The following is a 57,234-nucleotide window of genomic DNA, read 5'->3' on the forward strand; positions in this document are numbered from 1 at the left end:
AGGCGCTTGAGAGAACTCGGGTGAAGGAACTAGGCAAAATGGTGCCGTAACTTCGGGAGAAGGCACGCTGGCGCGTAGGTGAAGGGACTTGCTCCCGGAGCCGAGGCCAGTCGAAGATACCAGCTGGCTGCAACTGTTTATTAAAAACACAGCACTGTGCAAACACGAAAGTGGACGTATACGGTGTGACGCCTGCCCGGTGCCGGAAGGTTAATTGATGGGGTTATCCGCAAGGAGAAGCTCTTGATCGAAGCCCCGGTAAACGGCGGCCGTAACTATAACGGTCCTAAGGTAGCGAAATTCCTTGTCGGGTAAGTTCCGACCTGCACGAATGGCGTAATGATGGCCAGGCTGTCTCCACCCGAGACTCAGTGAAATTGAAATCGCTGTGAAGATGCAGTGTACCCGCGGCAAGACGGAAAGACCCCGTGAACCTTTACTATAGCTTGACACTGAACATTGAGCCTTGATGTGTAGGATAGGTGGGAGGCTTTGAAGCGCGGACGCCAGTCTGCGTGGAGCCAACCTTGAAATACCACCCTTTAATGTTTGATGTTCTAACGTAGGCCCGTAATCCGGGCTGCGGACAGTGTCTGGTGGGTAGTTTGACTGGGGCGGTCTCCTCCCAAAGCGTAACGGAGGAGCACGAAGGTTGGCTAATCCTGGTCGGACATCAGGAGGTTAGTGCAATGGCATAAGCCAGCTTGACTGCGAGAGTGACGGCTCGAGCAGGTGCGAAAGCAGGTCATAGTGATCCGGTGGTTCTGAATGGAAGGGCCATCGCTCAACGGATAAAAGGTACTCCGGGGATAACAGGCTGATACCGCCCAAGAGTTCATATCGACGGCGGTGTTTGGCACCTCGATGTCGGCTCATCACATCCTGGGGCTGAAGTAGGTCCCAAGGGTACGGCTGTTCGCCGTTTAAAGTGGTACGCGAGCTGGGTTTAGAACGTCGTGAGACAGTTCGGTCCCTATCTGCCGTGGGCGCTGGAGAATTGAGGGGGTTGCTCCTAGTACGAGAGGACCGGAGTGAACGCACCGCTGGTGTTCGGGTTGTCATGCCAATGGCACTGCCCGGTAGCTAAGTGCGGAAGAGATAAGTGCTGAAAGCATCTAAGCACGAAACTTGCCCCGAGATGAGTTCTCCCTGACCCCTTGAGGGTCCTGAAGGGACGTTGAAGACGACGACGTTGATAGGCCGGGTGTGTAAGCGCAGCGATGCGTTGAGCTAACCGGTACTAATGACCCGTGAGGCTTAACCTTGCAACGCCAGAGGCGTTTTGGTCTGAGAGACCGAAAGAATTTTCAGCTTTGTTCACCGGATTACGTCCAGTGGATTTTGTGCTGTGACAAGGCGGCACGCGAGACGACGGGAAGGAGCATACACGAGTATGTGACTGAGCGGCGCGAGCGGGGCAACGCAGTCAGAGCGCGAAAGACGCGGACGAAAACAGAATTTGCCTGGCGGCAACAGCGCGGTGGTCCCACCTGACCCCATGCCGAACTCAGAAGTGAAACGCCGTAGCGCCGATGGTAGTGTGGGGCCTCCCCATGCGAGAGTAGGGAACTGCCAGGCATCAATTTAAGACCCATAATCGGGTCGTGACCTTCCCGGTGACGCGGAAAGGGCGAAACACCTGAAATCAGCGACGGTCTGATATCAGTACAGAATCGGTGGAGCGGTAGTTCAGTTGGTTAGAATACCTGCCTGTCACGCAGGGGGTCGCGGGTTCGAGCCCCGTCCGTTCCGCCACCCTAATTAGGGGCGTAGTTCAATTGGTAGAGCACCGGTCTCCAAAACCGGGTGTTGGGGGTTCGAGTCCCTCCGCCCCTGCCAGAAAATAATCCTTTGCTTCGGCAAAGGATTTTTTTTGTCTGAAATTCGGCACAGGCAAGAGCCTGAGTTTCATTTCTTCCACTCAAACTCCCTCAATTATTGCTTCAGTGAGTCAGGACCGGATATTTAAGCAGCTGCCGAATGTGTGCCTGTTGATCGCTATTCTGCAGCCATACCGCATATAACGGTCGCACTGCGACAGGTGTGTCTGGAATAACCATCAAATCGCTGTAAATGCCGTGCCAGAAATCAGGTAAAAAAGCGCAGGCTCCCGTGGTATGCAGCAATTCGCGGGTCACATGTGCTGAAGTGGTAGTTAATACCGGTACGTCATCACTGGAAAGATAACTTTCATGCTGATGGAAATCCGCGCCCCACTCGAGTTTGATGTAATCATATTTTTCACGCTTTTCAGTTTTGCGTGCGCGAAAGAGCGCGAGAGAAATATGACCGATCTGCTGGCTGGTGAGTTCATCCATTTTTGGCGCTTCAGTGGTGATCAGCAAATCGAGCTGACGCTCATGTAACTGCTTGACCAGCAAATGGCGCTGAGCAATACGTGCTTCCAGATGCAGGCTCTCCCGGTTCTCGTATAGCGTCTGCAGCCAGGGCGTAAGATACGCTTCCCAGAGCGATGCACTGGCACCGATTGATAGCTCATGGTGCTGCTGGGTATGCGAAACCTCCTTCTTTGCCATCAGCCAGGTACTCATCAGGCTCTCAGCGTAGGGCAATAAGCGCTCGCCTGCTGAAGTCAGCCGGATATTATTGCGGTGACGGGTAAAAAGATTAACGCCCAGCTGATTTTCCAGCTGACGGATGCGAAAACTAACGGCAGATTGCGTGAGGTAAAGCGCTTCAGCAGCACGCCCGAAATGACGCGTTCTGCTCACTTCGAGGAAAGTTTTCAGTAATTCCGTATCCACAGCATTCTCCCAAAAAATGTTTGTCGTACTGATTTAAATGTTTTGTTTTACACTCTGTCAAGCCTATCTAATACTCCGCGCCATAAATAGCACGGCCATATGAGAATCAGGAGCGTGTAAGATGGCGGACAGCTTCGCAACAACTAATCGTTTCTTTGATAACAAACATTACCCTCGTGGTTTTTCGCGTCATGGTGACTTCACCATTAAAGAAGCTCAGCTTCTGGAACGCCACGGATACGCTTTCAACGAACTGGATCTCGCTAAGCGCGATCCGGAGACCGAAGAAGAGCGTCTGTTTATTGAAGTCTGCCGTGGTCTGCGTGAGCCGCAGACTGAGGCTGAACGTGTCTGGTCAAAATACACTGCACGTATAAAGCGTCCGAAACGTTTTCATACCTTGTCCGGCGGTAAACCGCAGATGGACACGGTGGAAGACTTCAGCGATAGCGACGATTAACATGACGGGGCTGATTTCAGCCCCGTTGTCATTCCAGGCTTTTATGCAGGTAAATCAGTAAACGATCGATACTGCGATATCCCACCGCCTCCTGCAGATGCTGACGCGTAACCTGCCGTTCACCCGCTAAATCTGCGATGGTTCTCGCCACCTTTAAGATACGCTGCCACGCACGCACCGATAATCCCAGTGCATTCAGGATCTCCTCCAGCCATTCCGCGTCCTGCTGCTGTAACACACAATCACGGGCGATCTCCGGATTCGACAGCTGCGCATTCACCTTGCCCGCGCGTGCCATCTGTATCGCCCGGGCGGCCATTACGCGGGCGCGCACCTGCGCGCTGGTTTCGCTGTGCTGCTGCTTCTGGCTGAGCGAGCCGCCCGGTAGCAGCGGAATCTCCAGCGACAGGTCGAAGCGATCCAGAAACGGGCCAGACAGCCGGCTGAGATAGCGCAGCACCTGCTGCGGCGTGCAGCGATTATGATTCCCCTGATAATGGCCCGTCGGGCTGGGATTCATTGCACCAATCAGCTGAAAGCGCGCAGGGAAAGTGACTTTGGCGCGGGAACGGGAAATGGCGATTTCACCGGACTCAATCGGCTCGCGTAACGCATCCAGCGCTTTGCGCTCAAACTCGGGCAGTTCATCAAGAAACAGCACCCCATTGTGCGCCAGCGAAATTTCGCCCGGCCGCGGCAGGGATCCTCCGCCGACCAGCGCATACAGCGATGCGCTGTGATGAGGCGCTCTGAACGGCCGTCTACGCCACTGATGATGTAGCGTACCGCTGCTGACCAGGCTGGCAATTGCGGCGCACTCCAGCGCTTCCTGGTCATCCAGCGGCGGCATAATGCCGGGCAGTCGGGTTGCCAGCATGGTCTTACCGGTGCCGGGCGGGCCCAGCAGCAACAGGTTATGGCCACCGGCGGCGGTAATTTCCAGCGCGCGCCGTCCCTGCTGCTGGCCAATAATATCGCTCAGGTCCTGCTGCTCGTGCGGCACCGTTTCAGGCTGGTAATGGGCGACCGTCAGCGCCGTCTGGTTATGCAGGAAAGCGCAGATCTCCACCAGATGCTTGCCCACCAGCGTTTCACCCTGTTGTATCAGGCCGACATCCTGTTGATTCTGCTCCGCTAAGACCATCTGACGTCCGGCCTGCAGCGCCGCCATGGCAGCAGGAATCGCGGCCTGAACGCCACACAGCGCGCCGTTTAGCGCCAGCTCACCCAGGAACTCATAATGGGCCAGCTTATCGCCTGGCAGCTGCTCTGAGGCCGCGAGAATGGCGATAGCGATCGGCAGGTCGTAGCGCCCACCCTCTTTAGGTAAATCAGCTGGCGCGAGATTAATGGTGACGCGCTTCGCCGGAAAGGTGAAACCGCTATTGATAATGGCGCTGCGCACGCGTTCGCGGGCTTCTTTGACGGTGGTTTCCGGCAGACCAACCAGCGTCAATGCTGGCAGACCGTTGCTGATATGCACTTCAATCGTCACCAGTGGAGCCTGCACTCCGAGCGCCGCGCGTGTTAATACTTTCGATAAAGACATAACCGCTCCTTGTTGCCTTTATCCTTACTGAAAAAAAAACACACGGCGACCGCTGAAACTATCATCCTGAAGCGGTATTCAGGAAAATCGCTGCGCTTTTCATCCTGTTCATTAATTTTCGCAGCCAGATCGCAAAAGCAAAATAACGGTTGCGTCGCGGGCGTAATGAATAATTATCACAAATGCGAATAACCTTTTACTTACAAAGCGATAACGCACGTCAGCTGCGCGCGTCATAAAATTTTCCGATGAAAATTATTGTAAATCCCCTGCTAACTATGGTAACTCTGTAGGTATTACTTCGAACTAACGAAAAAACAGACGACACATGAAAGCCCTTCTACAAGTGATTAGCCTAGTCGTGATTAGCGTGGTGGTGATTATTAACCCACCGTGCGGGGCTACGCTTGGAGAAAGAAAGGCTTAAAAATCAAGCCTGGAATTCGAAAAACCCCCGCACCGTAAGGTCCGGGGGTTTTTTTTCGACCAGACGAAATATCAGCGAATCAGCGAGGAACAGATTATGAGCAGTAGCATAAAATTCTGTTGTTCCAGCAGGAATACAGGAGAATAACCATGACAGGTGCACAGTGGGTAGTTCAGGCTTTACGCGCGCAGGGTGTCGACACAGTGTTTGGTTATCCTGGCGGAGCAATCATGCCAGTGTACGATGCGCTCTACGATGGCGGCGTGGAACATCTACTGTGTCGTCATGAACAAGGTGCGGTGATGGCAGCGATCGGTTATGCGCGTGCGACCGGCAAAACCGGGGTTTGCATTGCGACTTCCGGACCGGGCGCCACCAACCTGATCACCGGACTGGCCGATGCGATGATGGATTCCGTTCCGGTTGTCGCCATCACCGGGCAGGTCTCTTCAGCATTTATCGGTACCGACGCCTTTCAGGAGATCGACGTTCTTGGCCTGTCATTAGCCTGCACTAAACACAGCTTCCTCGTTGAATCGCTGGATGATTTACCCACGGTGATGGCGGAAGCTTTCGCCATCGCGCAGTCCGGCCGTCCGGGACCAGTGCTGGTCGACATTCCCAAAGATATTCAGATTGCCAGCGGTGACCTGACGCCGCACCTGCTGCCGGTTGAAGAAGCACTGAGCCACTCACCGCAGCACATTGCCGAAGCGCGCGCGCTGATGGCGCAGGCGCAAAAACCGATGCTGTATATCGGCGGCGGTGTCGGCATGGCGCAGGCCGTCCCGGCGCTGCGGGCTATGGCGCAGGAGACCGGCATCCCGATGGTTTCTACCCTGAAAGGACTGGGCAGCGCCGAAGCCAGCAGCGATCTCTATCTCGGTATGCTCGGCATGCATGGCACCAAAGCGGCCAACCTGGCGGTGCAATCCTGTGATTTGCTGATTGCCGTCGGCGCACGCTTCGACGACCGCGTCACCGGTAAGCTGGATACCTTCGCGCCGCACGCCAGCGTCATTCATATCGATATCGATCCGGCGGAATTGAACAAACTGCGTCGCGCTCACGTTTCACTGCAGGGCGACCTCAACCAAGTGTTGCCGGCGCTGAGCATGCCGCTGCAGATCGACGGCTGGCGTACTGAAGTTAAAGCGATGAACGCGGAGTTCGCGTGGCGTTACGACCATCCTGGCGAGGCGATCTACGCGCCGCTGCTGCTGAAGCAGTTGTCAGATCGTAAACCTGACAGCGCGGTGGTAACCACCGACGTTGGCCAGCACCAGATGTGGGCGGCGCAGCACATGCGCTTCAGCGCGCCGGAAAACTTCATCACCTCCAGCGGCCTGGGCACCATGGGCTTTGGGCTGCCGGCTGCGGTAGGCGCGCAGGTTGCCCGTCCGGATGACACCGTTATCTGCGTGTCCGGTGACGGCTCAATCATGATGAATATTCAGGAGCTGGGCACCATCAAGCGTAAGCAGCTGCCGGTAAAAATCCTGCTGCTGGATAACCAGCGTCTTGGCATGGTTCGCCAGTGGCAGCAGCTGTTCTTTGATGGCCGCTATAGCGAAACCATCCTCACCGATAACCCCGATTTCCTCACGCTGGCCAGCGCCTTTGATATTCCGGGCCAGCGCATTAGCCGTAAAGATCAGGTCGACGCCGCGATTGATGCTCTGCTGAACAGTGAAGGTCCTTACTTCCTGCATGTTGCGATTGATGAGCATGAAAACGTCTGGCCACTGGTACCGCCGGGTGCCAGCAACGCAAACATGATGGAGAAAACCGTATGAACCAGCATCAATTGTCTATCGAAGCCCGCTTTCGCCCTGAAATATTGGAGCGCATTTTGCGCGTCGTGCGTCACCGTGGCTTCCAGGTCTGCGCGATGAATATGGCGTCCGCCGTCAATGCGGAGAACATTAATATCGAAATGACCGTTGCCAGCCAGCGCTCTGTCGATTTACTGTCTTCGCAGTTAAGCAAACTTATGGATGTCGCCTGTGTCGAGATCCAGCAACAGACAACACAACAAATCCGCGCCTAGTCGCCAAAGGAAATAACAATGAGTACGAAGAAAGCAGACTTTATCTGGTTCAATGGAGAGATGGTTAAGTGGGAAGACGCCAAGGTTAGCGTTATGTCTCACGCACTGCATTACGGCACCTCTGTGTTCGAAGGCGTTCGCTGCTACGACTCACACAAAGGTCCGGTGGTGTTCCGTCACCGTGAACACATGCAGCGTCTGCACGACTCCGCCAAAATTTACCGTTTCCCGATCAAAGCCAGCGTGGATGAGTTGATGGAAGCGTGCCGCGAAGTTATCCGCGTCAATAAACTGAAGAGTGCCTACATTCGTCCGCTGGCCTTTGTCGGCGACGTGGGCCTCGGCGTTAACCCGCCAGACGGCTTCACCACCGATGTGATCATCGCTGCGTTCCCGTGGGGGGCTTACCTGGGCGCCGAAGCGCTGGAGCAGGGCATTAACGCCATGGTTTCTTCCTGGAATCGCGTGGCGCCAAATACCCTGCCAACCGCGGCGAAAGCAGGCGGTAACTATCTCTCTTCCCTGCTGGTTGGCAGCGAAGCGCGCCGCCACGGCTATCAGGAAGGTATCGCGCTGGATACCCAGGGTTATATCTCCGAAGGGGCTGGCGAAAACCTGTTTGAAGTGAAAGACGGCATCCTGTTCACCCCGCCGTTCACCTCTTCAGCGCTGCCGGGCATCACCCGCGACGCAATCATCAAGCTGGCGAAGGATCTCGGTATCGAAGTGCGCGAGCAGGTGCTGTCACGCGAATCGCTGTACCTGGCGGATGAAGTGTTCATGTCCGGTACTGCCGCAGAAATCACGCCGGTACGCAGCGTGGACGGCATCCAGGTGGGTGAGGGCAAACGTGGTCCGGTGACCACCAAAATCCAGCAGGCGTTCTTTGGCCTGTTCACCGGCGAAACCGAAGACAAGTACGGCTGGCTGGATCAGGTGAATCCATAACAAGACAGTAACGCGGGTGCAGCAGCGCCCGCGTCATTTTTCAGACTGGAGTAAATAGAGCATGCCTAAGTACCGTTCCGCCACCACCACCCATGGTCGTAACATGGCGGGTGCCCGTGCCCTGTGGCGCGCCACCGGAATGACCGACGACGATTTCGGTAAGCCGATTATCGCCGTGGTTAACTCCTTCACCCAATTCGTACCGGGCCACGTGCACCTGCGCGATCTTGGCAAACTGGTCGCTGAGCAAATCGAAGCCGCGGGTGGTGTAGCCAAAGAGTTCAACACCATCGCGGTGGATGACGGTATCGCCATGGGTCATGGCGGCATGCTGTATTCACTGCCTTCACGCGAGCTGATTGCCGACTCCGTGGAATATATGGTGAACGCCCACTGCGCCGACGCCATGGTGTGTATCTCCAACTGCGACAAAATCACCCCCGGCATGCTGATGGCTTCGCTGCGCCTCAACATTCCGGTGATCTTTGTCTCCGGCGGTCCGATGGAAGCCGGTAAAACCAAGCTGTCAGACAAAATCATTAAGCTGGATCTGGTGGACGCGATGATTCAGGGTGCGAACCCGAACGTCAGCGATGCCGACAGCGAACAGATTGAGCGTTCCGCCTGCCCGACCTGCGGCTCGTGCTCCGGCATGTTCACCGCCAACTCCATGAACTGTCTGACCGAAGCGCTGGGCCTGTCGCAGCCAGGCAACGGCTCGCTGCTGGCAACTCACGCCGATCGTAAAGACCTGTTCATCAACGCCGGCAAGCGCATCGTTAACCTGACCAAACAGTACTACGAGCAGGATGATGCGCGCGTGCTGCCGCGTAACATCGCCAGCAAAGCTGCGTTCGAAAACGCCATGACGCTGGATATCGCCATGGGCGGTTCCACCAATACCGTGCTGCACCTGCTGGCCGCCGCGCAGGAAGGCGAGATCGATTTCAACATTTCCGACATCGATCGCCTGTCACGTAAAGTGCCGCACCTGTGCAAAGTGGCGCCGAGTACACAGAAATATCATATGGAAGATGTGCACCGCGCGGGCGGGGTAATCGGTATTCTTGGCGAGCTGGATCGTGCTGGCCTGCTGCACACCGACGTACGCAACGTGCTGGGCCTCAACCTGCGCGAAACGCTCGATCAGTACGACATCATGCTGACCAAAGACGAAGCGGTGAAGAAGATGTTCCGCGCCGGCCCGGCGGGCATCCGTACTACCCAGGCGTTTTCACAGGATTGCCGCTGGGATACGCTGGATGACGATCGTCAGGAAGGCTGTATCCGCACGCGCGAACACGCATTCTCTCAGGATGGCGGTCTGGCAGTGCTGTACGGCAACATGGCGGAAGATGGCTGCATCGTGAAAACCGCCGGCGTCGACAAAGAGATCCTCACCTTTAAAGGTCCGGCAAAAGTGTATGAAAGCCAGGACGATGCGGTGGAAGCGATTCTCGGCGGCAAAGTGGTCGCCGGTGACGTGGTGGTCATCCGCTACGAAGGGCCGAAAGGCGGTCCGGGCATGCAGGAAATGCTCTATCCGACCACTTATCTGAAATCGATGGGCCTTGGCAAAAGCTGTGCGCTGATCACTGACGGACGCTTCTCGGGCGGCACCTCGGGCCTCTCCATTGGCCACGCATCGCCGGAAGCGGCGAACGGCGGCACCATCGCGCTGGTTAAAGATGGCGACATCATTGAAATCGATATCCCGAATCGCGGCATTAAGCTGGCGGTACCGGATAACGAACTGCATGCCCGCCGTGAAGAAGAGGAAGCGCGTGGCGAAGCGGCTTATACGCCGCACGGTCGCGTGCGTCAGGTCTCCTTCGCACTGCGTGCTTATGCATCGCTCGCCACCAGCGCTGACAAGGGCGCGGTGCGCGATAAGTCTAAGCTGGGAGGCTAATCTCTGATGGCTGAGTCTCAACCGCTTTCCGCGTCGCCCAATGGCGCGGAGTATCTGCGCGCGGTGCTGCGTGCGCCTGTGTACGAAATTGCCCAGGTAACGCCGCTGCAAAAAATGGAAAAAATTTCGTCGCGTCTTGGCAACACCATTCTGGTGAAGCGCGAAGATCGCCAGCCGGTGCACAGCTTCAAGCTGCGCGGTGCCTACGCCATGATCGCCGGGCTGACGGAAGAGCAGAAAGCGCGCGGCGTGGTTACTGCTTCGGCGGGTAACCACGCGCAGGGCGTGGCGCTCTCGGCCAGCACGCTCGGCATCAGGTCACTGATTGTGATGCCAGTGGCGACGGCGGACATCAAGGTTGATGCAGTGCGCGCGTTTGGCGGTGAGGCTTACCTGTTTGGCGCCAATTTTGACGAGGCAAAAGCCAAAGCGATTGAGCTGGCGGAGCAGCAGGGTTACACCTTCGTGCCGCCGTTTGATCATCCGGCGGTGATTGCCGGTCAGGGCACGCTGGCGATGGAGCTGTTGCAGCAGGATGCGCATCTCGATCGCGTGTTTGTGCCGGTAGGCGGCGGCGGCTTAGCGGCGGGTGTGGCGGTACTGATTAAACAGCTGATGCCGCAAATCAAGGTTATCGCGGTCGAGTCGCAGGACTCTGCCTGCCTGAAGGCGGCGCTTGATGCCGGCGAGCCGGTGGATTTGCCGCGCGTCGGGCTGTTTGCCGAAGGCGTGGCGGTCAAGCGTATCGGCAGCGAGACCTTCCGCCTGTGCAAGGAATACCTCGACGACATCATCACCGTGGACAGCGATGCCATCTGCGCAGCGATGAAGGATCTGTTCGAGGATGTGCGAGCGGTGGCGGAGCCTTCCGGCGCGCTGGCGCTGGCGGGCATGAAGAAGTACATCCAGCAGCACGACATCAAAGGCGAGCGGCTGGCGCACGTGCTGTCGGGCGCCAACGTCAACTTCCACGGTCTGCGCTACGTCTCCGAGCGCTGTGAACTGGGTGAACAGCGTGAAGCACTGCTGGCGGTCACCATCCCTGAGCAGCAGGGCAGCTTCCTGCGTTTCTGCCAGACGCTGGGCGGCCGCGCGGTAACCGAGTTCAACTACCGTTATGCCGATGCCGACAACGCCTGCATCTTTGTTGGCGTGCGTTTAACGCGCGGCCTTGAGGAGCGCAGCGAAATCATCAGCCAGCTGGCTGAAGGCGGCTATCAGGTGGTGGATTTGTCAGACGATGAGATGGCGAAGCTGCACGTGCGCTACATGGTGGGCGGACGCCCGTCAAAACCGCTGCGCGAACGGCTGTTCAGCTTCGAATTCCCGGAAGCGCCGGGCGCGCTGCTGAAGTTTCTGCAGACGCTGGGCGCGCACTGGAATATTTCACTGTTCCACTATCGCAGCCACGGCACCGATTTTGGTCGCGTGCTGGCGGCGTTCGAGATCAACGACAAAGAGCCGGATTTCGACACCCACCTCAACGCGCTCGGCTATGAGTGGCACGACGAGGCCAGCAATCCGGCGTTTCGCTTCTTCCTCGCCGGCTAAACTACAGCAGGTGCCAGAAAGCATTGATCAGCGGCTCCCCGAGCCGCTTTTTTTGTACGCATACGCCGAGCTCCAGCGGCGCCACCGACTCGACATTCTCCAGCGTCAGCACGCGATTGCGCACCGGTTCCGGACTGTTTTCCAGCACCACATCCGGCAGCAGCGCGATGCCGCAGCCGAGCGCCACCATCGACACAATCGCCTCATGGCCAGACACCGTGGCGTAAATCTGCGGGTTGGCAATGCGGTGGCGGCGAAACCATAAATCAATACCGCGCCGCGCCGGCCCCTGATCCGGCAGGATAAAGGGAATCTGCGACCAGTCCGGCTGTTCCTGCGTCGCCTGGCTGCGCACCGGGCAGGGCAGCGCCGGGGCGATCAGCACCAGTGGGATCAAACCCAGTGGTGTAAAATCGATACTGGCGGGCAGCGACTCCGGCCGGCCGGCGATGGCCAGATCCGCTTCGCCGGACTGCACCATTTCAATGGCATCGGCGGCATCGCCGGTGGTGAGTTTGATCTCCACCTGCGGATGCTCCGCGCGAAAGCGGTCGAGAATCGGCGGCAGATGGCTGTAGGCGGCGGTTACCGAGCAGAACAGGCGCAGCTCGCCGCTCAGCGACGGACCGTTGAGGTCCATGACATGGCGCAACTGCTGATACTGCAGCAGGGTCTGCTGGGCGAACTGACGCAGCCGCTCGCCGGCTTCGGTCAGCGTCACGGTGCGGTTGTCGCGCAGGAACAGCGCGTGTCCGACATCCTCTTCCAGCCGCTGGATCTGGCGTGACAATGTCGACGGGCTGACGTGCATGGCGCGCGCGGTGCGGCCAAAGTGGCAGCTTTCCGCCAGGTGAAGAAACAGTTTCAGGTCTCGTAAATCCATGCGCGTTTTGCCCTCAGCGTGATGTTGCAAATTCTGCAATGTGACGTTGTTAATATATCAATTTAAGCAACAGATTTCCTGTCATATGATGGGGTCATTCGCGGCGCTAAATCCGGCGCCGTTACTGAACAAAAGCAAACACAACATCTGAGCGGAGTACCCATGGCTAACTACTTCAACACATTGAATCTGCGCAATCAGTTAGCGCAGTTAGGCAAATGTCGCTTCATGTCGCGCGATGAATTCGCGGATGGCGCTAGCTTCCTGAAAGGTAAGAAAGTGGTCATCGTCGGCTGCGGCGCGCAGGGCCTGAACCAGGGTCTGAACATGCGTGACTCTGGCCTCGATGTGTCTTACGCACTGCGCGCTGAAGCCATCGCTGAGAAGCGTGCGTCGTTCCGTAAAGCCACCGAAAACGGTTTTAAAGTGGGTACTTACGAAGAGCTGATCCCGCAGGCGGATCTGGTGGTTAACCTGACGCCGGACAAGCAGCACTCTGCCGTTGTGCAGGCCGTTCAGCCGCTGATGAAAGACGGTGCCGCGCTGGGGTACTCTCACGGTTTCAACATCGTCGAAGTGGGCGAGACCATCCGTAAAGACATCACCGTGGTGATGGTGGCACCGAAGTGCCCGGGTACCGAAGTGCGTGAAGAGTACAAACGTGGCTTCGGCGTTCCAACGCTGATCGCTGTTCACCCGGAAAACGATCCAAAAGGAGAAGGCATGGCGATTGCCAAAGCCTGGGCTGCAGCCACCGGCGGCGACCGTGCAGGCGTGCTGGAATCGTCTTTCGTGGCAGAAGTCAAATCAGACCTGATGGGCGAGCAGACCATTCTGTGCGGTATGCTGCAGGCCGGTTCACTGCTGTGCTTCGACAAGCTGGTGGCCGAAGGTCACGACGCGGCGTATACCGAGAAACTGATTCAGTTCGGCTGGGAAACCATCACCGAATCGCTGAAGTTTGGCGGCATCACGCTGATGATGGATCGTCTGTCTAATCCGGCAAAAATCCGCGCTTACGCACTGTCTGAGCAGCTGAAAACCATCATGGCACCGCTGTTCCAGAAGCACATGGATGACATCATCTCGGGTGAATTCTCTTCCGGTATGATGGCTGACTGGGCGAACGACGACAAAAACCTGCTGACCTGGCGTGAAGAGACCGGTAAAACCGCGTTCGAAAATGCTCCTCAGTTCGAAGGCAAGATCGACGAGCAGGAGTACTACGACAAAGGCGTGGTCATGGTCGCGATGGTGAAAGCGGGCGTTGAGCTGGCATTTGAAACCATGGTTGACGCGGGCATCATCGAAGAGTCAGCTTACTATGAATCCCTGCACGAGCTGCCGCTGATTGCCAACACCATCGCCCGTAAGCGTCTGTATGAAATGAACGTGGTAATTTCCGATACCGCAGAATACGGTAACTACCTGTTCTCCTTCGCAGCCGTTCCGCTGCTGAAAGAGTTCATGACCACGTTGCAGCCTGGCGACCTGGGCAAAGCGGTAGAAGGCACGCAGGTGGATAATGCGCAGCTGCGCGACGTGAACGAAGCGATCCGCCAGCATCCAATCGAAGCCGTTGGCCGCAAACTGCGTGGCTATATGACCGACATGAAACGCATCGCCGTCGCGGGCTAAGGCACGCGAGACACAGTTTTCAGCCCAGTCAAACCCCGGCTTGCCGGGGTTTTTTTATGTCTTATGTCTGGGGGCAGAAGGGTTTTTCTCACCCTCACCCTAGCCCTCACCCCGGCCCTCTCCCGTAAACGGGAGAGGGAGCGTCCGCGCGGTGTTGATGGATAAGTGCAGCAACATCAGCCCGCACCAAACGGTTCCCTCTCCCGCCAGCGGGAGAGGGAGTATCTGCGCGGTGTTGATGGATAAGTGCAGAAACATCAGCCTGCACCAAACGGTTCCCTCTCCCGCCAGCGGGAGAGGGCCAGGGTGAGGGAAACACCGTACCATCCCCACACCGCCAATAAAAAAACCCGGCCGGAGCCGGGTTCTGTCAACACGCAATCAATCACACCGCTTCATACAGCGTCTGGTGGCGCGTCTCTTTACAGGCAATCAGTGCGATCAGCGTCAGCACCGCCATGGAGGCCAGATAGAAGCCCACCGCCTGCAAGCCGTAGTTCGCATTCAGCCAGGTCGCAATATAAGGCGCCACCGAGGCGCCAAGAATCGACGACAGGTTGTAAGAGAACGACGCGCCGGTATAGCGTACTTCGGTCGGGAACAGTTCTGGCAGCAGCGCGCCCATCGGGCCGAATGTCAGACCCATAATACTCAGGCCGAGCAGCAGGAAGCCCATCACCAGAATCTGCGAGCCGGAGCCGAGCAGCAGCGGGAACATCAGCGCAAAGGCGATGATAATCAGCGTAATGGTGATCATCGTTTTGCGACGGCCAAAACGGTCCGCCAGCAGGCCGGCAATCGGCACCATCACGCCAAAACCGATGACCGCCACCATCAGCATCCACAGGAAGCTGTTACGCGAATAGCCGAGACCAACCGGCGCCGGCGCAGTGCCATAGCTCATCGAATACACCGTCATAATGTAGAACAGCGTGTAGGTCGCCAGCATGATAAACGTGCCGAGAATGGTCGCCGTCATATGCTTGCTCAGCAGCGTACCGATGGGGATCCGCACCTGTTTCTTCTCTTTCTGCACTTTGGCAAACACCGGGCTCTCATGCAGCGATACGCGCACATACAGACCGATAATCACCAGTACCGCAGAAAGCACAAACGGCACGCGCCAGCCCCAGTTCATGAACTGCTCATCGGTCAGCAGCCACGAGAGCAGCAGGAACGTGCCGTTTGCAAAGAAGAAGCCAATCGGTGCGCCCAGCTGCGGGAACGAGCCGTACAGCGCGCGTTTCTTCGCCGGGGCGTTCTCGGTGGCCAGCAGCGCTGCGCCGCCCCATTCGCCGCCCAGTCCCAGGCCCTGACCAAAACGCGCCAGCGCCAGCAGCAGCGGTGCCGCCACGCCAATGGTCTGATAACCCGGCAGCAGGCCGATCAGTACGGTAGAAACGCCCATGGTCAGCAGCGAGGCAACCAGCGTCGCTTTACGGCCCACGCGGTCGCCAAAGTGACCAAACAGCGCGGAGCCAATAGGGCGCGCAACAAAGGCGATAGCGAAGGTCGCCAGCGATTGCAGTGTGGCAACCGTAGCGTCACCCTGCGGGAAGAAGATATGCGGAAAAACAATTACCGCGGCGGTGGCATAGATATAGAAATCGAAGAATTCGATCGCAGTGCCGACCAGTGAGGCAACTACCACTTTACTGCGTGAGTTAACCGGTGTGCCGTCGTGTGGTTGGTCGGGTGTTTCGGAGATGGAGGCTTGCATAACTGTTTCTTAATTGTAAATGTAAACAAAGAATCTTACGCACCTGTTTTGCCGCATTCAATGACGAAAAACCGCGTCACACCGGGCTTTGGCGGCGAAAAAGAGGATAATTTCTGAGTTACGGCAATCGGCGGCGGATGGGAAGGGGAAGCGCGGCTTTTCTGGCGTGATTCTCTGCAAAAGGGCCAAATAAAAGTGACCCTCCAGCGTTTCCTGCTGGTTTTTGCTGCTTTAGTAGCCAGCAGGAAACATTTTTTGCTGTTGCGGCAAATGTAACTGAATTGTCGCGTTACGCCGAGTGATGCGGCTGCGACATCTCGGGATCATCCTTGTATTTTGCGGTGGCGATCCACGCAGCGCAGAACAGCGTCAGACGCGCGAAAAAGTAGAAGAAGGCCATCAGCCCCAGCACCGATCCAAAGGCGGCACCGGAGGGCGACGTCGCCAGCTTCGGCAGCGTCAGCGTCATGACAAACTTGATCACCTCAAACCCTATCGCCGCCAGCAGCGTACCGCGCAGCAGCGCTTTTTTGCGTGGCTTGTGGCGCGGCAGAATCCAGAAAATCCACAGGAACAGCAGATAGTTGGCGAAGATGGAAATCGACAGCGCGATGATGGTCATCGCCGGCCGCAGCCACTCGATATCGCCCAGCCCCAGCGCATTCACGATCGCCGCCTGCGCTGCGCCGGCAATCGAGGTCAGCGACAGCGTAATCACCAGCGCCAGCATCAGACCCAGCAGCGAAACCAGGTCGCGCAGATATTTCTTCCACCACTTCTCCTGGTCATCCGGCTTGCGTTCCCATACGTCACGCGACTGGGCGCGTACCGCTTCGCGCAGGTTACCCATCCAGTTAATGCCGGAGTAGAGCGCCAGCAGCAAACCGGTCAGGCCGACAGTCGCGCGCTGCTGAATCGCGGTATTGACGGTATTTTTCAGCGTGGTCGCCAGCGTCGGGTCGCTGATGCTGTTAACGATTTTGTTGATCAACTCGGAAAGCAGGTCCTGATTGGACGCCAGCACAAAGCCGACCGCCGCAAAGGAGACCATCAAAATCGGTATCAGCGAAAGAAAGGAAAAATAGGTGATCGCCGCACCAAACTGGCTGCCGAGGCGATCGTTAAAGCGCTCAAGCGCGCGCAAAAAGTGCGCCACTGCCGGGATCGCCTGAAACCAGGCGGCAAAGCGTGAGACGCGCCGGATTGAGCCATCTACGGTTTTGTTCCCGGTTTTGATATCAATCAGCGGCTTAGCTTCAGCCGCTGAGGCTTTTGTGGTTTTGTCCGTCATAGACCTTCTGCATCCTGTTCACAGCGAAAATAAAATTATAGCCTGCCCGTTCAGGTCACGTATTCCTGCAGCACCTGACTCAGCCACTCCATAAACACCCGCACGCGGCGCGCCACGTTGCGACGGTGAGGATAGAGCAGGGAAATCGGCATCGGTTTGGCCGGGAAATGGTGCAGCACTTCGACCAGCTGGCCGGATTCCAGCAGCGGCTGCACGCCAATCGCCGGTACCTGAATAATGCCCAGCCCGGCGATACAGGCGGCGCGATAGGTCTCAGTGCTGTTTACCGTCACCACGCCGCCGGTCTGCACGTAGTGGCACTGTTTGCCATCAAAGTACTCAAAGCCCGGCGAGGGCTGCCCCAGCTGTTGGGTATAGTGCACCATGGCGTGCTGGCCGAGATCGTCCAGCCGCACCGGCATGCCGAAGCGGGAAAGGTAGCCAGGGCTGGCGCAGTTGATCAAGGCGTGCGAGCCAATTTTTCGCGCAATCAGGCCGGAATCTTTCAGTTCGCCAACGCGTAACACGCAGTCAAAGCCCTCGCGAATCACATCAACCTGGCGATCGCTGCTGCTCAGTTCAATCTCCACGCCCGGATAGTGCTGCAAAAACTCCGGCAGGCGCGGCAGGATAAAACCGGTTGCCATCGCCACCGACATATCGACGCGCAGCTTACCGCTCAGCGTGGCAGGATCGTGCTGGAACAGGCTGTCCATATCATCCAGCATCGACAGCAAATCCAGGCAGCGATCGTAATACACCAGCCCATCCTGGGTGAGATGCACACGGCGCGTGGTACGGTGCAGCAGGCGTGTGCCCATCTGATTTTCCAGCGCCTGCAGCTGGCGGGACACGCTGCCCTTGGGTAAACCCAGACTCTCAGCCGCGCGGGTAAAACTGCCCATTTCTGCCACCCGCACAAACACCTGCATAGCGTGAATTTTATCCATGTTGTTCACCGATTGTTGTTGTTAGTGAAACAGTGCTGTGTATTCCCCTGCGTTTATAGATCAATTATTCGCGAATATCCTTAATCCGTGTTCAATTTTCCAACCGGAGCGAAACATGTCTCATAAAATTGCATTGATTACCGGCGGTAACCGCGGTCTGGGCAAGAATGGCGCGCTGAAACTGGCCGCTAAGGGCGTCGATATTCTGTTTACCTGGCGCGGTCATGCTGAAGAAGCGCAGGCGGTCGTGAAGGAGATTGAGGCGCTGGGCGCGCGTGCGGTGGCGCTGCAGCTGGATGTGGGTGACAGTAAGCAGTTTGATGACTTTGCGGCGCGGGTCAAAGCAACGCTGAACGAGACCTGGCAGCGCGATAGCTTTGATTATTTAGTGAACAACGCTGGCCACGGTCATTACAAGCTGCTGGCCGAAACCAGTGAAGAGGAGTTTGATGCGCTGGTGAATGTGCATTTTAAAGGGCCGTATTTCCTGACGCAGAAACTGCTGCCGCTGATCGCCGATGGTGGACGCATCCTGAACATTTCCAGTGGTCTGACGCGCATGACGCTGCCAGGTTCAGGTACTTACGCCGCCATGAAAGGGGCGATGGAAGTGCTGACGCGCTATCAGGCGAAGGAGCTGGGCGAGCGCCGCATTCGCGTCAACATTCTGGCGCCAGGGGCGATTGAAACCGACTTTGGCGGCGGTCGTGTGCGCGACACCAAAGATCTGAACGCGCATATCGCTTCAGTGACCGCGCTGGGCCGCGTTGGTCTGCCGGATGACATCGGTAATGCCATCAGCGCGATCCTGAGCGACGAAACCGGCTGGATTACCGCCCAGCGTATCGAGGCCTCCGGCGGTCAGGCACTGTAAAAACATCGCGCTGCGACCGAATCGTGTTAACGAACGGAGCAGCGCCCGTTTTACACCTCAATCGTGCCATCAATCAGGGTGACGGTTTGCCCGCCGATCCAGATTGTCTCACCGGCAAAACGCACCACAATGCGACCGGCACGCTGGATGGCGCTGCCTTGACGCGCGCAGTAATCCTGCCGCTGGCCCTGCGCCGCCAGATAGCGTGCCAGACAGGCGTTGGCGCTGCCGGTGACCGGATCTTCGACCAGGCTACCGTTCTCGACCAGCAGCGCGCGCACCTCGTACTGCGCCTCTGCGTCCTGCGGCAGCGGGCCAAACAGGGCGATGCCGTTCACACCCGCATGCTGCTGCAGCCGCAGTAAATCGTCCGCCTGGGTGACCACCTCCAGCACCGCCTGCGCGCTGCTCATCGGAATCAACAGCCAGCGAATCCCCATATCCGCCACGGCTGGCGTCTGGCTGAGGTCGAACGCGTCACTGTGCAGTGCGCTGCTCATCAGCGCATCGCTGAACGGCGTCAGGCTGGCGTCCGGCGCGGCAAAGGCCAGCGTACCGTCAGCGCCAATCTGCACCTCAACCAGGCCCACGCCGCACTCCTGCACAATCTTACCCGCTGTTTTCAGGGGCCAGCCGGCTTCCAGCAAGGCATGCGCGGTGCCAAGCGTGGGGTGTCCGGCAAACGGCAGTTCGCCGCCAGGCGTAAAGATGCGCACACGATAGTCGGCTGTGGCATCCTGTGGTGGCAGCACGAAGGTGGTTTCCGACAGATTGGTCCAGCGTGCGATGGCCGCCAGCTGTGCGTCGCTCAGACCCTGGGCATCCATAATCACCGCCAGCGGATTGCCGCTGAACGCGCCTGTGGAGAACACATCCACTTGTTTAAACGCCACCTGCATGTTTGCTCCTTTCCTCATTGAGGTTGTCTGAAATCCGGATTTACATCCTGCAGATTGCTTAAGGCGTCTAACAGGACTATGAATAGATTAACAATTCTGCCAGCGGAGTCCGCTATGTTAAAAATTCTGGGCCGTAACTCGTCAATCAACGTTCGTAAAGTGCTGTGGCTCTGTTCAGAGCTGGATATTGCCTGGGAGCACGAGCCGTGGGGCGAAGACCCGCAGTCGTTGCACTCACCGCAGTTTATGGCGCTCAATCCCAACGCCATGGTGCCGGTGATCATCGAAGATGACTTCGTGATGTGGGAGTCCAACGCGATTCTGCGCTACCTCGCCAACAGCAACGGCGGTGAATGGCTCTACCCGGATAATCCGCGCGCGCGTGCGCCGGTCGATCAGTGGATGGACTGGCAGGCCACCGAGCTCAACACCTCATGGCGCTATGCTTTTATGTCGCTGGTGCGCAATTCGCCAGCCCATCAGGATCCGCGCCTGCTGGCTGCCGCCGTCAAAGGCTGGAGCCACACCATGGGTATTCTTAATCAGCAGCTGGAAAAAACCGGGCGCTACGTCGCGGGCCGAAACTTTACCCTGGCCGATATTCCGGTTGGCCTGGCGGTGAACCGCTGGTTTGAAACCCCGCTCGACCATCCGGACTTTCCCGCCGTGCAAACCTATTACGAGCGGCTGACCGAACGCGAGGGTTACACCACCTGGGGCCGCAACGGTAAGCCCTGATCCTGACCCGGCGCGATACCGGTGATTTCACAGGCCAGCGCGCCGGTGCGTTTCAGTGCCCAGGTGTAACGCTCATCAAACGGATAGCAGCAGGAGAGACGCAGCGCATGGCGATAGCGATCGCTCAGTGAATAGAGCGCGCCCGGCGTGACGCAAATCTGCTCCTGCAACAGGCGATGGAACATCTCCACCGTGTCAACCTTGCCCGGCAGCTCGACCCAAAACACAAAGCCGCCGCGCGGCAGGGTAGCGCGCGTGCCCTGCGGGAAATGACGGGCAATGATGCCGCGCGCCGCATCCAGATTGGCGGCATAGCGACGCCGCAGCGAACGCAGATGGTGGTCATAACCGCCGCTGGCGAGAAATTCGGCCAGCGTTTCGCTCAGCAGTTTTGATTCGGTCATCGACGATACCGCTTTCAGCCGCGCAATCGCCGGGTGGAAGCGGCCGGCAGCCGTCCAGCCCACGCGAAAATCGGGCGCGACGGTTTTGGTGAAGCTGGTGCAGTAAATCACCCAGCCGTCGCGGTCAAAGGCTTTGACCGGCGGCGACAGCGGCCAGTCAAACTGCAATTCGTCATACAGCCCATCTTCCAGCAGCGGAACGTGGTAAGTATTCACTAACTTCGCGAGACGCTTTTTATTCTCCAGCGGCATCACGTAGCCCAGCGGATTCTGCGCGCCCGGCATGGCGATCAGCGCCTGAATGCGCTGCTCCTGTAGCAGCATCTCCAGCGCATCCAGCGACAGGCCGTTTTGCGGATCGGTGGGGATTTCCAGCGCCTTCAGCCCGAGTGAGGCCAGCAGCGGGAACAAAAAGAAGTAGGTCGGCGATTCCAGCCCGACGCAGTCGCCCGGCTTCGTCACCGCACGCAGCGCCAGCTGCAGCGCTTCCATGCAGCCGTGGGTCAGGGTGATGTCCGCGACAGTGAGATTCAGGCCGGTGTGCAGGCTACGGCGCGCAATCTCCTCCCGTAAGCGCTCACTACCCGGCGGAAGCGCGTAGCGACCAATGATGTCGTTATCGCGGCGAATAAGGGAGGCGGTAATGCGTCCCAGTTTCGCCGCCGGAAACAGCTCACTATCCTGCGGGCAGGCCAGCGAAATATTGGTGTAGTCGGGGTGATTCTGCGCGGCGAACACCTGCTCGATCAGTTCCAGTTTTTGCGTGCTGGGGTCATTAACGCTGGCGCTCATTGGCCTGAGCGGTCGCGTCACCGCGGGCAGCACGCCACGCACGTAGTAGCCCGACTGCGGACGGGCTTCTATCAGGCCGCGATCTTCCAGGATATGCCAGGCACTTAGCACGGTATTGATGCTGACCTGGTGCGACTGTGCCACGCGCCGGATGGCCGGCAGGCGCTTACCCGGCTTCAGCGTGCCCTGATGGATAGATTCGGCAAAACTGTCTGCCAGCTGCTGGTACAGCGTCTGGCCGGATGAGAGAGGAAGGGACACAAAAGCCTCCGCGCGCGATAGGTACAATTTAAAATTGCCTTAACTGTATCCATCACAATAGTCATTTTGTGTCTCTGTTGCCATCGTAATTTGCGCATTAGCATGGTGCTTCGTTGATTCTCAGGGAAACGCACCATGCTCGATCCATCCTTCTTTAGCTACGTTACGGTGATGTCGATTACACCGGGTCCGAACAATCTGTTACTGGCCACGTCCGGCGTCAATTTTGGCTTCCGGCGCACGCTGCCGATGCTGTTTGGCATCCTGCTCGGCTGTGCGTTACAGATGCTGCGGGCGAGCGTGGCGCTGGAGCTGCTATTGCACTGGATGGCGTCGGTGCGGTTGCCGCTGACGGTGGTGGGATGCAGCTATCTGCTGTGGCTGTCGTGGAAAATCTTCCGCGCCGGTGCGCCGCAGCTGCGCGAACGTCCGCGTCCGATGACCCTGCTGGGCGGCGTGTGTTTCCAGGCGGTGAATCCCAAAGCCTGGCTGATGGTCACCAACGTGGCGCTGATGTACGCCAACAGCAACGGTGTGCTGGCGGTGCTGCTCGGCTTTGCCGCCCTCAACCTGCCGTGCATTTTAATCTGGGCAGCGCTGGGCGATCGGCTGCGCCATCACCTGCAGATTGCGTGGAAACGTCAGGCGTTCAACACGCTAATGGCGCTGTCGCTGGTGGCGACCACCGGCTGGATGCTGTATGACGCGCTGCTAATGAGCTGATGCGACGGCGTTTGATGGCGCGATAAGCAGGAGCACAATATGTGGGGCTGGTCAGTTAACGAAGCCGTACGACGCACCCTGATGTAGCGGCGCGATTTATCGCGCAATGTGCAATGTATTGTGCCGCTAACAAACGCGCGCTTCCTGGTGAATAAATCCCTGGCTGAACCGTCAGGGATTGCGTCATCCAAAAGGCGACACCGTAATCAAAAAAAAGAGGCCGCTATTGCGGCCTCAGGCAGGTCTGTATTTACCGGTGAAGGAACAGGCGTCGCCGCTTACTTGCCCACCACATGGGCGGTTTCACGGCCTTCGTCGTTGGCAGCTTCCGGCGTGATGACCGGTGCGTAATCCAGCTGCAGCACGCGACTGGTTTCGGCCAGCACCTTCTCGGTCAGTGCCACGTCGCCGTTCAGCTTGCGGCCCCACGACGGGATTACCGCGCGGATTTTAGTTTGCCACTCGGGCGAGCGCATTTGCTCCGGGAACACTTTCGCCATCAGCTCCAGCATAATCGGTGCTGCGGTGGAGGCGCCCGGTGACGCGCCCAGCAGCGCAGAGATCGAGCCGTCGGCCGAGGTGACCACTTCGGTACCGAGACGCAGCACGCCGCCCTCTTTCTCATCATTTTTGATGATTTGCACGCGCTGACCGGCCGTGACCAGCTTCCAGTCTTCCTGTTTTGCCTGCGGCACATAAGCGCGCAGCGCTTCCATACGATCGTCATCGCTCTGCAGCACCTGATCGACCAGATATTTCACCAGATCGAAGCTTTTCAGCCCAACCTGCATCATCGGCAGCAGGTTACTGCTGTTCATCGCGCCGAACATATCCAGCAGCGAGCCCTGCTTGAGGAATTTGGTGGAGAAGGTCGCAAACGGGCCAAACAGCAGCACCTGCTTGCCATCCAGCACGCGGGTATCAACGTGCGGTACCGACATCGGCGGTGCGCCCACACTGGCTTTGCCGTACACCTTCGCCATGTGCTGCGCCACCACGTCCGGGTTTTCCGTGACGAGGAACGAGCCGCCCACCGGGAAACCAGCGTAGCCTTTTACTTCCGGGATGCCGGTTTTTTGCAGCAGCGGCAGCGCGGCACCGCCGGCACCGATAAACAGCTGGCGCGCAGTCAGCACCCGCGACTCACCGCTGGCGAGGTTGTGCAGGCTTACCTGCCAGCGCCCATCGCTCAGGCGCTTGATGTCGCGCACTTCCTGACGCAGACGCAGGCGGAAATTCTCTTTCTTCTCCAGCGCGGCAATCAGCTGGCGCGTCACTTCACCGAAGTTAACGTCGGTGCCCATGTCGGTCCAGGTGGCGGCCACTTTCTGCTTGCGGTCGCGCCCGTTCATCACCAGCGGAATCCACTCAGCGATTTGGTCACGATCTTCGGAGTAGTTCATGCCGCGGAACAGGGTGCTTTTCTGCAGCGCCTGGAAGCGCTTGCGCAGGAAAGCCACGTTGGCCTCGCCCCAGACAAAACTCATGTGCGGCGTGCTGTGAATAAAGCTTTGTGGATTACTCAGGTTGCCTTTCTGTACGTGATACGCCCAGAACTGGCGGGAAATCTGGAAGGATTCGTTAATCGCCACCGCTTTGGCAATGTCGATGCTGCCATCCGCTCTTTCGGGCGTATAGTTCAGCTCGGCCAGCGCCGCGTGGCCGGTGCCGGCATTGTTCCAGCCGTTAGAGGATTCGACCGCGACATCATCCAGCCGCTCGACCATCTCAATCGACCAGTCTGGCTCGAGATCCTGCAGCCAGGTGCCTAAGGTAGCACTCATCACGCCTGCGCCGATCAGCAGGACATCTACGTCTTTTCGTTCCTGAAGGTGTGTGCTTTCCATGCCAGCGGCGGCTAGCGCCAGATTTACCGCAGTGTTGCTCATGAGGCGACATCTCCTCTCTGTTGCCCTGAAGCTCAACAGGTTCGCAGGCGAAACAGCCACGCTTTTTGCAAGCGCGTTGCGCTATTTCTCAAAGGTTAAGACTCAGGTTTAAGCCATAGGTGTGATAACGGTTAACTGCACGTTATGCATATGCATTCGAATATAACATTCTCGTATCGGAATTAAACGTTTGTTTATTTTTTAAATGCAGAAATGATTCAGCATAAGAATTAATCAGCCCGACGGCGCTGTCATAAGGGATTTTTATCCCCTAATCAGGCAGTTATAGTAACGTAGTTGTTGCGACAGTGTGAGGGAAATGGAGAGGGTTGATTTCACAAGGTGAGCTGGGTCACAAATTAACGCATTGAAAAAGATAGGTTTTAGCGAAATTGATTTTTTATGCGGATTTTATGTTGCCTGATGTTTCGCCAGATCGTGTAAAAATAATGTTACATTTGTGTGACTTTTAATTTGGGCACCGTGTCAGGCGCCCGTCAGAAGAAAAATGCATCACGCGCAACACTCAGCGCAGCTGGAACCAGCGGCGCCAGACGAAGCGGATAATGAAAAACTCAACGGTACCCAGCAGCAAAAACCAGACGCAGAACACCATGGTGTACAGCTGATTCACATCCTGCAGATGCAGAGCCTGCTGCAGCTGTTTTGCCAGCGCTACGCCAAACGAAGGGGCGGGCAGCAGTAGCGCCGAAAGAAAGCCCAGCAGCAGAATGCCGCCCGGGATGATCAGCGTTTCAAACGGGTTTTTCATCGCATCATTCCAAATCAGTTAGCGCGGGCATTAGCGCATAAAACCGCGGCGCGGTGCAATCCCCGCAGTAGCGCGCGCTAAGAAATTTCTTCTATTCCATCCACTTAGCTGCAGAAATAGCGGCAGTTAAGAGTTATAGCCTTTGCTATACTTAAACCCATGATTTTGTTGTCTTTTTTTTGGCGGGTTGGCGTGCTAGACTGCGCGCACTTTTTCATTACTGAACCCGATATGCGGACAAAGTGCAGGCTTAATCGTCTTATTTCCCCGCATTGACTGAAAACCATGACATTTATCGCAACCCTGATTCTGGCCTTTGGTATGTCGATGGACGCTTTCGCTGCAGCACTGGGCAAAGGCGCGTCGCTGTATCGTCCGGGTTTCAAAGAAGCATTACGCACAGGGCTGATTTTTGGCGTCATTGAAATGCTGACGCCGCTGGTGGGCTGGGCCATCGGGCTGGCCGCCAGCCACTACATTATGGCGTGGGATCACTGGGTGGCATTTGGTCTGCTGGGCATTCTTGGCGGGCGGATGATCATGGAAGGTTTCCGTCAGACGGCCGACGAGCCGTGTGAAGCGCCGCAGCGCCACGGCTTTATGGTACTGGCGCTGACGGCGGTAGCGACCAGCCTTGATGCGCTGGCGGTGGGGGTTGGCCTCGCGTTCCTGCAGGTTAACATTGTGCTCACCGCGCTCACCATCGGTGCGGCTACCACTATCATGGCGACCACCGGTGTGCTGGTCGGCCGCTTTATCGGTCCGGTAATGGGCAAATGGGCAGAAGTGCTGGGCGGCGTGGTACTGATCAGCATTGGCTGCACCATCCTGATTGAGCACTTAGGGCTGTTCCGTTAACGTCTGGCACGATGGGGTGGGCGCGTTTTTGTGATCTGGTTCAAAAATAATTGCGTGAAAAATGCGCGGGCGTTATAATTTTCACGTAATTCTTCAACAATTTTTGTATCAGGTGCACCATGAAACGTTTTTTCCGCTCCGTGTTTCGCTCTTATGTTGAGACCTTCAAACACGTACCGCCGGGCGCCTTAAACTAAGCGCTCCGCCAGAAACCCTCGATAATCGCGGTCAGGGATCGACCTGTGGTTATCACTCGGCGCCGTTCCCCTCTGCGCATCTCTGTCACCAAAACTCACAAACATTAATTACTTTACCCTCAGGTCATACCGCTTTTCCGTCTGGCTTTTGATAACCTGCGCGCAAATTCTCTATAACATTGAGGCCATCATGCAGCTGTGCAGTTTTTCTCTTATTGACCAGGCAAGAAAAAGTTATGGCATCGTGCAACCCGACGGCGTGATCGATCTCGGTGCGCGGCTGGGCGACAGCTGTCCGGATTTGAAAACTCTGCTACAGCGCGGTGGCCTGAGTGACCTGCAGGTGTACCTGAGCGAGCCGGTGGACTATGCCTTCAGCGCGATTCGCTTCCTGCCGGTGGTGGAAAACCCAGGCAAAGTCTTCTGCGTTGGTATGAACTATGCCGACAAGCGCCAGGAGTTTGCCGCCACGCTCGACGCGCCGACGCTGTTCGTACGCTTTGCCGATTCGCTGGCAGCACACGAGCAGCCCCTGCTGAAACCGGCGACCACGGCTGAATTTGATTACGAAGGCGAGCTGGCGGTGATCATCGGCAAGGCTGCTTATCAGGTAAAAGCCGCCGATGCGCTACAGCATGTAGCGGGCTACAGCTGCTTTATGGATGCCACGGTGCGCGACATGCAGTTCACCTGGTTTACCGCAGGCAAAAACTGGCAGCAAACCGGCGGCTTTGGCCCGTGGATGACCACCGCCGACGACATCCCGGACCCGCAGCAGCTGGCGATCAAAACCTGGCTGAATCAGCGCGAAGTGCAGAACGATACCACGGCCAGCATGGTGCATCCGGTGGCGAAGATCATTGAATACATCTCGGCGTTTAGTCCGCTGTCACCGGGCGATGTCATCATCACCGGCTCACCGGGCGGCGTGGGGAAAAAGCGTACGCCACCGCTGTTTATGTTCCCTGGCGATGAGATCGAAGTGGAAATTGAGAAGATTGGCCGTCTGCGCCACCGCATCGTCTGACACGCTGTTACGCGGTGGCGAACGTTGCACAGCCACCGCGCTACCGCTTAAATAAATATTCAACAATACGAAATGTCCCGAATTTATATTTAAATGGCGCAGATTTAGTTATCAGGTTAAATAATTATTGTTAAGTTAATTTTCCTGCGAGGTATTGCGTAAATATTTTTGTGATCGCCAACTAATTCCCTCGCTTTGCTATAGTTAAAATTAAAAGCAGCGGCGTATTATCGTCCACTGCCGATTCCGGCATGGAAATAAGGGATGATAATGAAAACCATCAGTCGCGAGATCATTAACGATCTCATTGACCGCGTGGGCGGTCGGGAAAATATTCTGTCACTTTCGCACTGTATTACCCGCCTGCGCTTTGTGCTGCAGGATGTCGAGAAGGCCGATCCAGAGGCCATCCGCGCCACGCCCGGCGTTAAAGGATGCTTTAATTCTGCCGGACAGTTTCAGGTAATTATTGGAACCGAAGTTGACACTTATTATAAAGCGTTAGTTGAAGCACTAAATATTAGTGAAACCTCTAAGGAGCAGATTAAATCCGCGGCGCGCAGCCAGATGAAATGGCACGAGGCATTATTATCCCATTTTGCTGAGATATTTTTCCCATTATTACCGGCGTTAATTAGCGGCGGTTTGATTCTCGGTTTCCGTAACGTGCTCGGCGATATTGCCGTGGCGGATGATAAAACCCTGGTGCAGCTCTATCCCGGTGTGAAAGGGCTGTACGATTTCCTCTGGCTGATTGGCGAAGCGATCTTCTTCTATTTGCCGGTGGGGATTTGCTGGTCGGTGGTGCGCAAGCTGGGCGGTACGCCAATCCTGGGGATTGTGCTGGGCATTACGCTGGTTTCACCGCAGCTGATGAATGCGTATCTGATTGGCAGCCAGGTGCCGGAAGTGTGGAACTTCGGCTGGTTCAGCATTGATCGGGTCGGCTACCAGGCGCAGGTAATTCCGGCGCTGCTGGCCGGGCTGGCGCTGGCGAAAATCGAACTGGCGCTAAAACGTATCGTGCCCGCCTATCTGACGCTGGTGATGGTGCCGGTTTGTGCGCTGCTGCTGTCGGTTTTCCTCGCCCACAGCCTGATTGGCCCGTTTGGCCGTCTGATCGGCGACGGCATCGCCTTTGCGGTGCGTCACCTGATGACCGGCAGCTTCGCGCCGATTGGGGCCGCGCTGTTTGGCTTCCTGTATGCGCCGATGGTGATCACCGGCGTGCATCAGACCACGCTGGCGGTTGATCTGCAGATGATTCAGAGCATGGGCGGCACGCCGGTGTGGCCGCTGATTGCGCTGTCCAATATTGCACAGGGCGCAGCGGTGGTCGGCATCATTATCGCTAACAAAGATCGTGCTGAACGCGACCTCACCGTGCCGGCCGCTATTTCAGCGTGGCTCGGCGTAACGGAGCCGGCGATGTACGGCGTCAACCTCAAGTACCGCTACCCTATGCTGTGCGCCATGATTGGCTCTGCGCTGGCGGCGCTGCTGTGCGGCCTCAACGGCGTGATGGCCAACGGCATCGGCGTGGGCGGCTTGCCGGGCATCCTCTCGATTCAGCCACAGTACTGGACGGTTTACTCGCTGGCGATTCTGGTGGCGATTCTGGTTCCGCTGCTGCTGACCATCATCATCACCAAACGTAAAGCGGCAACCGCCATCATCAGCCAGGCCGAGGTGCAACATGAACAGGCACGCTGAATATCCCTGGTGGCGCCAGGCGGTGATCTACCAAATCTATCCCAAAAGTTTTCAGGACAGCGGGGCGCGCGGCACCGGCGATCTCAACGGTGTGATTCAGCGGCTGGATTATCTGCAGCAGCTGGGCGTCGATGCGCTGTGGCTGACGCCGATCTATGTGTCGCCGCAGATCGATAACGGTTACGACGTGGCGGATTACACCGCCATCGATCCCGCCTATGGCACCATGGCCGACTTTGACCACCTGCTGGCGGAGACGCACCGGCGCGGTATGCGCATGGTGCTGGATATGGTGTTCAACCACACCTCGACCGAGCATGCCTGGTTTAAGCGTGCCGAAGCCGGTGAACAGCCGTACGTCGATTTTTATATCTGGCGCGACGGGGTGCCCGGCACGCCGCCTAATAACTGGCAGTCTAAGTTTGGCGGCAGCGCCTGGGCGTGGAACGAACGGCGTCAGCAATACTATCTGCACCTGTACGCGCCGGAGCAGGCCGATCTCAACTGGGAAAATCCGGCGGTGCGCGAGGCGTTAAAGCAGGTGTGTCACTTCTGGGCGGATCGAGGCGTCGATGGATTGCGGCTTGATGTGATCAACCTGGTGTCGAAGCACCAGGATTTTAGCGACGATCTGCCCGGCCATGACGGGCGGCGGTTCTATACCGATGGCCCGCGCATCCATGACTACCTGCAGGAGTTCAACCGCGATGTGTTCACGCCGCGCGGGCTGATGACGGTGGGGGAAATGTCCTCGACCACGCTGGCCAACTGCCAGCGCTATGCTTCGCTGGCGCAAAACGAGCTGTCGATGACCTTTAACTTCCACCATCTTAAGGTGGATTATCCCCAGGGCGACAAATGGACGCTGGCGGCACCGGACTTCGTTCAGCTCAAGGCAATTTTTGCGGAGTGGCAGCGCGGGATGCACGACGTGGCGTGGAATGCGCTGTTCTGGTGTAACCACGATCAGCCGCGTATCGTCACGCGCTTTGGTGATGAAGGTGCGCTGCGCATCGCCTCGGCAAAATGCTTTGCGATGCTGCTGCACGGCATGCAGGGCACGCCCTATATCTATCAGGGCGAAGAGCTGGGGATGACCAACCCTCATTTTACCCGCATTGAGCAGTATCAGGACATCGAGAGCCATAACATCCACGCTGCGTGGCTGGCGCAGGGCAAGCCGGAGGCGGCAATCCTGGCGATTCTGGCCAGTAAATCGCGCGATAACAGCCGCTCGCCGATGCTATGGGACAGCAGCGCCAATGCCGGCTTCACGCGGGGTGAGCCGTGGATAGGCGTGGCGGATAACTATACGCTGATCAACGCGGCTAATGCGCTGCTCGACAGCAACTCGGTGTTCTATGGCTACCAAACGCTGATTCGGCTGCGTAAGCGTTACGCTATCTTCACCGAGGGCGATTATCAGGATCTGGCACCGGAAGCGTCACACATCTGGTGTTATCGTCGCAATTCGTCGCGTGAAAGCCTGCTGGTGGTGGCGAACCTGAGTCACAGCGCGCAGCCACTGCTGCTGCCGGAAGTTGAAGGCAACTGGCAGGTGCTGATGAGTAATTACAGTGAGGCATCGCCGCCTGGGGCATTGACGCACCTGCGGCCTTTTGAAGCGGTGTATTACTACCAGTCGTAACGGAGAAATCCGGCGGCGCGTTTCAGCATTGAGCAGAGCGCGCCGCCAGCACTCACTTCAGCGTGCCACATTCCGCCACGGCGAGATAATCGGTATACAGCTGCGGCGAACCGGAAAAGGACGCCAGCTGCTTCCACTCTTCATACATCTGTTTGGTATCCCGGTGCGCGCGCGCAAAGTCAGCCGCGCTGGCGGTGGCGATATCAGGCTGCGGATAAAACACATTCAGCGCCGCCTCACTCTCAATCTCCATCATCACCACATAGCCGTCCAGCCGGTTGCCGCTGTGGCCTTTCAGCAGATGAAACTTCCAGCCGGGATAATCAACGATACGCGCGGCATTCTGCGCGATGAATTGCTCAAATTCCTGCGGCTGCACGCCCGGTCGCAGCGCCAGATAGTGAGTACCGAGAATGCGCGCGGTGCCGCTGCGGGCATCAAAACGCGGGCCACCCGGCAGCGTACTGTGGGGATTCTCTGCCAGCAGATCGAAATGGGTGAAAATTGTCGGGCGCCGCGCGAAGGTTGCCAGCTGGCGCCACTCGCTGAGCAGCGCGTCCGCGTCAGGATGCAGATGCCAGAAGTGCTCTGCCTCGGCGGTAAGTTCACCGTCATCCTGCATAAAGCGCGCGCGCTGTGCCGCATCTTTCATTTCAAACAGCATCAGGTATTGATCGACGCGCTCGCCGCGCAGACCGCGAAACAGCGTCCAGCGCCAGCCGGGATAGCAGGGGAGATGCACGCCTTTTTCGCGCACGAAGGTTTCAAACTGTTCAGCGGTGACGCCCGCTTCGGTGTCGATGGCGATATAAAAAAAGCTATAAACAGACTGGGACATAACAGGCTCCAGGCACGCCGTCGCGTGCCGTTGAGAGGTAAGGGCGGTTTAGTCGAACTGGGTATTGATGATGGCTTCTACCAGCACGCGGCCGGCGGGGGTGAGCGTGACGTAGCGGCCATCGCTGTGCACTAACTCGCGCTGCTGCAACTCACGCAGCGCACGGGCGATGGTCGGCTGGGCAAACAGGCTGACGCCAAACTTCTGCTGAAACAGCACATCGTCGAGCGGAATCAGCGTTGACAGCGCCATCTTGCAGCCGTTGATGGCCTGCTGATCCGGCGACATACCGCGCACCGAGGCGATCGGCAGCTCACCGTTATCCAGTGCGCGCTGATAATCGGCGTAGTCGGTCAGGTTAATCAGCTCCGCGCCGGCACATTTGGAGCTGCCGCCAAGGCCAATCGCCACTTCCGGTGCCTGCTGGTCGAGATCGGTAATGATCGCTTTCCACTTCTCCGGCGGTGCGCTGCGATGGTGGAAATACATGGTGGGATGTTCAAGGTAATCGCCATCCAGCCACTGCTCGGCCAGCGCGCGCATCTGATACTGCTGACCCAGACTGGGCATCGCCGCATTCTTACGCTGCCAGGCATTTTCTCCCTCCGCCGACACGCCGGTGCGGCTCTCGGCGAACGGCTTCATGTGCAGCTTGGTGAACACCAGATGCGACAGGTCAAGCGCGCGCGTCTGCTGCAGATCGTCACGCACGTCATCCACCGTTTGTCCCAGCAGGCCATACATCAGATCGACGCTGACCAGGGCGAAGCCCAGCTCGCGCGCATCACGAATCACCTTGTAGCAGGCATCCGCGCTGTGCAGGCGACCACAGCCTTTGATCAGGCGGTCTGAGAATGACTGCGCGCCAAACGACAGTTTGCTGAAGCCCAGTTCGCGCAGCTGCGCGAGGAATTCGCGCGTCAGCGTGCCGGGCTCGCCTTCGAAGCGCAGCGTGGCCTCGCGGAAGTTGAAATGGTTGCGGTAAAAATCCATTAAGCGCCGCAGCTCATCCGGTGGCAGCAGCGAGGGCGTGCCGCCGAACAGGTTGAACTCACCCACCGGCACTTCACCCAGTGCCGGCAGCTGCGCCAGCCACAGTTTCGCCTCCTGAATGTTGCGATCGACGATATCGCGGAACAGCTCAGGCGCGCGCGGCGACTGCGGATTTACAATCACCGTAGGAAACTGGCAAAAGTGGCACTTGTAGCGGCAGGTAGGGATATACGCCCACAGATGAATTTGCGGCGCATGGCTCAGGCTGTGCTGCATGGCGCGGAAAAAATTCGGCAGCGGAAAATCGTCGATATCACCGGGAAACACATGGCAGCCAAAAGGATCATGCACCACGTATTCCAGCAAATCGGCGTTTTCCGGCCGGCTAAGCACCTCGCATATGGCCGGGCGAGGATAGTGACGATCGATATCCTGCAGGGATTGCAGCCAGGCAGCACGCATCAGAACACCCCGCCGTTTGCAAAGTAGTTATGCGCCTCACCGGATTCGCGATCTTCGCAGTAATACCAGACAAAGCGGGCGAAATCATTTTCCGTCACCCGGGCAAAGCAGGCCGGCAGCGGCGGTGGCTCGCCAATCTCTGCGCCGACGGCACGACGCAGCGCGGCAAACAGCTCATGGCGGAATTCAAAATAGAGGCGAAACGCCGGGGTTTTGTAGCTGTGAATCGGCAGGAAATCGGTCACGCTCATCTCCTGCATTATGCTGTGAATGCGGGCGAACAGGCGTTCAGCCACGTCTGGCGTGAAGAAATCAATCACCGCGGCATCGTCGCGCAGCAGCGACGGATTCAGCAACACCGGCAGCACCAGATTTTTTGGCACGTAATCTTTAATCGAGTAGTGCCACGCCTGCTGCGCCTGCTCTGCGCTGACATCGGTGAACGGCGTCAGTGCGGTGAGCGTGGGTCGCACATCTTTCATGATGATGGTGCCGTTATGGCCGTAGGCCACGCCTTCAATCACTTCGTGCAGCAGGTTATCCACCCGGCGGCTGTTGATCTGCACGCGGGAGTTGGGCGCATACACCGGTTTGCCGCCGGCCGCGATCACCTTGATGCCAAAATCCCAGTCGTCTGACAGATGTTCAACAAACTCACCGTTTTTCAGCTGGTAAAAAATCTCAATGCCGCCCACTTCGTCGTACAGCTGCTTTTCGACGCCAAAGCCTTTGCCGTCCGGAAAGCCGCCAAACAGGGAGAAGGAAGCGTGGCGGCAGCGCAGCGTTTTATCAATCTCTGCATACAGCCGCGGGCGCTCGTGGAAATCTGCGGTTTCGTAGTAGTAGTTACAGGTGCCCAGATCGCCGTTTTGCGCAATCATGGTGCCGACCAGTTCGTCGATCCACAGTGCATCAACGGTACAGTCCGCATCGGCCGAAAGGATGTAGTGCTTGCGCTGAAAACCGCTGGCCTCGTCGCGCAGACCGGCGCGCTGTGACGCGAAATCCATGCCTTTTTTCCGCGCCGAAGAGACGCCCTGCACCGTCTCCTGCAGCTGATGAATTGTCAGCTGCGGATGCTGCGCGGCAAAGGCTTCAATCAGCGCGACCGAATTATCGGTGGAATTATTATCCACCATGATCACTTCCAGATTATCAAAATTAAACAATCCGCCGGGTGAACGCTGCTGCAATATTGATTCCAGCACCGCGTTAATACGTGCTGCCTCGTTATAAACCGGCAGCACGACAGAAATAAAACAACGGTTATCCATAGTCACTCCTTAACTACACATTAAATATCTGCCGGAAGATGTGATCCGACAACAGGGATTTTCCTTTCTGATAATTGCGCGTGGCGATGGCGTGGCGGCGTGCGTCATCATGTAATAAGGCACTGACGCGCTGAATAAAATCGGCATCCGGCAGGCCATCATGGCTGGCGGAAATCGCCATCAGTTCGCCTTCAAAACCGTACTGGCCATACACCTCGTGATAATATTCATAGCGGGTGGCGATATAACAGCGCTGATGGCTGATCGCCTCGCCAATCGGATTACCGTAGCTGTCGTAATCCCATGCGGTTAAAAACGACACCACATCGCAGGCGTGATAAAGATCCTGAATGGTGGTGGCCTGTGGATTACGCTCCATGAAGTCGTGATTTAACGCGCCAAAAAAGATGACGTAACGCTCCAGCTGGAATCGGCTAATTAACTGCTTTAATGCGTGATAATGCACGCTGTCTTCCAGCGGATCGCCGGCGACCATTAAATAAACGCGCTGTGGCTGATGCTGCGCGATAAGTTCACTGTTCAGCGCATGCAACAGGTGAATATCCCGATCGAGTCGCTTAGCCGGAATAATTCGCGTGGTGCGGGCAATCACCTTGTCCTGCGCCAGCAACCCAAACTGGCGGCGTAAATCTTTGCGCGGATGGCTTGGGTCAAAAGGATAGGTATTACGCATCACCTCGATTTCGACCTGATGTTCGCACCAGGCCGCCAGCTGTGAGGCCAGTGCCTGGTTCAGCGTGACGTAGGTGATATGCGGCGAGGGCTGCGGCCTGACGGCATGTGGCCAGGGCGCGCTGCCGTAACGCGATGAAGTGGATTCGCTGTTCCACATCAGGTCATGGTCGCGCCACAACACAAACCGGCCGAGCTGTTTTGCGGCGCCGTATTGCGCTATCGCCAGATAGAGCGCGCGGGTAAAAATAATATTATCCGGCAGCGTCCCGTTCTCAATGATTAAATAATTGATATCCAGCGCCTGCCATTTTGCGCACAGCGCGTTTGCCACCGCCTGTGCCATCTTTTCCGTCTGCTGCACCAGGATTTTTTCTGCGGCGGCATCCAGCGTCTGGCTATGATTAATCAGTACGTCATGAATATATTGCAGAAAGGCCGGGTTATAACCTTCCACCTGACGAATTTCATCGTGCCGGACTAATGTAAAATGATGCTTCAGCGAATTAATTTCACTTTCGGAATAGGGGCGTCCGAAGTTTCCCTTATCAATTTTTATGTCGTAGCCGATATCAAGAAAGGAAATGATTCCCTGCTCGCGTAAACGAACGGCAATTTTAGTGGCTTCTACCGTAATACCCGATAATGCCACGGCATCAAAAGAGATAAAAAGGGCCTTGCGTTGTAAATCCATTTGGTCACCACGCTCATACCTGAACATTAATAGTGACTGAACGGTAAGTTAAATTATGCGGTCAAACTTTGATCTAATCCACAAAAGTTTACTGTAGCTAATTAATTCACCTTCGTTAATGCATTAATGGGTAATAATGCACTGAGGATGGTGATTTATAATATTCGTCTTTGAGTTTTGTCTTAAAATAATAACTATTACCGGCGTGTTTAGCGGTATATTTTCCTTATTTTGGGCTTAATGGTGCTGGATAGTAATTGCCATCATGCAGTTTAATTTATCTGATCACACCCAGAATCAGGCGATAACGCGGCTGGAATACATGTGGCGGGCGGATGAAGAAAGGGTGCGCATAATCTGCGCACCCGGCGAAGAGCATTAAGCAGAAACCCTGGTGTTACACCCCATCGGTGATCGGTTTTCTGACCAGCAGCAGGTAAGCCAGCGCGCCGACCACCGTGACGCCAGCACATATCATTAGCGCGAGGCTGAACGATTTGGTGGTATCCAGCACCCAGCCGGTAATTACTGGCGCAAAAGAGGCGAAAACAAAGCTGGCAAAGTTCTGGATACTGCCCACTGACGCCGTCATGCGCGCTGTGACGTTAGCGTGGATCAGGCCCCAGCATGAGGTACCGGCAAAGTGAATGCAGAACAGCGCCATACCAATCAGCGTCACCGCGCTGGTGGTGTCGGTGGCGCGCGTCACAAAGGTGGTAAAGGCGGCGGAGAGCAGCATGCCGCTGACAATCGACACTTTACGTACTTTCACCGCGTCGAAACCGCGACGCACCAGCGCATCCACCACGTAACCGTTGAGCAGCATGCCCGCCGCGCCGAACAGGAAAGGAATGGCGGCCAGCAGGCCGGTGCTTTTCAGGTCCAGATGATAGGTCGACTGCAGATAGCCCGGCAGCCAGGCGATGTACAGCCACGCGGTATAGTTGATGCCGCTGAAGCCAATCATCATGCCCCACATGGTGCGCTGCTTAAACAGCCCACGCCACTCGGCGAAACTCAGCGGCTCTTTGCGTGATGCCACGCTGCCCGCCTGCAGATAGTGAATCTCTTCACCGCTCAGCTTGTTGTTATCCCGGTCGCGATAGGTGAGATACCAGCCAATGGCGAGAAACATGCCCAGCACGCCGATGGTGACAAACATGCCGCGCCAGCCCATCACCAGCATCATCGCCGCCAGAATCGGCGGTGCCACCGACAGACCAATCATCGACGCCGCGTTAAACATCCCCATCGGCATACCGCGATCTTTGATGTTGAACCAGTCGTTGATCACCTTCACGCCGCACGGGTTCATCGGCGCTTCGCCAATGCCCAGCCCGATGCGCACCAGCACAAACTGCGTGAAGTTATGCACCAGCCCGGCCGCCGCCTGGAACAGTGACCAGAAGAACATGCCGATGGCCAGCATAATGCGCGGGCCTTTGCGATCGAGCAGCGCGCCGCACGGCAGCTGGGCTAAACCGTAGGCCAGCGAAAACGCTGACAGCAGCACGCCAATCTCGGTGGCCGATAAGCCCAGCTCCTCGCGGATGGTCATGTTGGCTACCGACAGCGAGCTGCGGTCAAGGTAGTTGATGATGGCGGCGAACAGCAGCAACAGCATGGCGGTGATTTGAATCTTACGGATGCGCGGAGAGCGCACCACATCGGCGCGTGCCGGCACATAATCCTGCCCGGCGTGCTCGGGTGCTGGCGCGGTGGTGCCGCCGCGCGTTGATGTATTTTCCATTGCAACCTCCCAGGTTCGGGTACTTATCGTTATCAGTCTTGGGGTTCCTGCGGCAGCGAAACGGGCTGCCCTAAGGGGCTGCCTTCGAGACTAGAAGTAAACCGCGGGAGATGTTGCAAACATGTTTCTGATTCGTGCGGGCGCTTATGCTTTGTGGTTTTTAATCGGTTTTTAATTGTACTGCCGGATAGAGCGGATCATTGAGTGTTTGGCGGTTCTGAGATGCGCATGCAACGCGCACAGCGCGTCCACATCCTGGCGGCTGATGAGCGCGGTGAGAATCGCCATATGCTCCTCCAGCGCGACGATATTGCGTTGTTTCAGGTCGCTTTCATCCCACTGATAATGCGAGTGAAAAATCACAGAGATAATTTCCAGTGACTGATTGAAAAACGGGTTGTTGGCGGCGGAGAGAATCAGCGTATGCATCTCTTTATCCAGCGCGGCAAACTGGCGGTAGTTGCTGGCGATGGTGTCGCGCAGCGCGCGATGGCGATCCAGCAGATCGCGCGCCTGCACCCAGCGTTCATCACCGGCGGCGAGGTTAAGAAAGCGGGTCAGCGCGTGCGTTTCCAGCATTTCGCGCAGTTCAAACAGCTTTTCGGCGTACTCCTGATCGAATTTCTTCATCCGCCAGTGGCCACGTTTAACCGGTTCCAGCAGGTTATAGCGCATAAAGCGCAGCAGGAACTCGCGCACCACTACCGGGCTGACCCGCACCTGCTGCGCCAGCTGCAGTTCGGTGAAACTGTCGCCTGGCATCAGCAAACGCTGGTTAATCAGGTTAAAAAACGCCTGCTCAAACTGCACCGCCTGTTGGTCGATCGGTGGGCTGAGTACGCTAAACCCATCCTCCTCGCAGGGATCGCGCACGATCACGTAGGTCTCAGCCACTTTTTCCAGCACGCCGCGCTGATGCAGATGCTGCAGCGTGTGGCGCACCGTGGTGCGGCTGATATTAAACATCTCGGCCAGCGCCGCCTGCGGGGGCAGCGGCGAGCGCACATGGCGGCGGGCAATGGCTTCCAGCATTTGATTGATGACGTTCTGGCGCAGATTCTGGCTTCGGCTCATACGGCCCTCCGGTTTTTTATGCATTAAAAACCACACAAAGCCCAAAAAAATCGCGCTGCCTCACACTTCGCACAGCGCAACCTCCCGCCGCGGTCGATTTTCGCCATAACTGCGTGAACAGCCCAGGAGGAAACGATGACGAATATGAAAACGCTGGTGGTCGCCGAACCGCGCAGCATGGTGTGGCAGCAGCGCAGCGTACCGACGCCTGCCGCGCACGAAGTCCTGATTAAACCGATTGCCGCCGGCATTTGCGGCACCGATATTCACGCCTGGGCCGGCAATCAGCCGTTTTTCTCCTATCCGCGCGTGCTCGGTCATGAGCTGTGCGGTGAAGTGGTGGCGCTGGGTGCGGCGGCGCAGGGTTTTCAGCCAGGGCAGCGCGTGGCGCTGATTCCTTACGTGGCCTGCCAGCGATGCGACGCCTGCTTAAGCGGCAAAACCAACTGCTGTGAACAGATTTCAGTGATTGGCGTGCATCAGGATGGGGGTTTTTGCGAGTTTCTCAGCGTGCCGGACACTAATTTGCTGGCGGTTGACGATGTGGCGCCCGAAGCAGCGGCACTGATCGAGCCCTTTGCCATCAGCGCCCATGCGGTGCGACGCGCGGCGCTGGTCGCCGATGAGCAGGTGCTGGTGGTCGGGGCCGGACCGATTGGCCTGGGCGTCGCGGCGATTGCCGCCGCAGCCGGTGCGCAGGTGGTGGTGGCCGATACCAGCGCTCAGCGGCGCGCGCACGTTGCGCAGCAGTTGCAGCTGGCGACGATCGATCCGCTGGCGGCGGATTTTACGGCCGCGCTGCGCGCAGAGTTTGGCGGGCGGCTGGCCGCTAAAGTGATTGACGCCACCGGCAGTCCGGCGGCGATGAACAGCGCCGTGCAGCTGATTCGTCACGGCGGCACCATCGTGTTTGTCGGCCTGCACAAAGGCGATCTGGTGATCCCCGACACCGAGTTTCACAAAAAGGAGACCACGCTGCTGGGCAGCCGCAACGCCACGCGGGAAGACTTCGACAAGGTGCGCACCCTGATGGCCAGCGGTCAGCTGCGGGCCGATATGATGCTCAACCGCCATTACGACTTCTCGACGCTGGCCGAGACTTTTGAGCCCGGGGTGATCAACAACCCTGAGCTGATCAAAGGCGTCATCCATTTCGCCCGCTAGAGAGAGCGTCAGGCGCGCAGCGTGGCAAAAAAATGTTGCCGTACCGCCTCGGCATCAACGCCCAGACACAGCCGCTGGGCGCGCAGGCCGGCGAACGGATCGTCGCGCGAGGCGAGAGCGCTCACGCGCTGTAGCGTCTGGCCGCGGCTGATGCCTTCGGTCACCACGCGCACCGGCGCTGTCGTCACGCTGAACGCCTGCGGCAGCGCCAGCCACGACAGCGTCAGGGTATCGTGCAGTGCCATGCCATCAAACCCCTCTTTTTGCAGGCTGTAAGCCAGATAAGGCCGGCAGATGGCACTTAACACCGGCTGATTCAGCTGGCGCACTTCCTCTCCGCTGATCAGCACCTTGTGCGTCACATCCAGCGGCAGCATCACCACCGGCAGCGCCGAGGCCAGCACCTGATCGGCGGCATGCGGATCTTTCCAGATATTGAACTCGGCGAACGGCGTCACGTTGCCGGCGTGGCCGTCGGTGCCAAACGCGCCGCCCATGATCACCAGCTCTTTCACCAGCGGAATAATGTCTGGCGCCTGGTTGATGGCGCAGGCGATGTTGGTCAGCGGCCCGATTGCCACCAGGGTAATCGCATGCGGCTGCGCGCGTACGCTATCAATGATGAACTGCACCGCGCTGTCGGCGACATCGCTATACGGGTTATCGAAGGCATCGCCGAGACCGTCTGCGCCGTGCAGGGTGGCCGGTGCGGAAGGGGCCAGCGCCAGCGGACGCGCACAGCCACGATACACCGGCGCGCTGATGTTCATCTTTGCACAGAACAGCCGGGCGTTTTTTACCGCCTGGCCAACCGCGACATTACCAAACACCGTGGTGATGCCCAGTAGCCGCTGCGTGCGCGCCGCATACGCCAGCGCAAAGGCGTCATCCACGCCGATATCAGTATCAAAAATCAGGGTACGCATCGGAATCTCCTTGCTGATGATGTCTGCCACGGTAAAACATAATCGTTCCCGACGATACGCTGACGGCAGGTGAATATTGTCACCTCCGCCGCGCCAGCGTATTATCGTGCCTCTGAGGTGATGGCGTGCCACCTTACCCAACCGCCCTCTGGTTACAGACGGCTGATGACGCCTGACAACTTGCTTATCCCTGCGCGGGAGACGGCGGTGTGTCAGGTGTAGTTTCTGTCCTGCCGCGGCCCTGCGCGTATCTCAATTCAGGAGCTCCAGACTATGCTGAAGTCGCTGTTCGCGGTCATGATCGGTGGTGCCATCGGTTGCACGCTGCGCTGGCTTATCTCTTTGCGTTTCAATACGTTATTCCCCAACCTGCCGCCAGGTACGCTGATCGTTAATCTGGTCGGTGGCTTTATTATTGGTGCGGCAATGGCGTGGTTTGTGCGCAATCCGCACATCGATCCCGTATGGAAACTGCTGATCGTCACCGGCCTGTGCGGCGGGCTGACGACGTTTTCGACCTTCTCGGCCGAGATCGTGGTGTTGCTACAATCAGGAAAATACCTGTGGGCAATGTCGAGCGTGATGGTGCATGTCATCGGTTCATTGCTGATGACCTTTGCCGGTTTCGCCGTGGTGAACCTGCTGGGCTAAACGACACGCTTGAAATCACCCTTGAGAGGGGGATACTGATCAGGATGCTGTGCGGGTGGCGCACAGCCTCTGTCACCGCTTTATCCGGACGATTAAGGAGCTGTTGATGTCTGCAAACCCGAAATTCCTTAACCTGGTGCTGTTAAACGGTGAATCGGCGCATAAGCTGCAGGCGGCGCGTGCCGCCGGGTTCGATCAGGTTGAAATGTGGCGGGAAGAGGTTACTGAGCACACGGCGGCGCTGGCCGCGCAGCTAAGCCTGGGCTTTACCAATCTGCAGGTGCTGCGTGACTTTACCGGCGCGCCGGACAGCGAACGGCTGCAAAAGCGCGCCGAACTGCGTGATTTCATTCGCGTCGCGCAATCGCTGGGCTGCGATACCATTCAGGCGCCGGCGACCACGCGCGAAGACTGCGTTGCGGAGCGCATTGATGAGGATCTGCGCTGGCTGGCCTCGGAAGCCGCGCGCTATAACATGCGCATCATGTATGAACCGATGGCGTGGTGCAGCGTCGATAATACGCTGCCGCTGGCGTGGCAGCGTTTGCAGCGGCTGGATCAGCCCAATATCGGGCTGGTGGTCGATCTGTTCCACATCTGCGCACGCGGTGGCGATGCCTCTCAGCTCGACGGCATTCCGGCCGACCGCATTTATGAAGTGCAGCTGTGCGATATGGCGCAGATGCCACCGCAGGAAAAGCAGGCGCTGAGCGACTATGCGCGCCATCAGCGCTTACTGCCCGGCGACGGCATCATTGAAGTGGAACGCTTTGTCGATAAGCTGAAAAGTGCAGGCTATCGCGGTCCGGTGGGCATCGAAGTGTTTAACGACCGCCTCAAAGCACAGCCGCCGGAAGCGGCCGCGCGTCAGGCGTGGCAGGCGCTGCAGCGCTACTGGCCTTAATCCTGCAGGCACTGGGCGATGTAGGCCGCTGCCTGCATCGCGCCGTGGCTGGAAATGGTGTGACCGGTGACGGGTTCATACTGTGCGGTGACCGCGACGCCCGCGCTCTGCAGGCGCTGCGCGGCGGAGACGGTTTCGCTAAACGGGATGACCTCATCGGCTTTGCCATGAATCAGCAGCGCGGAGGCATGCGGCGGCGGCGTGAGCGCCTCGTCAAAGGCCAGGCGACCGGAGAAGGCCACCACACCAGCCAGCGGATAGCGTCCGGAGGCCAGCGCATCCAGCGCCATGATCGAGCCCTGCGAGAATCCCACCAGAATCACCTTTTGCCACGCGCCGGCCATCGCGTGCTGCGCCATCAGCTGCTGCAGCGTGGCGTCAAAGGCGTCGCGCGCAGCCCGTACGCGTGCCGGACGGTTTTCCGGCGTGATGCCGGTCAGGCTGAACCACTGATAGCCCATGGCGTGCTCAAAGGGAAAGGGCGCATCGGGCGCGGCAAATGCCACGTCGGGCAGCAGCGCTGACCAGTGTTGCCCCAGCACCGCCAAATCCGCGCCATTACTGCCGACGCCATGTAAAAACACCACTAACGCTTTTGCCATTGCCCTGCTCCTTAAAAACCGTAGTCCGCCATATCCGGTCCCGCTGGCACGATGCCGTTGGGATTCAGCGCTTTAATCGAATAATAGCCCTGTTTGATGTGGTCGATGTTCACCGTTTGCCGCACGCCGGAGACCGCCAGCACACTCTTCAGATAACGATCGAGCAGCGGGTAATCGCGCAGGCGGCGCAGGTTGCATTTGAACAGGCCGTGATAGGCGACGTCAAAGCGTATCAGGGTCACGAACAGGCGGATATCGGCTTCGGTCAGTCGTTCACCCAGCAGAAAAGTGCGACCATCTTTCAGCCGTTGCTCCAGCTCATCCAGCTGCTCGAATACCTCATTAAACGCCTGCTGATAGCTCACCTGGGTAGTAGCGAAACCGGTGCGATAAACGCCGTTATTGAGACGCGGATAGATCGTTGCGTTCAGCGCGTCGATCTCCGGGCGCAGATCCTCAGGGTAGAGATCGAGCCGGTTGTCAGCCAGATCGCCAAAGCCGCTGTTGAACATGCGCAGAATATCCGCCGACTCATTGTTAACAATGGTCTGGGTTTTTTTATCCCACAGCACCGGCACGGTGGCGCGCCCGGTAAAGTCGGCGTCGGCGCGGGTATACAGCTGGTGGAGATACTCAGCGTTGTTCAGCGGGTCGCGCTCGGCACCGGGATAATCGCCGAAGCGCCAGCCCTGCGCGCCAAGCTGCGGCTCAACCACCGACACGCTGACAATCTGCTCCAGCCCTTTCAGGCTGCGCGCAATGAGCGTGCGCGAGGCCCATGGGCAGATCAGCGCGACGTACAGATGATAGCGATCCGGCTCGGCGGCAAATTCGCTGCTGCCATCGGCGCTAATCCAGTGACGAAAGCTGGAAGTCTGGCGTACAAAGCCACCCTGTTTATCGGTGGCCTGAACCGGATGCCACTCTGCGCTCCACTTACCGTTTACCAACATCGCTCTGCTCCTCTAAAGTGATGTCAGCAGCTTACCGTGCTGCCGTTATGCTGATAATCCGGGCAAAACGGCTTTGATTGTTTCCATAATGGAAGGAATCAGCCGGGCGGATGCAGGCGGAAGTGCTCGGCCAGAAAGTCGATCAGCAGGCGGGTTTTCTGCGCCAGATGGCGCGCGGGCGGATACAGGGCAAACAGGCCCATGGCTGGCGGCGCAAAGTCCTCCAGCAGCGTGACGATTTCGCCCCGCTGCAGCGCCGGTGCAGCGATAAAACCGGGCAGACGTGCAATGCCGAGGCCGGCCAGCGCCGCCTGCAGGCAGGCTTCGGTATTGGAGAAGCAAAGGCGGCCGCGAATCGGCATGCTGACGCTGTCGCCGCACGGCGTGACGAACGGCCAGTGCCACGGATCGCGAAAGTTGGTATCGCTGATGCACTGATGCGTCGCCAGATCGCGCCAGTGCTGCGGCGTGCCGTGCTGCAGCAGATAGCCGGGCGCGGCGGCGAGGCGAATTGGCACCTCGCCCAGACGGCGCGCAATCAGGCTGCTGTCGTCCAGCTTGCCGATGCGGATCGCCATATCGAAGCCTTCATCAACGATATTCACGGCGCGGTCGGAGAAGTTGACGTCCAGCTCAATCAGCGGATAGTGACGTGCGAACGCCACCAGCACGCTGGCCAGTACCGCGGTGCCGAAGGTGCCGGGTGCGCTAATCTTCAGGCGGCCGGTGGGTGAGCGGGCATTTTCCTGCACCGTGGCATCCAGCGCGTCGAACGCCTCCAGCAGGGTTTTCACCCGCTCGTAATAGGCGCGGCCGATCTCGGTGGGCGACAGCGCCCGTGTGCTGCGCTTGAACAGCTGCACGCCAAGCTGCTGCTCCAGACGCGACACCAGCTTTGACGCCTGGCCGCTGCTGGTGCCGAGCCGGGCGGCGGCACCGGCAAAACTGCCGACTTCGAGTACGGCGACAAACATGCGATCACAATCAAGACGATCCATGGCATTTCCTGCAAGGGAAAAGGGTGAGTATACACAGGCGACGTGAAAAATCGTGGCACGGGCCGCGGCAGCAATGTGCGCAGCATGGCGCAACGATCCGCTTTACATTCAGTGCGCCGCACCTTTCGCACGGCGGCAAAACCTGCTGAACTAGGCATTCGCCTTAAGCTGGCCGGGAGCCACCAATGCCTTTGCTTCACCTGTCATCGCTGGCGGAGATCACCGCTGCCGAATGGGATGCGCTGTTACCTGACAATCAACCTTTTTTACGTCACGCCTTCCTGCTCGCGCTGGAAGAGAGTGGCAGCGTGCGCGCGGAAAACGGCTGGCAGCCGGATCATCTGCTGTGGCGCGAAGACGGCAGGCTGCGGGCAGCGCTGCCGGGCTACCGTAAACGCAATTCGTGGGGCGAATATGTGTTCGATCACGCGTGGGCCGATGCCTGCCAGCGTGCCGGCATCGCCTATTACCCCAAATGGCTCGGCGCCATTCCGTTCAGCCCGGTGACCGGTGCGCGTCTGCTGGGCGACGAGACGGCCATCATCCCGATGCTGGAAGCGCTGCCCGATGCGTTGCAGCGGCACGGCTTAAGCGGGGCGCATATCAACTTCACCACGCCGCACGCCAACGCGCTGCTGGCAACCCAGCCGGACTGGCTGGCGCGCCTCGGCGTGCAGTATCACTGGCACAATCGCGGTTACCGCGATTTTCACGACTTTCTCGACACGCTGATGTCGCGCAAACGCAAGCAACTACGCAAAGAGCGTGAACAGGTGGCCAGCAGCGGCTTTGCGTTTAACTGGTATCGCGGCGATGAGCTGCGTGAAGATCAGTGGGATTTTGTGTATACCTGCTACGCCAACACCTACGCGGTGCGCGGCCAGCGTCCCTATCTGACGCGCTCCTTCTTCAGCCTGCTGGCGGAGCGGATGCCGCAGGCGATTCGCGTGGTGATCGCCACGCTACAGCAGCAGCCCGCCGCCATGGCCTTCTGTCTGGTGGATGACGACACGCTGTATGGCCGCTACTGGGGCTGTCTGGCGGAGTTTGACCGGCTGCACTTCGAGACCTGTTTCTACCAGGGCATGGATTTCGCCATCGCCGAAGGGCTGCAGCGCTTTGATGCCGGTGCGCAGGGCGAGCACAAGCTGGTGCGCGGCTTTGAACCGCAACTCACCCACTCCTGGCACTATCTGTGCCATCCGGGGCTGCGTGATGCGGTCGGGGATTTTCTGCAGCAGGAGCGGGCAGGGGTACACGCCTGGGCACAGGAAGCGCGCGACGCCCTGCCTTACCGGCGCGGCGATTAATCGACGCCGACAAATCCGCCGGTCTGATGCTGCCACAGGCGCGCGTACAGCCCGCCGTGCGCCAGCAGTTCGTGATGGTTACCCATCTCAACAATACCGCCATTTTCCAGCACCACCAGCCGGTCCATTTTCGCGATGGTCGACAGGCGATGGGCGATGGCGATCACCGTTTTGCCCTGCATCAGCGTCTCCAGGCTCTCCTGAATCGCCGCTTCCACTTCAGAGTCGAGCGCCGACGTGGCTTCATCCATGATCAGAACCGGCGCATCTTTCAGCAGCACGCGGGCGATGGCAATACGCTGGCGCTGGCCGCCAGAGAGTTTGACGCCGCGCTCGCCGACGTGCGCATCCAGCCCGGTACGGCCCTGCGGATCGGAGAGCAGCGGGATAAATTCGTCGGCGCGGGCGCGCACAATCGCCGCCTGCAGTTCGGCTTCGCTGGCATCCGGGCGACCGTACAGCAGGTTTTCGCGAATCGAGCGGTGCAGCAGCGACGTATCCTGGGTGATCATGCCAATCTGACTGCGCAGGCTCGCCTGCGTGACCTGCGCGATGTCCTGATCGTCAATCAGAATGCGCCCGCCGTTGATGTCATACAGCCGCAGCAGCAGGTTCACGAGGGTCGATTTACCGGCGCCGGACGTGCCAATCAGACCGATTTTCTCGCCAGGCTTGATGTTGAGATTCAGGCGGTTAATCACCTGGCGGCCGCCGCCATAGTCAAAACGCACATCCTCAAAGCGGATCTGGCCGCGCGTCACCTGCAGCTTTTTCGCCTGCGGCGCATCCTGCACGCTGAGCGGTTGCGCAATGGTATTCAGGCCATCCTGCACCATGCCGATGTTTTCGAAGATGCCGTTCACCACCCACATGATCCAGCCGGACATGTTCACCAGGCGAATCACCAGCCCGGTGGCCAGCGCGATGGCGCCAACGCTGATCAGCGACTGGCTCCACAGCCACAGCGCGAGGCCGGAAGTGCTGACAATCAGCAGGCCATTGAGCGTCGACAGCGTGATATCCATGCTGGTCACCATGCGGCTGGCATGCTGGGTTTTGTCGGTCTGCTCCTGAATGGCGTCGCGCGCGTAGCGTTTTTCCAGATCGTTATGGGCAAACAGTTTCAGGGTAGCGATGTTGGTGTAACCGTCAACGATGGTGCCCATCAGCTTCGAGCGCGCCTCGGATGACACCACCGAGCGCTGCTTGACGCGCGGCACAAAGAAGCGCAGCGACAGACTGTACGCCACAATCCAGACGATCAGCGGAATCATCAGCCGCCAGTCGGCTTCCGCGAACAGCACCAGTGAGGTCACGGCGTAAATCACCACGTGCCAGATGGCATCCACCAGCTGGACCGCCGAGTCACGCAGCGAGTTACCGGTTTGCATGATGCGCTGGGCGATACGGCCGGCAAAATCGTTCTGGAAGAAATTGAGGCTCTGCCGCAGCACATAGTTGTGATGCTGCCAGCGAATCATGCTGGTCATACTGGGGTTAATGCTTTGATGCACCAGCATATCGTGCAGTGCGATCACCACCGGCCGCAGCACCAGCGCCACCGCCGCCATCCACAGCAGAATCGGCCAGTTATCGCTGAACAGCGTTGCGGGCGTGGTGTGATTGACCAGATCGATAATACGGCTGAGATAGCTAAACAGCGCCACTTCGATCAGCGCCTGCGCCAGCCCGACAATCAGCAGCGCGACAAAACTTGGCCACACCTGACGCAGATAATAGAGGTAAAACGGCCACACGCTGGCGGGTGGGGAATCGGTGGGGGCATCCTGAAAAATATTGATAAAACGTTCAAAACGACGATACAACATAAGGCCACTCTTTCCGATCGGTGAGAGTTAACAGCTTAGTGCAACTGAACAGGGATTATCGACATGGATTTGCAGATTCGCGGACGTGAACCGGGCGATGCCGCCGCCTATCAACGTTTATACAGTCATCCCGAGGTGTATCGCTGGACCACGCAGCTGCCGTTTCCCAGCGTCGCCACCTGGCAGAAAAAATTCGAGCCGATGAACAGCGAAGGCCATATCGGCTTTGTGGCGGAAATCGACGGGCAGATGGTGGGCGAGCTGACGCTGTTTACCGAACAGCGGCCGCGTACGCGTCACAGCATCAGTTTTGGTATTGGCGTCGATCCGGCGTTTAGCGGTCGTGGCATCGGCGAGCGGCTGATCCGCACCGGTATCGACTATGCCTTTAACTGGCTGGGCGTGATTCGCGTTGAGCTGGAAGTGTTTCACGACAACCAGCGCGCGCTGCGTCTGTATCAACGCCTGGGCTTTGAGCAGGAAGGCGTGAAGCGCAAAGCCTGCCTGCGCGAGGGCGAGTACCACGACATTATCGTCATGGCGATACTGCGCGAGTGATGGTTGCGTCGCTCTGTAACCAGGGCGCCCTGTAACCAGGTCGCCATAAATGGCGCCCCTTATATCCCGATCATTCTCCTCCGGGTATGATGATCCCCGACTGATCATCGGGAAGTTGCTGGTGAGATGGGGGCGCCCCCTGGGCATAAAGCCTGCTTCGTAGATTCATCCCCGGCAACTTAACTCCCGCCTTCAAGACCGGACGGTATCCTGTGCCCCGAGCACGCATCCATAAGGATGGTCATGGCGGTTTCCCTGTGCTGTTAAGGAGAATCTATGCAAACCCGTATGCCTGTCGGCATTGATATTGCCTCCGGAAAGTTTGATGTGGCCGTCTGGAAAGGCGACACGTCTTACAAAACCAAAGTCTTTCCCAACACCCCTAAGGGCTTTATCGCCCTGAAAAAATGGCTGGAGCCGTTCGGCTGCTGCCATATCTGCATGGAGGCTACCGGCGCGTACAGTGAGCCGCAGGCCACCTTCCTGCACGACGAAGGCTATGATGTCAGCGTGGAAAATCCCGCGCGCATCAGGCGCTTCGGACAGGCGGAGCTGAGCCGTAACAAGACGGATAAAGACGATGCGCGCATGATAGCGCGCTACTGTAAACTGCACGGCCCGTCGCTGTGGCAGCCGGCGCCGCTGAATGAACGCAGGCTGAAGGCGCTGGTGAAGCGCCTGACGAATCTTCAGGAAATGCGGCAGATGGAAGAGAACCGGCTGGAGGTCTCGGATGCGGTGGTGCAGCCCTCAATCCGCGTGGTCATTGCGGCGCTGGATGCGCAGATAGACGAAACGAAGCGGGCAATAAACGACCATATCGACAATGATCCGGGCCTTAAAAAGAACAGGGAACTGCTGGAGTCCATCCCGGGCATCGCGGGCGTGCTGAGCAGCACGATGCTGGCGTATCTGGGGGACATGTCGAGGTTCAGCAGCAGCAAGGCGCTTGTGGCGTGGGTGGGTCTGAATCCGATGCGGCAGGAGTCCGGTGAGTGGAAGGGCAAAAGCAGGATATCGAAGATGGGCAACAGCGCGATGCGCAAGGCCCTGTACATGCCTGCGATAGTGGCGATGAAGTGGAATCCGGCGGTGAGTGCGCTGAAGAAACGGCTGGATGCGGGTAAGAAAACGGGAAAAGTCGTGGTGTGCGCGGCGATGAAGAAGCTGCTGCAGCTGGCTTATGGCGTGCTGAAATCGGGTCGTCCGTTCGATGCCGAAATATGTCTTGCCAGGTAACCGGCAAGACGGTATCTACAATAAGCGGGATGACCTGGTGCATCACAGGGTGCGCATTGTTGCGCACCTGGGAAATCAGCACAGCTCCAGATGGACTTCGTGCTGTTCAATCACCTTCAGTACGCTTAACGGCGGGGTTTGATCGGTATACAGGTAATCAATCAGGCTCATGTTGCCAAGGTTAACCATGGCGTTACGGCCAAACTTCGAGTGATCCACCACCAGCATCACGCAGCGCGAGTTCTCGATAATGGCGCGTTTGGTGCGCACTTCGTGATAGTCGAACTCCAGCAGCGAACCGTCCATATCAATACCGCTGATGCCGAGAATGCCGTAATCGAGCCGGAACTGAGAGATAAAATCGAGCGTGGCTTCCCCCATGATACCGCCGTCGCGCGTGCGCACTTCACCGCCGGCAATAATCACGCGGAAATCCGGCTTGCCCATCAGCAAAATCGCCACGTTGAGGTTGTTGGTGACGATACGCAGATTGTTGTGGTTGAGCAGCGCATGCGCCACCGCTTCCGGCGTGGTGCCGATATCAATAAACAGCGTGGCGCCGTCCGGGATCTGGCTCGCCACGCGCTCGGCGATGCGTGCCTTTTCCGCCGACCACATCATTTTGCGATCCTGCCACGCGGTGTTTTCCGAGCTGGAAGGCAGCGCTGCGCCGCCGTGATGACGCTGAATTTTGTTTTGATCGGCCAGATCGTTCAGATCGCGCCGGATAGTCTGCGGGCTGACCTCAAAATGATCCACCAGCTCTTCCGTACTGACATACCCCTGACGCCGGACCAGATCGATAATGGCGTCATGACGTTGCGTCTGCTTCACATCTCTCTCCTCGGCTCAAGGCCGTGTTCTTTTTATCCTGCTGCTAGCGACGTGCGCGTTTGCGCGTATCAACGAACGCCATTGCCAACCCCACCAGCAAACCGGTGACGTGCGCAGCGTTCGCGATCGACAGGCCAAAGGCGCCGTACCAGCCAATCACCAGCCATACAATAGCGAAGCCAATCAGGCCGCGCTCGAGATAAATGCCACTTTCGGGATCGCGCTCGCCGCGCAGCCAGCAGTAGCCCATCAGCGCATAGACCACGCCGGACAGCCCGCCAAACAGCACACCGCTGAATTTCGCCTGCATCCAGCCGCTCAGCAGCGCTGAAATCAGCATGATAACGAACAGCTTGCCGCTGCCGAGGCGCTTCTCTACCGCACCGCCGAGATACCACCACCACATCAGGTTGAACAGAATGTGCAGCAGCGAGAAGTGCAGCAGCGCGTGGCTGAACCAGCGCCACACCTGAAAATACTGGGAGGAATCCGCCGGCCAGGCCAGCCAGCCAAGTACCACATCGTCGCCGACAATCTGCATCAGGATAAACACCGCTACGCAGGCGATCATCATGGTCAGCGTGAGCGGGCCCGCGCGTTCGCGAATGTTTGCCCAGATATTGCCACGCTCATAACGCAGACCGCTGTCGGTGGTACCGCTGTGCCAGCTCGCCGCCTGATAGCGTGGATGGTTGGGATCGCGCACGAACTGCGCGAGTTCGTTTTCGACCATCTCCAGCTTGCTGTCGTCATCCAGCACAATGACATAGTGGCTTTCGCGCTCAATACGCAGCGTGACGCCGCGCGTCGCCATGTAATCGACAAACGCCTGTGCCATGCGCGGCTGGTTAAACTGGGTAATGCGCATCATGCGGTGCTCTCCTTCCTTTTGTCGGTCGATCAGAGGCTGCCGGTCGCCACCTGCGTCGGAAACGCGGCGCGCCAGGCATCAAAACCGCCGTCGATGCTGTAGACGTCGCTAAAGCCCTGGCTTAACAGGAACTGCGCCGCGCCTTTACTGCTGTTGCCGTGATAGCACATCACCAGCACCGGCTGGTCGTGCCGGGCGCCGGCAATGAACGTCGCCAGGTTGTCATTGGTCAGATGTTGCGCACCGGTGGCATGGCCCATGGCGAAGCTTTGCGGATCGCGGATGTCTACCAGTTGCGCTCCCTGTGCCAGATGCTCGTTAGCCTGCAGGACGTTAATACACTCGAAGGTTTCCATGGGTCTCTCATTACCTCGTCATCAATTGGCGTTAGTTTACCCTGATAAGCCGCCGCGATAACCTGACAAATCCTGTGGATATGTGATTTTTTTCCTGCCGAAATGTTAGCTATATCACGCAAGAATGTTTTTATTGAGTTAAGCGCTGGCGTCAATGTTGGTTTCCGATTATTATTACGCTCGAAAACGAACATTTTAGAACTATTCCGAACATCGGAGGAGATGACGTGGAAACCAAAGACCTGATCGTGATCGGCGGCGGCATCAACGGTGCCGGCATTGCAGTGGATGCTGCAGGACGCGGCCTGTCAGTGCTGATGCTGGAGGCGCGGGATTTGGCCTGTGCAACCTCCTCTGCCAGTTCCAAGCTGATTCACGGTGGCCTGCGCTATCTGGAACATTACGAATTCCGTCTGGTGGGCGAAGCGCTGGCCGAACGTGAAGTGCTGCTGAAAATGGCGCCGCACATCGCCTTCCCGATGCGTTTCCGTCTGCCACACCGCCCGCATCTGCGTCCGGCGTGGATGATCCGCATGGGCCTGTTTATGTACGATCGCCTCGGTAAGCGCACTACGCTGCCAGGCAGTAAAGGTCTGCGTTTTGGCGCGGAATCGGCCCTGAAGCCTGAAATTACGCGCGGTTTCGAATATTCCGACTGCTGGGTGGACGATGCGCGCATGGTGGTGCTTAACGCGCAGGAAGTGGTGAAACAGGGCGGCGAAGTGCGCACCCGCACCCGCGTAACTCGCGCCTGGCGTGAAGCCGGTCTGTGGATGGTGGAAGCGGAAGACGTCGATACCGGCAAGACCTACACCTGGCGCGCCAAAGGGCTGGTTAACGCCGCTGGTCCCTGGGTGAAACAGTTCTTTGACGATGGCCTGAAGCTGAAATCGCCGTACGGTATTCGCCTGATCAAAGGCAGCCATATCGTGGTGCCGCGCGTGCACACCGAGAAGCAGGCTTACATTCTGCAGAACGAAGATAACCGTATCGTGTTTGTGATTCCGTGGATGGATGAGTTTTCAATCATCGGTACCACCGACGTCGAATACAAAGGCGATCCGAAAAATGTCAAAATCGATGACAATGAAATCAGCTATCTGCTGAAGGTGTATAACGCGCACTTTAAAAAGCAGCTGACCAGTGACGATATCGTCTGGACCTACTCCGGCGTGCGTCCGCTGTGCGATGATGAATCTGATTCACCGCAGGCGATCACCCGTGATTACACGCTGGATGTGCACGACGACAACGGCCAGGCACCGCTGCTGTCTGTGTTCGGCGGCAAACTGACCACCTATCGCAAGCTGGCGGAGCATGCGCTGGAGAAACTGGCGAAATACTACCCCGATGCCGGTCCGGCGTGGACCAAAAACGCCGTGCTGCCAGGCGGTGATTTCTCCGGTACGCGTGAAGATTACGCTGCCAGCCTGCGCCGTCGCTATCCGTTCATCAGCGAAAGCATGGCGCGTCACTTCGCCCGCACCTACGGCAGCCGTACTGAAGTGCTGCTGGAAGGCGCGAAGAGCCGTGAAGATCTGGGTGAAAACTTTGGCCACGAATTCTATGAAGCCGAACTGCGTTACCTGGTGAAACACGAGTGGGTGCGCGAGCTGGACGACGCCATCTGGCGCCGTACCAAACAGGGTATGTGGCTGAGCGAAGCCGAACAGGCGCGCATCCGCGACTGGCTGGCGGAAAACGGCCAGAAACCGGCGCTGTCGCTGGCTTCCTAATCGCCTTAAGCATTGTCCTCAACCCCGCCACCGCGCGGGGTTTTTGTTTTTTCTCTTTTGTGTTGGCGAGAGGTTATTCACACAAGATACTGCACCAGATCAATTCTCACCGCTCCGCTTACTGACTAAATAATCCGCGACTGGATTAACGGACTCGTCAGTAACAGGGAGCATAACGCATGGCTTTAGCCACTTTTCCGCTCAATATCTTCACCACACAGCGCATGTTTAATGACTATGGCGCTGACGATATGCGCTACGGCGATATCTGTGAACGCCGGATGAAAAACGAATTCGGCCTCACCCACATTTCCAATGTGGTCGACCCATGGAACATGACGCGGCTGCATCCCTTCCATAATCCCCAGTCGCGCTTTGCTGGTGCTTATGCGAAACCTGGCGAAAAGCTTTCACCGCTGGAGTGCGCCAGGCTGCTGTTTGCTGAGATGCAAACCACTTCATTACCTTTCGCGCTTGTTGGCCCGCAACGTTTCCTGATAAATAAGATGCTGGAGCATTTTATGCGCTCCAGCGGCCTGCCGTTTCGGGATTTGTCGCTGGATATGGCATATCGGGACAAAATTATGAACGACAGAAGCATAAACAGTACACACAAAGCCATAATTGATACGCTCAATGTTAATATTGATTATGGTATCAAAGGCCTGCCATTGAAAAATACAGGTGACATTAACTCTGCCATTAATAACTCGATCCTGCCAAAGTTCGATTCATTAATTATGGATAAAATAAATGGTCTAGGCATTACTGTTCATGATGTTTATGCTACCAAAATTGACATATTGAGTCTTGACGTTAATGGTGCGCGCTGGAGGGCAAAAATGCGCTTCAGCGGACAGGATCATTTCGGTCTGGATACGCATGATATTCACAAGCATAAATTCAGACAATTTCAGTTTTTTACGATATGGTTCACCTTACAACGTTATGATAAATTTGGCTTTCGTCCTTTTCTGACGAACATGGATGCTGTGATAGATATTGAAGGCGGCCGTTAATGAACAGGAAGATATGGGCAGGATTAATTCTGCTTATTGCATTAGCCAGTGGCATATATTGCTACCTGAACTTCAGGGAAGTTAACGTCATTGACGTTCACCAGGATTACTATTCTGCATCAATTATCGTCGATCACCTGCCTTACTCTGACGATAAAAAAATAAGGTGGTGGTTGATTCACCAGCCGCAAATAACGTCAAAATACAATATTAAAGCCTTTAATGATAATGGCCCCATTACCTATTATTTTTATGCACTAGGTGAGGGATATCAGTCATTAGAAAAAAAGGACCGCATTTGCTTTAAGCAAATGCACCCCCCTGCTAATTGTCTGGATAAAAATTTACTGATGAAAATTCAGCGGAAGCAGGATGGTGGCGTGATATTCTCACTGGATTCAGGAAATTACACAGTGAATAAAGACAACGAAATGAGTCAATTGCAGAGGAGCAATTGATACATAGCGCGATAAATCGCGCCGCTACAGTGTGTGCGGTCGATAATGACGAAAGTCACTGCCGCATTTACCGTAGCGGCGCAATTCATTGCGCTAATTAACACGCTAACTTACAGCCCGGCATTGTCACGAATATATTTACGGGCTTTCACTGCATATTCGAATGGGTTAGCGATGGCCGGATCCTGCTCCGCTTCGACCACCATCCAGCCTTTGTAGCCGTAATCATCGAGGATTTTGAATACCGGTTTGAAATCGATCACGCCATCGCCTGGTACGGTGAAGGTGCCTTTTTTCACCCCGTCGAGGAACGACAGCGAGTTTGCGCGCACCTCTGCCACCACGCTGTCACGCACATCCTTCAGATGCACGTGGAAAATACGCGGCAGATGCTGGGTCAGCACATCCAGCATCACCTGCTGTGATCCTTCGGAGTAGTAAATGTGGCCGGTGTCGTACAGCAGACCGACGTTATCGTGGGTCATTGCCATAAAACGGTCGATTTCGGCTGGCGTCTGAATGCCGGTGCCCATGTGATGATGCAGCGTCACGCGCATTCCTTTCTGCGCCGCGATCGCCGCCAGTTCGTTGTAACCTTCTGCCGTCAGGCGCCACTCTTCGTCCGTGAAAACCGGCTTCTGCTCCAGCACCGGCAGCGACGTGCCCTGAATGCTTTTGCTCTGTTCCGAGCAGCCAATCACGCGCGCGCCCATGGCGTGCAGGAAATTCATGTGATTGATGAACTGATCGATGGTTTTCGCTTTGTCACCGTTGGCAAAAAAGGTACTAAACCAGGCGTTACAAATCTGCATACCGCGGATATCCAGCATCGGCTTCAGCACCGCCGGATCGCGCGGATACTTGCTGCCCACTTCGCTGCCGGTGAAACCCGCCAGCGCCATCTCGCTGACCGTTTGCTGGAAAGTATTTTCGCTGCCGAGTTCCGGCATGTCGTCGTTGGTCCAGCCAATCGGCGCAATCGCCAGTTTGACGTTCTCTTGGTTCATTTTCAGCTCCCTGACACAGAGAGGCAGCGGTAATCCGCTGCCGTGGATAGGTTTAGCGCACGCGCCTGATTATTTCTGGTAAAACGCCGGACGCGGCGGCATGGCAACGGGCTCAATCGCACCGCTAGTTTGCGCCTTCAGGCAGGCATCGGCAGCCACCGACGCGGCAAAGCCGTCCCAGGCGGAAGGCCCGCTCAGCTGGCCCGCTTTCACATCATTGATAAACGCCTGCAGCTCAACGTCGTAGGCGTCGATAAAGCGATCTTTCCAGTCGGTCAGCAGCGCGTTGCCAAGGCGGGCATCTTTGCGCATTTGAATGGCCGACGGCTCCGGCAGTCTGGCGATGCCCTCTTCGCCCACCACTTCACACTGAATGTCATAGCCGTACGCGCAGTTCACAAAGATCTCCACATCGATGCGGATGCCCTTCTGCGTTTCAAACAGCACGATCTGCGGATCTTTCAGCTTCGCGTGTGACTTTGAGGTCGTGCGCGGGAACACCACCTGCACGCTTTTGTAATCGTCCTCGGTCAGCCAGCGCAGGACATCCAGCTCGTGAATCAGGGTGTTGGTAATAGCCATGTCGGTGGTGTAATTCTCGCCGACGCTCTGATTACGGTGTGCGCAGTGCAGCATCAGCGGCTCGCCGATGTCACCGTCGGTGATCACCTTTTTCAGCGCGCGATAGCCGGCATCATACGGGCGCATAAAGCCCACCTGCACCAGACGTTTGCCGTGCGCGATCTCGGCGTCAACAATGCGACGGCAGCCCTCTGCGCTCAGCGCCAGCGGCTTCTCGCAGAACACCGGTTTCCCGGCGGCAATCGCGGCCAGCGTGAACTCTTCATGCGTCGGGTCCCACGAGGTCACCAGCACGGCATCCACTTCCGGCGAGTTAATTACCTGATGACCATCCTGATACACTTCGGCCTGGATATTCAGCCGCTGCAGCGCCGCGCGCGCACCTTCCACATTGATGTCTGAAACCGCCACCACTTTTGCGCCCTGCAGCACGTTGTTGCAGCGACGAATATGTTCCTGACCAATTGCGCCGGTACCGATTACACCGAGTTTGAGCGTCATAATTACACCTGTAGAGTCG

Annotated in this window: 51 protein-coding genes, 2 tRNA genes, 2 rRNA genes and 1 riboswitch (1 of these 56 cut by a window edge); of the genes, 29 read left to right on the forward strand and 26 right to left on the reverse strand. The window is 57.5% G+C overall.

Annotated elements, in window-relative coordinates:
• The 4 genes from C1N84_RS00515 to C1N84_RS00530 all read left to right on the forward strand — a co-directional run.
• A 23S ribosomal RNA gene (locus tag C1N84_RS00515) occupies positions 1-1,265 on the forward strand; it begins 1,640 nt to the left of the window's first position.
• A gap of 197 nt (positions 1,266-1,462) precedes the next feature.
• Positions 1,463-1,578 (forward strand): 5S ribosomal RNA (gene rrf, locus C1N84_RS00520).
• A 100-nt stretch (positions 1,579-1,678) separates the two neighbouring features.
• Positions 1,679-1,755: transfer RNA gene (locus C1N84_RS00525), tRNA-Asp, on the forward strand.
• Positions 1,756-1,763: 8 nt separating this feature from the next.
• Positions 1,764-1,839, forward strand: a tRNA-Trp gene (locus C1N84_RS00530).
• Between the two features lie 104 nt (positions 1,840-1,943).
• Here the strand turns inward: C1N84_RS00530 and hdfR are convergent.
• Positions 1,944-2,765, reverse strand: coding sequence for an HTH-type transcriptional regulator HdfR (hdfR, locus tag C1N84_RS00535; protein ID WP_031279770.1), 822 nt, complete (start codon positions 2,763-2,765; stop codon positions 1,944-1,946).
• Between the two features lie 121 nt (positions 2,766-2,886).
• On the opposite strand from hdfR, the gene C1N84_RS00540 reads away from it, so the two are divergent.
• Entirely contained in the window at positions 2,887-3,225 is a 339-nt protein-coding gene (locus C1N84_RS00540) for a DUF413 domain-containing protein (RefSeq protein WP_021507919.1), read from the forward strand.
• A 28-nt stretch (positions 3,226-3,253) separates the two neighbouring features.
• On the opposite strand, the gene C1N84_RS00545 is transcribed toward C1N84_RS00540, so the two are convergent.
• Positions 3,254-4,774 (reverse strand): YifB family Mg chelatase-like AAA ATPase, encoded by a 1,521-nt coding sequence (locus C1N84_RS00545; RefSeq protein ID WP_264441863.1) that lies wholly within the window; start codon positions 4,772-4,774, stop codon positions 3,254-3,256.
• Positions 4,775-5,102: 328 nt separating this feature from the next.
• Between C1N84_RS00545 and ilvL the strand changes: the two genes are divergently transcribed.
• The 6 genes from ilvL (at position 5,103) to ilvA (ending at position 11,662) form a co-directional block, all read left to right on the forward strand.
• Positions 5,103-5,201, forward strand: coding sequence for an ilv operon leader peptide (gene ilvL / locus C1N84_RS00550; RefSeq protein WP_071813600.1), 99 nt, complete (start codon positions 5,103-5,105; stop codon positions 5,199-5,201).
• 149 nt (positions 5,202-5,350) lie between these two features.
• Positions 5,351-6,997, forward strand: a complete 1,647-nt coding sequence (gene ilvG, locus C1N84_RS00555) for an acetolactate synthase 2 catalytic subunit (RefSeq protein ID WP_264441864.1) — start codon at positions 5,351-5,353, stop codon at positions 6,995-6,997.
• Positions 6,994-7,251 carry an acetolactate synthase 2 small subunit gene (ilvM, locus tag C1N84_RS00560; protein WP_008106624.1) on the forward strand — a complete coding sequence of 86 codons (258 nt, stop codon included), beginning with the start codon at positions 6,994-6,996 and terminating at the stop codon, positions 7,249-7,251. Before ilvG ends, ilvM begins: the two co-directional genes overlap by 4 nt.
• Before the next feature lie 18 nt (positions 7,252-7,269).
• Positions 7,270-8,199 (forward strand): branched-chain amino acid transaminase, encoded by a 930-nt coding sequence (locus tag C1N84_RS00565; protein WP_021507916.1) that lies wholly within the window; start codon positions 7,270-7,272, stop codon positions 8,197-8,199.
• Between the two features lie 61 nt (positions 8,200-8,260).
• Positions 8,261-10,111 carry a dihydroxy-acid dehydratase gene (gene ilvD, locus C1N84_RS00570; RefSeq protein WP_021507915.1) on the forward strand — a complete coding sequence of 617 codons (1,851 nt, stop codon included), beginning with the start codon at positions 8,261-8,263 and terminating at the stop codon, positions 10,109-10,111.
• Positions 10,112-10,117: 6 nt separating this feature from the next.
• On the forward strand, positions 10,118-11,662 hold the full coding sequence (gene ilvA / locus C1N84_RS00575; protein WP_058775138.1) for a threonine ammonia-lyase, biosynthetic: 1,545 nt from the start codon (positions 10,118-10,120) through the stop codon (positions 11,660-11,662).
• Position 11,663: 1 nt separating this feature from the next.
• Here ilvA and ilvY read toward each other — a convergent pair whose 3' ends face one another.
• On the reverse strand, positions 11,664-12,545 hold the full coding sequence (ilvY, locus tag C1N84_RS00580) for an HTH-type transcriptional activator IlvY (RefSeq protein ID WP_021507913.1): 882 nt from the start codon (positions 12,543-12,545) through the stop codon (positions 11,664-11,666).
• A gap of 162 nt (positions 12,546-12,707) precedes the next feature.
• Here ilvY and ilvC point away from each other — a divergent pair, with 162 nt between their 5' ends.
• Positions 12,708-14,183 carry a ketol-acid reductoisomerase gene (ilvC, locus tag C1N84_RS00585; protein WP_021507912.1) on the forward strand — a complete coding sequence of 492 codons (1,476 nt, stop codon included), beginning with the start codon at positions 12,708-12,710 and terminating at the stop codon, positions 14,181-14,183.
• Positions 14,184-14,568: 385 nt separating this feature from the next.
• On the opposite strand, the gene C1N84_RS00590 is transcribed toward ilvC, so the two are convergent.
• The 3 genes from C1N84_RS00590 to C1N84_RS00600 form a co-directional block, all read right to left on the reverse strand.
• Positions 14,569-15,903, reverse strand: coding sequence for an MFS transporter (locus tag C1N84_RS00590; protein WP_136547211.1), 1,335 nt, complete (start codon positions 15,901-15,903; stop codon positions 14,569-14,571).
• A gap of 289 nt (positions 15,904-16,192) precedes the next feature.
• Positions 16,193-17,194 (reverse strand): inner membrane protein YhjD, encoded by a 1,002-nt coding sequence (gene yhjD, locus C1N84_RS00595; protein ID WP_058770904.1) that lies wholly within the window; start codon positions 17,192-17,194, stop codon positions 16,193-16,195.
• 50 nt (positions 17,195-17,244) lie between these two features.
• Positions 17,245-18,144, reverse strand: coding sequence for a LysR family transcriptional regulator (locus C1N84_RS00600; protein ID WP_031279769.1), 900 nt, complete (start codon positions 18,142-18,144; stop codon positions 17,245-17,247).
• Positions 18,145-18,259: 115 nt separating this feature from the next.
• Here C1N84_RS00600 and C1N84_RS00605 point away from each other — a divergent pair, with 115 nt between their 5' ends.
• Positions 18,260-19,018, forward strand: a complete 759-nt coding sequence (locus C1N84_RS00605) for an SDR family NAD(P)-dependent oxidoreductase (protein ID WP_264441865.1) — start codon at positions 18,260-18,262, stop codon at positions 19,016-19,018.
• Between the two features lie 50 nt (positions 19,019-19,068).
• Here C1N84_RS00605 and C1N84_RS00610 read toward each other — a convergent pair whose 3' ends face one another.
• Entirely contained in the window at positions 19,069-19,917 is an 849-nt protein-coding gene (locus C1N84_RS00610; RefSeq protein WP_088516509.1) for a PhzF family phenazine biosynthesis protein, read from the reverse strand.
• 114 nt (positions 19,918-20,031) lie between these two features.
• On the opposite strand from C1N84_RS00610, the gene C1N84_RS00615 reads away from it, so the two are divergent.
• Positions 20,032-20,655 (forward strand): glutathione S-transferase family protein, encoded by a 624-nt coding sequence (locus tag C1N84_RS00615; protein WP_058780243.1) that lies wholly within the window; start codon positions 20,032-20,034, stop codon positions 20,653-20,655.
• Here the strand turns inward: C1N84_RS00615 and C1N84_RS00620 are convergent.
• Positions 20,622-22,112, reverse strand: a complete 1,491-nt coding sequence (locus tag C1N84_RS00620; RefSeq protein ID WP_058775178.1) for an aminotransferase-like domain-containing protein — start codon at positions 22,110-22,112, stop codon at positions 20,622-20,624. The two genes, C1N84_RS00615 and C1N84_RS00620, sit on opposite strands and share 34 nt — an antisense overlap.
• 135 nt (positions 22,113-22,247) lie before the next feature.
• On the opposite strand from C1N84_RS00620, the gene C1N84_RS00625 reads away from it, so the two are divergent.
• Positions 22,248-22,835 (forward strand): LysE family translocator, encoded by a 588-nt coding sequence (locus C1N84_RS00625; protein WP_394541698.1) that lies wholly within the window; start codon positions 22,248-22,250, stop codon positions 22,833-22,835.
• A gap of 278 nt (positions 22,836-23,113) precedes the next feature.
• On the opposite strand, the gene mqo is transcribed toward C1N84_RS00625, so the two are convergent.
• Positions 23,114-24,724: a malate dehydrogenase (quinone) gene (gene mqo / locus C1N84_RS00630; RefSeq protein ID WP_021507903.1), complete on the reverse strand. Its 1,611-nt coding sequence runs from the start codon at positions 24,722-24,724 to the stop codon at positions 23,114-23,116.
• Positions 24,725-25,250: 526 nt separating this feature from the next.
• A complete protein-coding gene (locus C1N84_RS00635; protein WP_010615729.1) occupies positions 25,251-25,496 on the reverse strand; it encodes a DUF1158 domain-containing protein in 246 nt (81 codons plus the stop codon).
• Between the two features lie 285 nt (positions 25,497-25,781).
• Here C1N84_RS00635 and mntP point away from each other — a divergent pair, with 285 nt between their 5' ends.
• From mntP to treC, 5 genes are all read left to right on the forward strand, one after another.
• Positions 25,782-26,354: a manganese efflux pump MntP gene (gene mntP / locus C1N84_RS00640; protein ID WP_021507902.1), complete on the forward strand. Its 573-nt coding sequence runs from the start codon at positions 25,782-25,784 to the stop codon at positions 26,352-26,354.
• 119 nt (positions 26,355-26,473) lie between these two features.
• Positions 26,474-26,551 (forward strand): stress response protein AzuC, encoded by a 78-nt coding sequence (gene azuC / locus C1N84_RS00645; RefSeq protein WP_125310475.1) that lies wholly within the window; start codon positions 26,474-26,476, stop codon positions 26,549-26,551.
• 190 nt (positions 26,552-26,741) lie between these two features.
• Positions 26,742-27,578 (forward strand): fumarylacetoacetate hydrolase family protein, encoded by an 837-nt coding sequence (locus C1N84_RS00650; RefSeq protein ID WP_104094200.1) that lies wholly within the window; start codon positions 26,742-26,744, stop codon positions 27,576-27,578.
• A gap of 270 nt (positions 27,579-27,848) precedes the next feature.
• Complete coding sequence (gene treB, locus C1N84_RS00655; protein WP_264441866.1) at positions 27,849-29,291, forward strand: PTS trehalose transporter subunit IIBC; 1,443 nt, start codon at positions 27,849-27,851, stop codon at positions 29,289-29,291.
• Positions 29,275-30,939 carry an alpha,alpha-phosphotrehalase gene (gene treC, locus C1N84_RS00660; protein WP_264441867.1) on the forward strand — a complete coding sequence of 555 codons (1,665 nt, stop codon included), beginning with the start codon at positions 29,275-29,277 and terminating at the stop codon, positions 30,937-30,939. Before treB ends, treC begins: the two co-directional genes overlap by 17 nt.
• 52 nt (positions 30,940-30,991) lie before the next feature.
• Here treC and C1N84_RS00665 read toward each other — a convergent pair whose 3' ends face one another.
• From C1N84_RS00665 to C1N84_RS00690, 6 genes are all read right to left on the reverse strand, one after another.
• Positions 30,992-31,777, reverse strand: a complete 786-nt coding sequence (locus tag C1N84_RS00665) for a hypothetical protein (RefSeq protein WP_058759370.1) — start codon at positions 31,775-31,777, stop codon at positions 30,992-30,994.
• A gap of 48 nt (positions 31,778-31,825) precedes the next feature.
• A complete protein-coding gene (locus C1N84_RS00670) occupies positions 31,826-33,232 on the reverse strand; it encodes a radical SAM protein (RefSeq protein WP_264441868.1) in 1,407 nt (468 codons plus the stop codon).
• Entirely contained in the window at positions 33,232-34,506 is a 1,275-nt protein-coding gene (locus tag C1N84_RS00675; protein ID WP_264441869.1) for a glycosyltransferase, read from the reverse strand. Before C1N84_RS00675 ends, C1N84_RS00670 begins: the two co-directional genes overlap by 1 nt.
• Before the next feature lie 13 nt (positions 34,507-34,519).
• Positions 34,520-35,893: a glycosyltransferase family protein gene (locus tag C1N84_RS00680; RefSeq protein WP_264441870.1), complete on the reverse strand. Its 1,374-nt coding sequence runs from the start codon at positions 35,891-35,893 to the stop codon at positions 34,520-34,522.
• A 397-nt stretch (positions 35,894-36,290) separates the two neighbouring features.
• Positions 36,291-37,643 (reverse strand): MFS transporter, encoded by a 1,353-nt coding sequence (locus C1N84_RS00685; protein ID WP_021507894.1) that lies wholly within the window; start codon positions 37,641-37,643, stop codon positions 36,291-36,293.
• A 171-nt stretch (positions 37,644-37,814) separates the two neighbouring features.
• Positions 37,815-38,717 (reverse strand): GntR family transcriptional regulator, encoded by a 903-nt coding sequence (locus C1N84_RS00690; RefSeq protein ID WP_021507893.1) that lies wholly within the window; start codon positions 38,715-38,717, stop codon positions 37,815-37,817.
• 135 nt (positions 38,718-38,852) lie between these two features.
• Between C1N84_RS00690 and C1N84_RS00695 the strand changes: the two genes are divergently transcribed.
• Entirely contained in the window at positions 38,853-39,881 is a 1,029-nt protein-coding gene (locus tag C1N84_RS00695; RefSeq protein WP_059011365.1) for a zinc-binding alcohol dehydrogenase family protein, read from the forward strand.
• A gap of 8 nt (positions 39,882-39,889) precedes the next feature.
• Here the strand turns inward: C1N84_RS00695 and C1N84_RS00700 are convergent, their stop codons facing one another.
• Positions 39,890-40,807: a nucleoside hydrolase gene (locus C1N84_RS00700; protein ID WP_059011367.1), complete on the reverse strand. Its 918-nt coding sequence runs from the start codon at positions 40,805-40,807 to the stop codon at positions 39,890-39,892.
• 107 nt (positions 40,808-40,914) lie between these two features.
• A riboswitch (Fluoride riboswitch) is annotated at positions 40,915-40,989 on the forward strand.
• 91 nt (positions 40,990-41,080) lie between these two features.
• On the opposite strand from C1N84_RS00700, the gene crcB reads away from it, so the two are divergent.
• Together crcB and C1N84_RS00710 are read left to right on the forward strand one after the other, a co-directional pair.
• Positions 41,081-41,458 carry a fluoride efflux transporter CrcB gene (gene crcB / locus C1N84_RS00705; protein ID WP_021507890.1) on the forward strand — a complete coding sequence of 126 codons (378 nt, stop codon included), beginning with the start codon at positions 41,081-41,083 and terminating at the stop codon, positions 41,456-41,458.
• A gap of 106 nt (positions 41,459-41,564) precedes the next feature.
• Complete coding sequence (locus C1N84_RS00710) at positions 41,565-42,362, forward strand: sugar phosphate isomerase/epimerase family protein (protein ID WP_264441871.1); 798 nt, start codon at positions 41,565-41,567, stop codon at positions 42,360-42,362.
• Here C1N84_RS00710 and C1N84_RS00715 read toward each other — a convergent pair.
• The 3 genes from C1N84_RS00715 to C1N84_RS00725 form a co-directional block, all read right to left on the reverse strand.
• A complete protein-coding gene (locus C1N84_RS00715; protein ID WP_058780232.1) occupies positions 42,359-42,964 on the reverse strand; it encodes an alpha/beta hydrolase in 606 nt (201 codons plus the stop codon). The two genes, C1N84_RS00710 and C1N84_RS00715, sit on opposite strands and share 4 nt — an antisense overlap.
• An 11-nt stretch (positions 42,965-42,975) precedes the next feature.
• Positions 42,976-43,917 carry a glutathione S-transferase family protein gene (locus tag C1N84_RS00720; RefSeq protein ID WP_262256821.1) on the reverse strand — a complete coding sequence of 314 codons (942 nt, stop codon included), beginning with the start codon at positions 43,915-43,917 and terminating at the stop codon, positions 42,976-42,978.
• Positions 43,918-44,015: 98 nt separating this feature from the next.
• Positions 44,016-44,915: a LysR family transcriptional regulator gene (locus C1N84_RS00725; protein ID WP_058759361.1), complete on the reverse strand. Its 900-nt coding sequence runs from the start codon at positions 44,913-44,915 to the stop codon at positions 44,016-44,018.
• Positions 44,916-45,100: 185 nt separating this feature from the next.
• On the opposite strand from C1N84_RS00725, the gene C1N84_RS00730 reads away from it, so the two are divergent.
• Entirely contained in the window at positions 45,101-46,225 is a 1,125-nt protein-coding gene (locus C1N84_RS00730) for a GNAT family N-acetyltransferase (RefSeq protein WP_264250228.1), read from the forward strand.
• Here the strand turns inward: C1N84_RS00730 and C1N84_RS00735 are convergent.
• Positions 46,222-48,054: an ABC transporter ATP-binding protein gene (locus C1N84_RS00735; RefSeq protein WP_264441872.1), complete on the reverse strand. Its 1,833-nt coding sequence runs from the start codon at positions 48,052-48,054 to the stop codon at positions 46,222-46,224. The genes C1N84_RS00730 and C1N84_RS00735 overlap by 4 nt on opposite strands.
• Positions 48,055-48,117: 63 nt before the next feature.
• On the opposite strand from C1N84_RS00735, the gene C1N84_RS00740 reads away from it, so the two are divergent.
• Positions 48,118-48,612 carry a GNAT family N-acetyltransferase gene (locus C1N84_RS00740; RefSeq protein ID WP_058775154.1) on the forward strand — a complete coding sequence of 165 codons (495 nt, stop codon included), beginning with the start codon at positions 48,118-48,120 and terminating at the stop codon, positions 48,610-48,612.
• A gap of 276 nt (positions 48,613-48,888) precedes the next feature.
• The gene (locus tag C1N84_RS00745; protein WP_394541694.1) at positions 48,889-49,851 is read left to right on the forward strand and encodes an IS110 family RNA-guided transposase; all 963 of its coding nucleotides are present in this window, start codon (positions 48,889-48,891) and stop codon (positions 49,849-49,851) included.
• 75 nt (positions 49,852-49,926) lie between these two features.
• Here C1N84_RS00745 and C1N84_RS00750 read toward each other — a convergent pair whose 3' ends face one another.
• From C1N84_RS00750 to glpE, 3 genes are read right to left on the reverse strand one after another with little or no spacing between them, the layout of a single operon-like run.
• Positions 49,927-50,685 (reverse strand): DeoR/GlpR family transcriptional regulator, encoded by a 759-nt coding sequence (locus C1N84_RS00750; RefSeq protein WP_058759319.1) that lies wholly within the window; start codon positions 50,683-50,685, stop codon positions 49,927-49,929.
• A 43-nt stretch (positions 50,686-50,728) separates the two neighbouring features.
• The gene (gene glpG / locus C1N84_RS00755; protein ID WP_264443566.1) at positions 50,729-51,553 is read right to left on the reverse strand and encodes a rhomboid family intramembrane serine protease GlpG; all 825 of its coding nucleotides are present in this window, start codon (positions 51,551-51,553) and stop codon (positions 50,729-50,731) included.
• 32 nt (positions 51,554-51,585) lie between these two features.
• Positions 51,586-51,912: a thiosulfate sulfurtransferase GlpE gene (gene glpE, locus C1N84_RS00760; RefSeq protein ID WP_021313438.1), complete on the reverse strand. Its 327-nt coding sequence runs from the start codon at positions 51,910-51,912 to the stop codon at positions 51,586-51,588.
• Positions 51,913-52,139: 227 nt separating this feature from the next.
• Between glpE and glpD the strand changes: the two genes are divergently transcribed.
• From glpD to C1N84_RS00775, 3 genes are all read left to right on the forward strand, one after another.
• A complete protein-coding gene (glpD, locus tag C1N84_RS00765; protein ID WP_264441893.1) occupies positions 52,140-53,648 on the forward strand; it encodes a glycerol-3-phosphate dehydrogenase in 1,509 nt (502 codons plus the stop codon).
• A gap of 179 nt (positions 53,649-53,827) precedes the next feature.
• A complete protein-coding gene (locus C1N84_RS00770) occupies positions 53,828-54,667 on the forward strand; it encodes a DUF3289 family protein (protein WP_264441892.1) in 840 nt (279 codons plus the stop codon).
• On the forward strand, positions 54,667-55,125 hold the full coding sequence (locus C1N84_RS00775; RefSeq protein ID WP_264441891.1) for a DUF943 family protein: 459 nt from the start codon (positions 54,667-54,669) through the stop codon (positions 55,123-55,125). Before C1N84_RS00770 ends, C1N84_RS00775 begins: the two co-directional genes overlap by 1 nt.
• Before the next feature lie 110 nt (positions 55,126-55,235).
• Here C1N84_RS00775 and iolE read toward each other — a convergent pair whose 3' ends face one another.
• Together iolE and C1N84_RS00785 are read right to left on the reverse strand one after the other, a co-directional pair.
• Complete coding sequence (gene iolE / locus C1N84_RS00780) at positions 55,236-56,132, reverse strand: myo-inosose-2 dehydratase (RefSeq protein ID WP_211727642.1); 897 nt, start codon at positions 56,130-56,132, stop codon at positions 55,236-55,238.
• Positions 56,133-56,201: 69 nt separating this feature from the next.
• Positions 56,202-57,215: a Gfo/Idh/MocA family oxidoreductase gene (locus C1N84_RS00785; protein ID WP_021507394.1), complete on the reverse strand. Its 1,014-nt coding sequence runs from the start codon at positions 57,213-57,215 to the stop codon at positions 56,202-56,204.
• Positions 57,216-57,234 lie beyond the last annotated feature (19 nt).

This window comes from Pantoea sp. SGAir0418 (genome assembly GCF_043529865.1).

Coding starts and splice junctions, on each gene's coding strand:
- C1N84_RS00540 (WP_021507919.1), top strand. CDS start 2,887: ATGGCGGACAGCTTCGCAACAACTAATCGTTTCTTTGATAACAAACAT.
- C1N84_RS00545 (WP_264441863.1), bottom strand. CDS start 4,774: ATGTCTTTATCGAAAGTATTAACACGCGCGGCGCTCGGAGTGCAGGCT.
- ilvL (WP_071813600.1), top strand. CDS start 5,103: ATGAAAGCCCTTCTACAAGTGATTAGCCTAGTCGTGATTAGCGTGGTG.
- ilvG (WP_264441864.1), top strand. CDS start 5,351: ATGACAGGTGCACAGTGGGTAGTTCAGGCTTTACGCGCGCAGGGTGTC.
- ilvM (WP_008106624.1), top strand. CDS start 6,994: ATGAACCAGCATCAATTGTCTATCGAAGCCCGCTTTCGCCCTGAAATA.
- C1N84_RS00565 (WP_021507916.1), top strand. CDS start 7,270: ATGAGTACGAAGAAAGCAGACTTTATCTGGTTCAATGGAGAGATGGTT.
- ilvD (WP_021507915.1), top strand. CDS start 8,261: ATGCCTAAGTACCGTTCCGCCACCACCACCCATGGTCGTAACATGGCG.
- ilvA (WP_058775138.1), top strand. CDS start 10,118: ATGGCTGAGTCTCAACCGCTTTCCGCGTCGCCCAATGGCGCGGAGTAT.
- ilvY (WP_021507913.1), bottom strand. CDS start 12,545: ATGGATTTACGAGACCTGAAACTGTTTCTTCACCTGGCGGAAAGCTGC.
- ilvC (WP_021507912.1), top strand. CDS start 12,708: ATGGCTAACTACTTCAACACATTGAATCTGCGCAATCAGTTAGCGCAG.
- C1N84_RS00590 (WP_136547211.1), bottom strand. CDS start 15,903: ATGCAAGCCTCCATCTCCGAAACACCCGACCAACCACACGACGGCACA.
- yhjD (WP_058770904.1), bottom strand. CDS start 17,194: ATGACGGACAAAACCACAAAAGCCTCAGCGGCTGAAGCTAAGCCGCTG.
- C1N84_RS00600 (WP_031279769.1), bottom strand. CDS start 18,144: ATGGATAAAATTCACGCTATGCAGGTGTTTGTGCGGGTGGCAGAAATG.
- C1N84_RS00605 (WP_264441865.1), top strand. CDS start 18,260: ATGTCTCATAAAATTGCATTGATTACCGGCGGTAACCGCGGTCTGGGC.
- C1N84_RS00610 (WP_088516509.1), bottom strand. CDS start 19,917: ATGCAGGTGGCGTTTAAACAAGTGGATGTGTTCTCCACAGGCGCGTTC.
- C1N84_RS00615 (WP_058780243.1), top strand. CDS start 20,032: ATGTTAAAAATTCTGGGCCGTAACTCGTCAATCAACGTTCGTAAAGTG.
- C1N84_RS00625 (WP_394541698.1), top strand. CDS start 22,248: ATGCTCGATCCATCCTTCTTTAGCTACGTTACGGTGATGTCGATTACA.
- mqo (WP_021507903.1), bottom strand. CDS start 24,724: ATGAGCAACACTGCGGTAAATCTGGCGCTAGCCGCCGCTGGCATGGAA.
- C1N84_RS00635 (WP_010615729.1), bottom strand. CDS start 25,496: ATGAAAAACCCGTTTGAAACGCTGATCATCCCGGGCGGCATTCTGCTG.
- mntP (WP_021507902.1), top strand. CDS start 25,782: ATGACATTTATCGCAACCCTGATTCTGGCCTTTGGTATGTCGATGGAC.
- azuC (WP_125310475.1), top strand. CDS start 26,474: ATGAAACGTTTTTTCCGCTCCGTGTTTCGCTCTTATGTTGAGACCTTC.
- C1N84_RS00650 (WP_104094200.1), top strand. CDS start 26,742: ATGCAGCTGTGCAGTTTTTCTCTTATTGACCAGGCAAGAAAAAGTTAT.
- treB (WP_264441866.1), top strand. CDS start 27,849: ATGAAAACCATCAGTCGCGAGATCATTAACGATCTCATTGACCGCGTG.
- treC (WP_264441867.1), top strand. CDS start 29,275: ATGAACAGGCACGCTGAATATCCCTGGTGGCGCCAGGCGGTGATCTAC.
- C1N84_RS00665 (WP_058759370.1), bottom strand. CDS start 31,777: ATGTCCCAGTCTGTTTATAGCTTTTTTTATATCGCCATCGACACCGAA.
- C1N84_RS00670 (WP_264441868.1), bottom strand. CDS start 33,232: ATGCGTGCTGCCTGGCTGCAATCCCTGCAGGATATCGATCGTCACTAT.
- C1N84_RS00675 (WP_264441869.1), bottom strand. CDS start 34,506: ATGGATAACCGTTGTTTTATTTCTGTCGTGCTGCCGGTTTATAACGAG.
- C1N84_RS00680 (WP_264441870.1), bottom strand. CDS start 35,893: ATGGATTTACAACGCAAGGCCCTTTTTATCTCTTTTGATGCCGTGGCA.
- C1N84_RS00685 (WP_021507894.1), bottom strand. CDS start 37,643: ATGGAAAATACATCAACGCGCGGCGGCACCACCGCGCCAGCACCCGAG.
- C1N84_RS00690 (WP_021507893.1), bottom strand. CDS start 38,717: ATGAGCCGAAGCCAGAATCTGCGCCAGAACGTCATCAATCAAATGCTG.
- C1N84_RS00695 (WP_059011365.1), top strand. CDS start 38,853: ATGACGAATATGAAAACGCTGGTGGTCGCCGAACCGCGCAGCATGGTG.
- C1N84_RS00700 (WP_059011367.1), bottom strand. CDS start 40,807: ATGCGTACCCTGATTTTTGATACTGATATCGGCGTGGATGACGCCTTT.
- crcB (WP_021507890.1), top strand. CDS start 41,081: ATGCTGAAGTCGCTGTTCGCGGTCATGATCGGTGGTGCCATCGGTTGC.
- C1N84_RS00710 (WP_264441871.1), top strand. CDS start 41,565: ATGTCTGCAAACCCGAAATTCCTTAACCTGGTGCTGTTAAACGGTGAA.
- C1N84_RS00715 (WP_058780232.1), bottom strand. CDS start 42,964: ATGGCAAAAGCGTTAGTGGTGTTTTTACATGGCGTCGGCAGTAATGGC.
- C1N84_RS00720 (WP_262256821.1), bottom strand. CDS start 43,917: ATGTTGGTAAACGGTAAGTGGAGCGCAGAGTGGCATCCGGTTCAGGCC.
- C1N84_RS00725 (WP_058759361.1), bottom strand. CDS start 44,915: ATGGATCGTCTTGATTGTGATCGCATGTTTGTCGCCGTACTCGAAGTC.
- C1N84_RS00730 (WP_264250228.1), top strand. CDS start 45,101: ATGCCTTTGCTTCACCTGTCATCGCTGGCGGAGATCACCGCTGCCGAA.
- C1N84_RS00735 (WP_264441872.1), bottom strand. CDS start 48,054: ATGTTGTATCGTCGTTTTGAACGTTTTATCAATATTTTTCAGGATGCC.
- C1N84_RS00740 (WP_058775154.1), top strand. CDS start 48,118: ATGGATTTGCAGATTCGCGGACGTGAACCGGGCGATGCCGCCGCCTAT.
- C1N84_RS00745 (WP_394541694.1), top strand. CDS start 48,889: ATGCAAACCCGTATGCCTGTCGGCATTGATATTGCCTCCGGAAAGTTT.
- glpG (WP_264443566.1), bottom strand. CDS start 51,553: ATGCGCATTACCCAGTTTAACCAGCCGCGCATGGCACAGGCGTTTGTC.
- glpE (WP_021313438.1), bottom strand. CDS start 51,912: ATGGAAACCTTCGAGTGTATTAACGTCCTGCAGGCTAACGAGCATCTG.
- C1N84_RS00770 (WP_264441892.1), top strand. CDS start 53,828: ATGGCTTTAGCCACTTTTCCGCTCAATATCTTCACCACACAGCGCATG.
- C1N84_RS00775 (WP_264441891.1), top strand. CDS start 54,667: ATGAACAGGAAGATATGGGCAGGATTAATTCTGCTTATTGCATTAGCC.
- iolE (WP_211727642.1), bottom strand. CDS start 56,132: ATGAACCAAGAGAACGTCAAACTGGCGATTGCGCCGATTGGCTGGACC.
- C1N84_RS00785 (WP_021507394.1), bottom strand. CDS start 57,215: ATGACGCTCAAACTCGGTGTAATCGGTACCGGCGCAATTGGTCAGGAA.